Source organism: Aestuariivirga sp. (genome assembly GCF_046294715.1).
Taxonomy (GTDB): domain Bacteria; phylum Pseudomonadota; class Alphaproteobacteria; order Rhizobiales; family Aestuariivirgaceae; genus Aestuariivirga.
Window position 1 is genome coordinate 1 of sequence record NZ_JBKBKI010000032.1, and the last position, 47,042, is coordinate 47,042.

The window sequence follows — 47,042 nt, forward strand, 5'->3', positions numbered from 1 at the left end:
GGCAGCATCCGATCACCGAAACGGTGGCGACCGGCATCCAGCCAGCCGAGGCGAACGCCAGCAGCAGCAGCACCACCCCCCAGGCGAGGAAGAGCAGCGTCATCGGCACCTTTCGCTCCCACCTGTCCATGACCAGGCTCCAGCCGAACGTCGAGGGCACGGAAAGGACATGAATGAGAAGCAGGAGCCACAGCAGGTCCTGAAGATCCTGTCCGAAGCGGCTCGCGAGAATGGGCGCGGTGAAGACCACGACCACCGACACCGCAGCGTGCACCAGCATGGTGGCGAGAAGCAGAAGAAATACGCTGCGCTGCTGCCGCCACTTGACGAGCACGTCCAGGAGGCCGGGCAGCCGCGGCCGTGCGCCAGCCCCGCCGATGCGCCCGAAACCCGCCCGCGCCATCAGCACGAAGGCGACGGCGAACAGCAGCGCTCCGATCAGCGCCAGCACCGCGAAACAGGTTTCGAGCAGCTGCGGGCTCTCCGGATGGTCCGCCAGCATGCGGAGAAGGACGACGATGGCGACAACGCCTCCCAGATAACCCAGCGCCCAGCCGAAGCCCGAAAGCTTGTGCCTGGCACGGCTGGGAAGGAGGTCCGGAAGGAAGGACTCATAGACCGTCATGGCCGCGAAATAGAGGCTCTGGGCCGCGACGTAGGCAAGCCCCGCCAGCAGCAGCGAGGACCGGGGGTTCCATGCCAGAACCGCGATGGCGGCGGTGAGCCCCGCCGAAAGCGCCACGAGCAGCGGGAACCGTCGCAGGCGCGGGGCGACGATGGCGGCGCCGAGGGCCGCGATGCTGCTCGCAAGAATTGCAACGGCCGCCAGAAGGCCCCACGCCGACGTGGGATTCTCGTATCCGGACATCAGGTGCCGGAAATAGATCGGGAGCAGCACTGCAGGCGCAACGCCGAAGTAAACGGAACTCGCGACGTCATATGAGGCCCAGGCGAATGTCTGCCGGGTCAGCCACACGCGCCGCGCATCAAAACCCGGTGGAAGGGCGCGGAATTGTGTACCTGTGCTCATTTGACCAGCGACATTCGGCCTAGTGTCTTTTTCCCGCTCGAGTATCTACGAGGTTGCACGGTCCGGCAACGTTCAACAATCGATTACGGCAGCCTGCCAGGAACTCACCGCGCCGTCTGCGGCCGGAGGTTGTCGTAAGAAGATGATTGCCGCCCTTGAGAGACACGAGCCCAGCTTGGGAGACGACATGACCACCACCTTCCTGACGCGGCTCACCGGCCGCAGAATTCTCCTGCCCGCCCTGGTAGCCGCATTGATGGTCGGCGGCCCGCTGGCCGCCTTCGCGCAGGAAACACCCGCAACCCCCGCGGCCGTGGCGGAGGCGCCCGAGCCGCTTTCGGCAGAGGAACTCGAGGTCCTCGTCGCCCGCATTGCGCTTTACCCCGATGAACTTGTGGCGGTCATCTCCGCCGCCTCCCTCTATCCCCTGCAGATCATCGAGGCGCAGCGCTTCCTCGATGAGAGCAAGACCAAGAAGGACATGAAGCCCAAGTCCACCTGGGACGGCAGCATCGTGTCGCTGATGAACTATCCCGAGATCGTCAAGATGATGAGCGATGACCTCGACTGGACGCAGCTGTTCGGCGAGGCCATCGTCAACCAGCAGGACGACGTGCTCGCGGCGATCCAGCAGCTTCGCGCCGAGGCCGTGGCAAATGGCGTCATCAAGTCGGACGAGAAGGTGAAGATCGTCAAGGAAAAGGAGAACATCGTCATCCAGCCGGCGAGCACGGAAGTGATCTACGTGCCGCAATATGAACCCGAGATGCTCTACGAGCCGGATTACGCCTACCAGCCGATCGCCTATTATCCCGAGCCCTATCCCTATTACTGGAACCCCGGTGCAGCCTATTTCGCCGGTGCCGTGACCGGCTTCATCTGGGGCGCCGCGGTGGACTGGGACGACGGTTTCTGGGGCGGCGGCTGGAACAACGGCTGGAACGGCAACGACATCGATATCGATTTCGACTGCAACAACTGCATCATCGGCAGCGACTTCAAAGGCAAGCTCAACTGGAACGACGTCGACTGGCGCAAGGTGGACCGCAGCAAGATCAATTTCGACAAGAACCAGTTCGCCAAGCTGGACAGGTCGAAGATCGAGAACAGCTTCAAGACCAGCGACCGCAACCGGCTGACAAACAAGGCCACGAACATCAAGGGCAACCGGCCGACCACCCTTCCCGGCAAGGGCAGCATGCCAACCAAGGACATCCGCAAGAGCACGCTCGACGGCCTGAAGAAGAAGCCCGCGGGCGGCTTGAAGCCCGCGGGTGGCCTGAAGCCCGCCGACAAGATGGCAAGGCCAGGCGATCTCGCGCGGCCTGCCGATCTCGCCAGGCCCGCAGGCAACGCGCGTCCGGGCGACAAGATGCCGAAGGTCGACCGCCCCGTCGGCAAGCCGAAGCCCGCGGCGATCAAGGACGCCCGGCCCAAGACGCCTTCTCCGCTGGGCGAGGTCACCAGCAACAGGAAGGCCAAGAACCAGTCCGACCGCGGCAACAAGGCGATGGGAGGCGGCATCAACCGCGCACCGCAGCTTGGAGGCGGCGGCTCTCCGAAGAAGTTCAAGAAGCCGGTTCAGAGACAGGGCGGCGGCGGTGGCCGCGCACGCCGTCGCTGAGGCGCAGAAGAGGACATGATCATGATCAAGCATCTGTTTCCCGCCCTCCTGCTGGGTGCGGCAGTCGTCCTTGGGCCCATTGCCGCCAACGCGCCGGCTTTCGCCCTCAGCGAGGAGCTGCAGGCGTACATCGGCGATGAACCCGTTCTGTTCGACACGCCCGAGGCGGCTGTCGCCGCCTTCAAGGACACCATGGCCAAGGGCGATCTCGCCGCCGTGGCGCGTCTGCTCGGCCTCGATCCCGACAAGCTGGCGAAGGCCGAAGGCATCGCCGCGAAGATGGACGAGCTCCGCACCACCGCGGCCGAACTGGTCACCGTCGATGAAGAGGGCGACCAGCAGATCCTCAATCTCGGACGACAGCTCTGGCCATTTCCCTTCCCGCTGGTGAAGGGCGAGGACGGCAAATGGGCATTCGACACCGTCGCCGGGATCGAAGAGGTCATCATCCGCCGCGTCGGCGAAAACGAGCTCCAGGCCATCGAGACCATGCGGCTCTACGTGCAGGCGCAGCAGGACTATGCGGCGGAGGACCGCGACGCCGACGGCGTCCTGGAATACGCCCAGAAGCTCCTCAGCACCGAGGGGCAGACGGACGGCCTGTACTGGCCCATTGCGCAGGGTGACGGCGAAAGCCCCTTCGGCCCGAACCTCGACCCTTCGGCCATCGAGAAGGCCAAGGCCGGCGACGGCTATTTCGGCTACCGGTACCGCATCCTCAGGCGTCAGGGCGAGCGGGTGGCGGGCGGCGCCTACGATTACGTGATCAACGGCAACATGATCGGCGGCTTCGCGCTCATCGCCTGGCCGGTGCGGTATGCCGAGAGCGGCGTCCACACCTTCGTCGTCAACCATGCCGGGATCGTCTACGAGAAGGATTTCGGCTTCGACACCGCGAACATCGTGGAGAAGATCAAGAGCTTCAATCCGGGCGACAGCTGGCAGGTGATGGAAGACTGAGAAACCGACTCAGGCGCCTTCGGGCTCTGCAAGGCCGAGCACCCGCCGCATGTGGCGGAGGATGAGATCGCGGCCACGCGCACCCGTCTCGGGCGTCGCGCGGGCCGCGCTCCGCGCATACCATCGCGCGTCTGAGAACGACTGCATGTCGACGGCCTCCGGGCACATGGCCATCATCAGCGATGTCTCGCCCTCCCCCGCATGATCGAAGGGATATTGCGCTGTGGTCTCGGGCGTCATCAGCGGGTGGATCTTGATCCAGTTGAAGGGATCCTCCCCGCCGGCCTGCTGGGCGTAATAGTCCGCCATGTCGCTGCTTCCCCACCAGCCTTCGCCGCGCGTCCTTTCGAGGAATGAAAAGATCGCCTGCCGCGCTCCGAACTTGAAGGCGAGATCGGTGGGCATGCCGGTGGCGAAGTTCTCCGACTGGTGATGGATGAACACATGGATGTTGCGGAAGCCGACGCGCAGCAGCCCAGTGAAGAGCTCGCGGGCGAAGGGGTGAAGCGCGCCCGAGTCGACGTGGACACTGCCTGTTCCCTCTGGCCCTTCGACGGCGTAGCTTGCAGAGCCATAATAGAACGGCGGCAGGATCACGATCTCCGCTTCCCGTTCGATGAGGTCCAGCGCCCGGGTTACGGCGAGCGTGTCCATTCCCACCGCCATGTGCTCGCCGTGGTATTCGAGAACGCCAAGCGGCAGGACCACCGGCGTGCCGGCGGCAATCGCCGCCCTGATCTGGTGCGGCAGCATCATTTCAAAGCGCATGCGGAGACACCCTGAAGAAGCCCTCGACGGAGCAGGAAACCTGCCCTAGTCTCCGCCGCCTGTGAAGGGGACGCAAGATCCCGCAAGAGCACGGGGGAGAAGCCTTGGCATCGGTCGAGATCGTTGATGTGCGCAAGAGCTATGGCGACCACGAGGTCATCCATGGCGTCTCCATTCCCATTTCCGATGGCGAGTTCGTGGCCCTCGTGGGCCCTTCGGGCTGCGGCAAGTCCACCCTGCTGCGCATGATCGCAGGCCTCGAGGAGATCACCGGGGGCAATATCAGGATCGGCGAGAAGGTGGTGAACGGCCTGCAGCCGAAGGACCGCGACATCGCCATGGTGTTCCAGACCTATGCGCTCTACCCGCACAAGACGGTGGCGGAGAACATGGGCTTCGCCCTGAAGCTGCGGAAGACGCCGAGGGCCGAGATCGACCAGCGCGTGCGCAAGGCCGCCGAGATCCTCGACCTCCTGCCCTATCTGAACCGCTATCCGCGCCAGCTCTCGGGCGGCCAGCGCCAGCGCGTCGCCATGGGGCGCGCCATCGTCAGGGCGCCCCAGGTCTTCCTCTTCGACGAGCCGCTGTCGAACCTCGACGCCAAGCTGCGCGTGCAGATGCGCGCCGAGATCAAGGAACTGCACCAGCGGCTCAAGACGACCACCGTCTATGTCACCCACGACCAGGTCGAGGCCATGACCATGGCGGACCGCATCGTGGTTCTGCATGACGGCATCGTCGAGCAGATGGGGGCGCCGCTCGAACTCTACGACAGGCCGGCGAACCTTTTCGTGGCGGGCTTCATCGGATCGCCCGCCATGAACATGTTCAAGGGCGCGATCCGCGCGGGCGCCCAGCCCTTCTTCGAGACGAAGGACGGTACCCGCCTGCCGCTCGCCGCCGCGCCGCCGAACTCCGATGGCCGCGAGGCCGTCTACGGCATCAGGCCGGAGCACCTGACGCTGGGCGGCGACCTCCGCTGCCAGGTGACGGTGATCGAGCCGACGGGGGCGGAAACCCAGGTCATCGCCAGGCTCGCCGGTGAAAAGCTGATCGGCGTGTTCCGCGAGCGCGTCACGGCGAAGCCCGGCGACATGATCGCCATGTCGCCTGACCTGTCGCTCGTTCACCTGTTCGACGCGACGAGTGGCAAGCGCATCTCCTGAAACGATTGCGCTTGTGCAACGCACATATTGCGGCGCACGACAACTTGTGCGGCGTCATGCATTTCGGTTGCCCCCTGCGTTGACTTTGGCATGCCATCTTGCATAGTCGGCGCAGCGTTCATCACGAGACCAGGTCACGATCAACGCAGCCGCAACGCGCTGCGCAGGACACTGCACCGAAAAGCATCGGACGCTCACAGGGAGGACCCAGGAATGAAACTCGAACTCTACAATCTGATGATGAGCCGCCGCGGCATGCTGAAGGGTGCGGCCGGTGCGGCGGCTCTGGCGGCGGTGGGTGCTCCTGCGCTCAACGTGCGCACCGCCTTCGCGCAGGACGATCTGCGCGCCGCCATCCTCAAGATTCCCGGCGTCGGCGCCGGCCAGCCGACCGATGCCGACTGGCAGAAGGTGGGCGAGATGTGCCTCGGGCCCACCAAGCAGAACGTCCAGGAGGGCGAGTTCAAGGGCGTCGAGCTCTCCTTCATGGGCCTCAACAACCAGAATGTCCACAACGTGCTGTTCCGCGGCCTCTCCAAGGCCTGGGCGGACTATACCGGCGCCACCATCAACTGGATCGACCTGGCGCAGGCCGACTACAATGCCCGTTTGCAGCAGTCGATCGCCACCGGCACGGTGGACTTCGACGTGATCGAGATGGGCGCTCCCTTCGAGGGCGACGTCTGCGGCAAGGGCCTCGCCTCGGAGATGCCGGACTGGGTGAAGCAGCAGATCGACATGGATGACTATGTGGGCTACCTGAAGGCCCCCGTCGGCACATGGGACGGCAAGACCTACCGCGTCTCCTGCGACGGCGACTGCCACAACTTCAACTACCGCTCCGACGTGTTCTCCGATGCCGGCCTTGCCGAGGAGTGGAAGAAGTCTGGCGGCGCGGGCGAATGGGGCCCGCCCAAGACCTGGCAGCAGGTCAACGCCTACACCAAGTTCCTGAAGGGCAAGCAGCTCAACGGGCAGGACCTCTATGGCTATCTCGACCCCTGCAAGGGCTGGGGCGGCTTCGCTTTCTACTTCCTGGGCTCGCGCGCCACGGCCTATGCCAAGCACCCCGACGACAAGGCCTTCCTGTTCGATCCGGACACGATGAAGCCGCGCGTCAACAACGCCGCCTGGGTGCGCGCCATCCAGGACGTGCTCGACTCGCTGCCGAGCCTGCCGGCGGACCAGCTCAACGCCGACCCCGGCACCACGGGCTTCCAGCAGTTCCTCGCCGGCACCGGCTCTATGCTGGCGTGGTGGGGCGACATCGGCTCGAACGTCAAGACGAATGACAGCTCCGTCATCGGCGACGTCACGGCCTTCGACATCCTGCCCGGCTCGGACGACGTCTTCAATTCCAAGACCGGCCAATGGGAGAAGCTCGCCTCCGGCGCAAACTACGCGCCGAACATGGCCTACATCGGCTGGGGCATCTACGTGATGGCGCGCGTCGACTCGGATGCGAAGAAGCAGAAGGCGGCCTGGTCGCTCGCCGCCCATCTCGGCGGCAAGGACATCTCGCTGTGGATGGCGGCCTATCCCTCGGGCTTCCAGCCCTACCGCCAGAGCCACTTCAACATCCAGGAATGGGCGGCGGCCGGCTATGACGAGGCGTTCATCAAGAACTTCCTCGACTCGCAGGCCAATTCCTACAACCACCCGAACGCCGCGATCGAGCCGCGCATCCCCGGAATCTTCCAGTACTACTCGGTGGCCGAGGACGAACTGGCCAAGATCTATGCCGGCCAGATGACGGCGCAGGCGGGTGCGGATTCGATCGCCGCCGCCTGGGAAAAGATCACCGACCAGCTCGGCCGCGACAACCAGGTGAAGCTCTACAAGGCTTCCCTCGGCATGTAGTTCCGATGGGCCGGGCCGGCGGCTTGGCTGCCGGCCCGGGTCTTTTTTGATGAAGGGTTCGCCCGCTCCTCATGACCTCCGTTTCCACCGCCGCCTCCGGCCATGACGCCGTGGCCGCCGCCGTGCCAGAGGGCAGGCAGCGGCTGGGCAGCCTGCTGGTCCGCACCGCAACCGTTCTTCTGGGCCTCGTCATCCTTGTCGAGGTGCTCTATTCCGCCGGGCTCATCTCCTTCGGCTTCCCCAACTGGCAGCCCGTGCTCGTCGCCTATGTGCTGTGGAGCGCTGCCCTGTGCTGGGGCCTGATCCTGCGGGACGGCGAGGCCGGCTGGCGTGCGCTCTTCGTGCTGCCGGCCATCCTCTTCACCATCGCGCTCGTCATCTTCCCCACCTTCTTCGGCTTCTTCATCGCCTTCAGCGACTGGAACCTGCAATCCGCCACCGGACGGCAGTTCAACGGCCTCGACAATCTGCGCCAGCTCTGGGGCGACCCCTATTTCTGGAACGCGCTCGGCAACATGGTCTTCTACGTGGCGACCGTGCTGGTGCAATATGCCATCGCATTCGGGCTCGCCCTGCTGCTCAATGCCGACATCAAGGCGCAGAAATTCTTCCGCGTGGCGTTCCTGCTGCCCTTCATGCTCTCGCCCGTGGCGGTGAGCTGGATGATCGGCAAGTCGATGCTGGAGTACCGCTTCGGCCCCGTCACCAATCTCCTGCGCTTCCTCGGCTGGGAGAACCCCTCGCTGCTCACCTCGCCGTGGCTGGCCAAGACGACGATCGCCATCATGGATGCCTGGGTGTGGATTCCCTTCATGATGATCATGATCCTCGCGGGGCTCCAGGCGCTCTCCAAGGAGGTGCAGGAGGCGGCCAAGGTCGATGGCGCGACGGGCTGGCAGGGCTTCTGGCAGATCACCTTCCCGCTGATGCTGCCGGTGAGCCTCACCACGGTCGTGCTGCGGGTGATCTTCCAGCTGAAGCTCGCCGACATCGTGATCAACACCACCTCCGGGGGCCCGGGCGGCGCCACCGACACGATCTCGAGCTTCATCTTCCGCGAGTACAAGGACCGCTCCAACGTCGGCTACGGCACCATGGTCGCCGAGGTCTACCTCATCATCATCATCGTGTTCATCGCGCTCATGCTGTGGGCCACCAGCCGCTTCATGCAGAGGCACGCCTGATGCCCCGCAATATCTCCCGCATCCTGATCTACGCGGCCCTCGTCGTCTGGACCATCGTCGCGCTGTTTCCGATCTACTGGACCTTCACCACCACCTTCAAGGTGGCGAAGGACGTGCAGCTCGGACACATCATCCCCTGGGTGGATTTCAAGCCGGCGTGGCTGGGGCTTCGCGCCATCGGCCTCTCGCCCGATACGATCTTTACGGAATCGACCCCGCGCGCCGAGTTCCTGAAGCGCTTCTGGAACTCCGTCCAGGCCTCGATCGGCGCCTCGCTTCTCGCCCTCGTGCTCGGCTCCACGGCGGCCTACGGGCTGAGCCGGTTTCAGTACAAGTGGAAGATCTGGAAGAACCGCGACATTTCCTTCTTCTTCCTGTCGCAGCTCATCCTGCCGCCTGTGGTGCTCGCCATGCCCTTCCTCGTCCTCTACAAGGAATTGGCGCTCCTCGATTCCATGCTGGGCCTGATCCTGATCTACACGCTGATGGTGCTGCCCATCGTCATCTGGATCATGAAGGACCAGTTCGACACCATTCCGCAGGAACTGGAACAGGCCGCCCTCGTCGACGGCTGCTCGGCCTGGGGCGCCTTCTTCCGCATCATCCTCCCGATCGCCCTTCCCGGCATGGTGGCGGCATTCATCCTCTCCGTCATCCTGTGCTGGAACGAGTATTTCTTCGCCGCCCTCCTCACCTCTAGCCATGCGAAGACGCTCCCCGTGATGGTGGCGAGCCAGACAGGCTCCCAGGGCATTTCCTGGTGGTCGATGGCGGCCCTCTCCTCTGCGGCGATCCTGCCGCTCATCATCATCGGCATCTTCCTCGAGCGCTACATCGTGAAGGGCCTCACGACGGGTTCGGTGAAGTAGTTACCCTCACCCGCCCCCGGGCTCCCTTCCCATGGATTCCGCCACGGGCGTGGGAATTGCGCTAGAGAAAGCCCCTCGTGGCGGGATAAAGGCCGCGGAAAACGGCGTGCCGACGGTCATACATCTCCTTCAGCCCGGGCCGGGGCCGGATCTCGGAGACGACGGGATTCCACAGCGCGATATCGGCCGGTTTCGCATCTCCCATGGCGATGGCGGCGAGGAAAGCGTCGCCGAAGGAAGCGCCGATCGTCTTCTCGCGCAACGACTGGGCAAAGCCGCCGATGTCCGAGGTGGCTTGCGACCACACCCGGTTCCTCGTGCCTCCGCCCACCGCCTGGACGCTGGCGGGCGTGCAACCCGCCGCGGCGTAGGTATCGAAGACGTGGCGCGTGCCATGGGCGATGCCCTCGAGGACGGCGCGATAGACATCGCCCCGATCATGGGTGAGATCGAGGCCGAAGATCATGCCCTTTGCTTCCGTGTCGTGGAGGGGCGTGCGCTCGCCCGAGAAATAGGGCAGCACGACCAGGCCCTTGGCCCCCGGCGGCGAGGCCTCGGCCTCGGCCGCGAGCGTGGCCATTGCGGAATCGGCAGGCAATTCGCGAGCGAAGTTGGCACGGAACCAGTGGGTCAGCGTACCGCTCGTCGAAAGACCCGCCATGGCGCCGTGCTGGCCCGGAAACAGCCAGGGCGCATACCACAGCCGCTTGTCCTGCACGCGCGCGCCCGTGATCAGGATGATGAAGACCGTGGAGCCATACATCAGCATCAATTCGCCGGGCTCCAGCACGCCGACGCTCACCGCCTCCGCCGCCGCATCGATGGTGCCGGCGATGACGGGCGTGCCCTCGTCCAGCCCGGTCTCCGCCGCGGCCCGGCCGGTCACCCGCCCGGCGATTTCGGTCGTCCACAGGAGTTCGGGCAGCGCCTCCATGCCGATGATGCCGGGCGCCAGGGCATCGCTCCAGCCCTGTTCGTCCATCAGATAGAAGGGGCTGAAATTTCCCGCCGAATAGTGGTCTATCGTGTAGCGCCCGGTGAGCCGGTGCACGAGGAAGGAGGTGGAGTTCAGGATCTTGTGCGTCCTGGCAAAAACGTCCGGCCGGTTGCGCTTGAGCCACAGGATCTTGGGACCCACCGCCTGGGATGTGAGCGCATTGCCGCAGCGCGCGAGGATCGTCTCCTCGCCGATCGACTCTGTAAGTTCGGCGATCTCCTTCGCTGCGCGTGTATCGACGCCGTAGAGCACCGCATTCATCAGCGCTTCGCCCTCGACACCGACCGGCAGCATGCAGGGGCCGATGCCGCTCGTCCCGACGGCGCGGATCGCCGCCGGGGCGATCCCGCTCTCCGTCAGCATCCTCCGGGTGATGAAGGCGAAGTCCCCCCACCAGTCCGTGTCGGCGTCGTGCTCGGCCCAGCCTGGCTGCGGCACCTGCATGCGGTGGGCTCGCGAGGCCTGGGCCACGATCTCGCCCGCCGCGGTGACGATCACGCCCTTCGACTCGTAAGTGCCGATGTCGACGCCGAGATAGTACCTCATTCGGGGTAATCATCCCTGTCGAGCGAGAAATCCGCATCGATGCGGCGGAGCGCAGCGACGAGAAGCCTCCCCAGGCTCTCGAGATCGGCGAGGTCGCAGACTTCGAGCGCGGAGTGCGTGTAGCGGGCGGGAAAGCCGATGTCGATCGAGGCCACACCCTTGCCCACGAGCTGGACATAGGAGGTCTCGGTGAGGGCGCCGATGTGGGCGCTGCGCTGCAACTTGATCTTTTCCTGCTCCGCCGTGGACTGGAACAGGCTCACCAGTGCCGGATGCGGAATGCAGCCGTTGAGCGTTCCGCGCCCGTGAAAGCTGAACATGCTCATCACTGGCCCCGCCCCCAGTCGCACGTCGCCACGGTGGCCCATGTCCGGCGTGTCGGTGGCGAGGGCAAGATCGAGCTGGATGCAGATGTCGGGCTGCAACATCTGGGCCGCCGTCACCGCGCCGCGCAGATTGAACTCTTCGAGCACGGAGAAGACGAGGTGGATCGTCGGCAACTCGCGCAGCGTCTTGGTGGCGCGGGCCAGTTCCAGCATCACGGCGCAGGCCGCTCGGTCATCCACGGAGGTACCCCCGAGCCGGCCTCCTGCCAGCTCGACGACGCGCGGGGCATAGACAATGGGCGTGCCGACGTTGATGCCCGCCTTCGCCGCTGCCTCCGCGCTTCCGAAGCCGCAATCGACATAGAGTTCCTGGTAAGGGACGACGCGGTATTTCTCTTCCGGCCCGGTGGCATGGTGGCTTTTGTTCGCGATGATGCCGGGAAGCGTCTTGCCGCCGCCCACGCACAGCAGCACCTCCTGGGCGGCGAGCGCACGCTCCGGAACACCGCCCACGCGCTCCGCGCGGATCAGGCCCGAAGCCTCGATCTTGCGGACGATCAGGCCCAGCTGGTCCATGTGCGCGATGATCATCACGGAGGGAAGGTCTGCATCGCCATCGATCGTGGCAATGAGATTGCCGAGCATGTCCGTCTTCGACTCGATTTCCATGGCCTTGAGCTCCGCCCGTATGTAGCGGCGCACATGGCCCTCGAAGCCCGAAAGCCCGGGGATCATCATCAGGGCTTCCGTCCAGCGCTTGATGCGGTCCTGCATGTCAGTCTCCCCGCGCCTTGCGGGCCTTGTCCATGAAGTCCCGCGCCCTCTCGGGATCGACCGCGTTCCAGGTGTTGCCCTCGATCTTGAGGGAGGAGCCCACCACGCAGCCGTCGGCGATCTTCAGCACGTCCGCCACCGTGGCATGCTTGACGCCGGTATTGGCCAGCACCGACACATCCGGGACGACCCGCTTCACCGCCTCGAGGTCCGGCAGGGCCGCAGCCTCGCCGGTGATCACGCCGGAGACCAGGATCGCATCGGGGATCGAGGAGAAGACGGCGCTGCGCGCCCGGTCTGGCAGGCTGCGCTGGTCAAGCGAGAAGGCGAATTCGGCAGATATGTTGTACATCAGCGCCAAGTCCTTCCGGCCGAGCCGGTCACGGTAGCGCATGGCGGCCCCGGCATCGGGAAGCCACAGCCCCATGTCCGAGGCATGGGTGCCGGTGAAGATCTCGCGCGCGAAGGAAGCGCCCGTCGCGGCGGCGAGCGCCACGGTCGCCATCGGGTCCCACAGCACGTTGACGCCGAAGGGGACGGTGATCTCGCGGCGGACCTGTCCGATGATGTAGGCCATGGTGGCGGTCGAGGCCGTGTCCACCTTGAACTCGTAGGGCCGGTCGTTCTCGTTGCCGAACATCACGCCGTCGACGCCTGCATCCTGCAGCGCCTTGAGGTCCTTCCGGACACCGGCGAGCAGGCCTTCAAGCCCTGCCTCGGCATCATAAAGCGGCGCGCCGGGAAGGGCGCCGAAATGCACCATGGCGATGACTGGCTTGCGGGTCCTGAAGATCTTTTCGAACTTGCCGGCCATTCGGCATTCCCCCATCGATGAAAAGTGGATTTTTCCACCCGAATTGGTAACGGAACGGGTGAGCGCCCGCAAGCTGAGAGGCCATGCCGTGACCCGAACCACCACCCGCTTCGCCTATGCCACGAGACTGAACGGCTTCAAGGCCGATGCAGCGAAGGCCTGGCCGGGCAGGAACCGCATCACCGCGCTGGACCTGATCGAGCGGGCGGCCACGGTGCCGGGCCTCTCCGCCGTCGACTTCAATTTCCCGGACCATCTCGAAGGCACGAGCCCCGGCGAAATCCGCGCGAAGCTCGACGGGCTGGGGATCAACCTCAACGGTTTTGCCATGCGCTACTATTCCGACCCGGGCTTCAAGAAGGGTGCCCTGGCCCATCCCGACCGGGCAATCCGCGCCAAGGCGCTGGACCTGACGCTCCGCGGCATGGACGCGCTCGCCGAAGCCGGCGGAGACCTGATGACGCTGTGGCTGGGGCAGGATGGCTTCGACTACTCCTTCCAGGCCGATTACCTCCGCCTCTGGGACCAGACGGCGGAGGCGCTGCGCGTCATCGCCGCGCATAATCCCTCCATCGACGTCTCGATCGAATACAAGCCCAACGAGCCGCGCGCCTTCAGCCTGCTTCCCGACGCGGGAACCACGCTCCTCATGGTGGCGGACGTCGGCGCTCCAAACCTCGGCGTGACGCTCGACTTCGCTCATGTGCTCTATGCCGACGAGATGCCGGCCTATGCCGCGGCCCTCATCCATCGGCGAAGCAGACTCCTGGGTGTTCACCTGAACGACGGCTACGCCAAGCGAGACGACGGATTGGTCGCCGGCAGCGTTCACGTGATCCAGACTCTCGAGCTTCTCTACACGCTGGAGAAGCTCGGTTACGCGAAGGCCATCTACTTCGACACCTTTCCCGATGCCGTCGGGCTCGATCCGGTCGCCGAGTGCGCTGCGAACATCTCGGCGGTCGAGGGCATGTGCCGCGTGCTCGACCGGTTGCGCGGCAACGCGGCACTCGATGAGGCCATCGCCGCGCAGGACGCGGTGGCGAGCCAGCGCATCATCCAGTCGGCCCTTTATGGTGGATCATGATCGACGTCGCCGTCGTCGGCAGCCTGCATCTCGACATCATGGTGGCGGCACAGCGCCTGCCGCAGCGCGACGAGACGCTGATCGGCTCCTCCTGGCACTACAAGTGCGGCGGCAAGGGTGGCAACCAGGCCGTGGCCTCTTCCCGCTTCGGCGCGAGAACCGCGTTCGGCGGCCAGACGGGTGCTGACGATTTCGGCGAAAGGCTGCGCGCCAATCTCGTTGCCGCTGGTGTCGATATCTCCTGCCTCGGCACCGATCCCTCGCGCGGGAGCGGCATGAGCGTCGCGATCAGCGAAGCCGGGGGCGAATATGGCGCGGTGGTCGTGTCGGGCGCCAACCTGACCATCGACCCTCAAGCCATCGCCACACGCTGGGAGGGGCTGTGGGGCGCGAAGGTTTTGCTGCTGCAGAATGAGATAACGGAGGAGGCAAGCCTCGCTGCGGCCCGTGCTGCGCGGGCCCGGGGAGCGCTCGTCATCCTCAATGCCGCACCGGCCCGCCCGATGTCGGAGGAATTCCTGCGCCTCGTCGATGTGCTGATCGTCAATCGCGTAGAGGCCGCCATGCTCTCGGGCGAGGATGACCCGGCCCGAGCGGTCGCCGCCATGCATCTTCCCTCCCGCGACGTGGTGCTGACCCGCGGCGGCGAGGGACTGACGCTGGTGACGCGCAGTGGCAAGAGGCTCGATCTGCCGGCGCTGCCCGTTCGGATGATCTCCAGCCACGGCGCAGGCGACTGCTTCTGCGGGTCACTCGCAGCGCGGCTCGCGGCGGGAGACGATCTCATTTCCGCGTGTCGCTTCGCCAGCGTCGCGGCCGGGCTCTTCGTCTCGACGCCGGAGAGCCAGCACCATCTCCTCGATGCCGCGACGGTCCTGACGGCGATCGCCTAGCGCCGGTCGAATATCACGCCCATGGTGAAGAGGAAGCAGCCATAGGGCCGGTACTCGGAGGTGCGCACCACGCAGAAGCCCTTCTTCGCCGCCTCGTAGAAGGCGAAGCGTTCGAGCGCTTCCATGCCGAGATCCCGTCCCTCGCACTCCTTCGCGATCCGCTGCACCTCCGCCTGCATCGGCAGAAGCGTCTCCGGCTCGCCCACCACCTGCATGCGTGAGACGGGCGCGGGGATGAAGTCGTCGAGCGGCATCAGCGACAGGATGGCGCGTGCCGCCTGGGGGATGTCGAGGCCAGGCAAGTCGATGAGCTTGCCGGTACTGGTGTGGCGGGACACCTCATGCGCCGGGAAGTTCCGGTCGACGAGCACGAGCCGTTCACCGTGCCCCATTGAAGCAAGGCACCACAGCAAGTCGGGACTGATGACGGACGGGATGTTGCGGAGCATGACGGCGCCTTTGATGCCAGTAGAGAATTATGAGGCAGCTTCATTGCCCCGGTCGTCCCCGCCGTGCAAGCGGCAGTTGATCTTCGCGCGCACCTCAAAGGAACGTGATAGCCCGCCCCCAATTTGCCTTCACTTCACCGCCCTTCGGTCACCCTCGCTGGCAGACTGGACGCCACAACAAATCAGGGTGATGACATGGGATTGAATGTTTCGCGGCGCGGCTTGATCGGAGGACTCGCGGTCCTCTGTGCATCGGGTGCCGAGGCTCTCGCCGACGAGGGAGCGGTGCAGGGCATTCGGCCCGCATCCTTCGTCGCGGATGAACAGTACTTCGATCCGGCACTGCTGCCGCCGCCGGAGGCGGAAACGGACTTCCCCGTCACGCCCATCGACCCAAGCAGCATACCGGAGCGCTTCCGGCCTCAGCTCGTCGATTTCGACGGCCCGGAGGATTGCGGAAGCTTGGTGGTCGACCCGGGCGAGAGACTTCTTTACCAGGTTCTGTTCCGCGGACAGGCCCGCCGCTACGGCGTGGGCGTGGGCCGCGCGGGATTCGCCTGGTCCGGCTCTGCCAAGATCGGCATGAAGCGACGCTGGCCGCGCTGGGTACCGCCGCGCGAGATGGTGGACAGGGATCAAAACGCCCGGAAATGGGTCAACGGACAACCAGGCGGCCCTACGAATCCGCTCGGTTCGCGCGCGCTCTACCTGTTCGCTGGCGGCAAGGATACGCTTTACCGCATCCACGGCACGAATGAACCGCACACCATCGGCAAGGCCGTTTCATCCGGCTGCATCCGCATGCTGAACCAGGATGTCGCGGAACTCTTCGAAAACGTCAATGTCGATACTCCGGTGACGGTGCGCGCGGCAACCGGCTGAGTTTTACCCCTTTTACTCCTACTTGCAGCCAGCGCGCGGCACAGCTCGCCCGGGCGCCCACCTGCGGCATCACGGGCCACCCTTCCCCTGCCCTGGCCCTCAGGGATTCCCCACCCCCGACGGTCTTGCCGGAAGGCCAGCGATCGGCCAAATTCCTGCCATCGCATTCAGGAGACCAAATATGTTCACCCGCGGCGTTGTCTTTCTTGCCCTCCTTCTTTCCACCCCCGCTCTGGCAGAAAGCGAACTTTCAGATCAGGCGACCGGCGCGGTCTACATCCTGGGCGATGCGGCCGAAGGAAAGGTGACGCTCACTTCAAAGGCCGATGGCCAAAACGATGCCTTTGTCCTGTCGCAAGATACCTGCTACGCCGAAAGCCCAATCTACGGCGTCGGCGCCTGGCAGGCAGCCGACAACGGCTGGCGCATCATGGTGCAAGGTACAAAGATCCTGAGCTTTGAAGGTGCCGCGCCGCTGGAAAACCCCGCCTGCGTTCCGCAGTGATCGCGACCCAGGCCGAACTGAAATCTCTCGCTCTGGCGCTGAACTTCATCCCGCAGGGTGGAAGGCTGTGCCTTTTGAATTCATAGCTTGGAAAGTTGGCGCGCCGTGCGGGATAAATTTGATAAGTGAACGGTCTTTGTGTCCCACTAAGTACACCCATTAAGAGGCACCCCGGCATCGGGCCGGCCACAGACACAACGTCAGCTCCGCTTTTGGAAAGACAAACCCAAGAAGTTGATGCAACCTGTGCGACAATACTTGAGCAGTACTCAAGGATCGAGGGAACTTCTCATTTGAACTCCCCTCGGCGGTCCTACAGAAAGAAATTGTGAATCGACTTGCATTGAGGGCAAAAATGAAACTTTCCCTTCGGGCAACACCTGCACGTCCCGACGAGCGATATCGCGGAGGTCAAGTACGAAGGGCAGCGGACGGACGGTACGCATGCCGTGAATGGCACTGCCGCCAATGGCCAGACTTTCCAGTGCTCCTTCAACAAGAAGGGCACCAAGGTGGTTAGCTGGTATCACAGCGCGCCCAAGGGATGCCCGGCCGATTTGAGCGAAGCCGATCGCTACAAGTATCCTGACTGCGACAGAAGTCTTGGCTGATGATTGGCCGCCAGCGACCGCAATCAAGCGCTGGATCAAACCCAACGGGTGCGCGATGAAAGAGCGGGTTCAAGTGCATAACTCACGGCTGATGCGCGGCCTTCACTATTTCGACGCCATAGCGCGGCATCGTTCGGTGAAGGGCGCCGCGGAGGAACTCGGTGTGTCGCAAAGCGCGGTGAGCCACCAGATGCGGGAACTCACCGAGGCCCTGGGCGAGCAGCTCATCGCCCGTGCGGGACGCGGCATCGAACTGACCGCCACAGGACAGAAGCTCGCCGAGAAGCTGGGGCTGGTGTTTTCCGGGCTTCAGTCATCTCTCGAGGACGTGATCGGCGGGAGCCGGGCCACACTGCGGCTCGCCGTGTGCAGCAGCTTCGGCCCCGGCTGGCTGATCCCCCGGCTTGCCAGTTTCTTCGCCGCACATCCGCAGATCGACCTGCAGCTGCGGCTCTATGCACAGGACCCGGAGCAAACCGACCAGGTTGCCGATGCCTTCGTCACGGCACTGCCGGTAAAGCCGGGATTCACCGCTTTCCACATCGTCGACGAACAGCTGGTACCGGTGCGGGCCAGCGGTGCGCCGACAAATGCCAGGCAGAAGCGCCTGCCGCTGATCACCACGGACCTCGAGGATGGCAGGCTGGGCGAGGACTGGCTCGCCTATTGCAATCTCACCGGACTGAAGCTGTCGGAGCTCCAGGCGGGAAACTTCCTGCAGTGCACCCATTACCTCCTGGCGCTCGAGATGGCGCGTGCGGGGCTCGGCGTCGCGCTGGTGCCTGATTTTCTGGCCGCGCGCGAGGTCGAGGCAGGCAGTGTCGCGTATTTCGACCGCACGCTCATGCCATCGGGGCGGCGCTATCACCTGTGCTTCAAAAACTCCCGGGCCCAGCAGGACGAGCTCAGGCTGCTCGCCCAATGGATGAAATCGGAGAAGGCGAAAGAACGCGCCATCCGCCTCGTCCACAGCAAGAACGCCTGAAGAGCCTCAGGTGATCACCATGAACCGGCGAGACGTCATCACCTCCACCGCGGCAGGCCTCCTTGGCCTGGCGAGCGGCTGCGGCTCCGCCCGCGCGCAGCTGGTGAAGAAATACGCCGAGCAGCTGAAGAACGGCGAGTTCAACTGGTTTCCCGAACGCTCCGCCGACGGGCCCGTGATCATCATCGTCTCGCTGCCGGACCAGCTCCTTCATGTCTACCGCAACGGCATCCGGGTGGCGGCATCGACCTGCTCGACCGGCAAGCCCGGGCATCGCACGCCCACAGGCGTGTTCCGCATCCTGCAAAAGGACAAGCACCATCACTCCTCGACCTACAACAATGCCTCCATGCCCAACATGAACCGCCTGACCTGGGACGGCGTGGCGCTGCACGCCGGCAACCTCCCGGGTTATCCGGCTTCGCATGGTTGCGTGCGGCTGCCGCTGCAGTTCTCGGAGATGCTATTCGGCATCACCCGCAAGGGCATGACGGTGGTGATCGCCGACGAGCATTCGCAGCCTGCCTCGGTCACCCACCCTGGCATGGTGCTGGGCGACTATGCGCGGCGCGAGTTCGCCGCTGTCGATACGGCCCTGATGAAGAGCCAGTACAGCGCGGGACATGACAGCAGCCCCGTGGTGACGAGCGTCGTCGTCAGCAGCAAGGACCGCACCGTCACCGTGCTCGACGACGACAGGGTGGTGGCCCGCGGCAAGGCAACCATCGCCGGCGACAGCAAGCCATTGGGGGAGGCCGTCTACACGCTGAAGGGTGCCGACCGGAGCAGCGACAGCCTGACGTGGTCCGGCGTCAGCTATGGCAAGACCGACCGGGAGGACCTCGCGCGCGAACTGGAGCGCGTTACCGCCGAGCCCGCGGTCCGCGAGGAAATCCGCAGGCGCATGCAGGGCGGCCTGACCGTGGTAACGACCGACCAGACGCATACCGAAGCGCATCGGGTGGCGAACTTCACCATCATCGAGGGAGCGGAGCAATGAGGGCCTCACATCGCGCGTTCAGGGCCCTATCTGCTGCCGGGCTGATTGCCGTGCTGTGCCTTGCCGCGATTTCCGGCGCAGCCGGTGGCGCCCTGGCCGACACCGTGCACAGGGAACGCGTGTCCTTCGCCGAAGGCAGCAGCGGCACGCAGCTATCCGGCACCGTGAAGGGCCGCGATACCAGGGAATACATGGTCGGCGCCGCGGCGGGCCAGCACATGACCGTGAAGCTCACCTCGGCGAGTGCCAGCGTCTATTTCAACGTCTTCGCTCCGGGCAGGAAGCCGGGCATGGACGAGGCGCTGTTCATCGGCGACACCGGCGGCGACACCTTCGACGGCACGTTGCCTGCCTCCGGCGATTACCTGATCCAGGTCTATCTCTATCGCAATGCAGCGCGCGAGGGGAAAAGTGCCAGTTTCTCGCTCGACATCGGCATCGACAATGCGGTTCTATCCGGCGGCGATGCCACGGTGGCGGGCACCGATTTCAATGCCACGGGGCAGCTCGGCTGTGCCCGCGATGCCGGGCAGCCGCTTGGCCAGTGCAAGTTCGGCGTCATCCGCGGTGGCGCCGGGGCGGCGGAGCTTACCGTGTTCTGGCCTGACGGCGGCAGCCGTGTGATCTATTTCGAGGGCGGAGTGCCGGTGCGCTTCGACGAGTCGCAGGCGGATGGCGGGGCGAAACTGTCCTTCACCCGGAGCGGCGACCTCTTCTCCATCATCATTGGAACGCAGCGCTTCGAGTTCCCCGAGGCGGCCATCACCGGCGGCTGACCTTCACCCTTTCAACACAGGAGAACCACCATGAAACGCGCCCTCATCGCCGCTGGCTTCGTCCTCACTGCCCTGTCGCTGCCTGCGCATGCGGCCGCGCCGAAGTTCACCGGGACCTGTCCCACCGGCATCACCGTGAAGTCGAACGGCTCGGGCACTGTCAAGATCAACGGCAAGAAGGCCAAGGTGAAGACGCTCAGCGCCAATGCCTGGGAAGCCAGCGCCAACGGGGTGCGAATCGACATCGCCCGCGATGCTGGCGGGCTGATGCTGTCATACACCGGCAAGGGCGGCGCCAACGGTATCTGCGAGGTCACCTCCGCCAGCGCAGGCGGTGCGGCTTCCGCATCCGCTGCCGGAACACCATCGCAGGACGAGCAGGCCTGCCTCGCCGCCACCTCTCGCGAAACCAACAACGGCGACGTCTCGGTGCTCAGCACCGAAACCTCGGAGGCCAATAACACCGTCTACATCGGCGTTGGCCCGCAGCGCGCCAAGTGGAAGTGCCTCGTCAAGAACGGCAAGGTGGCGGAAGTGGAGTCAATGGGCAACTGAGCAAAGCAGAATGCTCTGCTCATCCGACTGGCTCGTTTGTCCCGTGCTCCTCGTCTGGAGCGCGGGCAGCACTTGCCGGAAAGGACTCGTACCAACCTGGCGACAGTACGCGTTGCAACAGAGGGCTACCGGTCTGACCGCCCCACCGCTTGGAGGAACGCCTTTTCTGCGGAGGGTTCTATGTTTTATCTCGCGGCGGTCTTAAACTTGCCCAACAAGTCAGTGTTGCCTGTTTGGCGCTCCCTGCGGGAGGAAGCTCCACGCCTTATGAACGCCTGTAAACGCTGATTTACTTGCTTTGTTGACCCTCAACGTGTACGCAAACCGTGTACGCAGTCGGCCTCTTGGAGGGTCTATGAAGGTCCCGCACATCCGCCCCCATCATCAACGTCTCTGGTACGACCGTGCCATCCCCCGCCATCTTCAGCGGGTCATGGGTGGCACTCGCTTCCGCATCAACCTGAACACTTCCGACATGAAGGAAGCGGTGGCACAGAAGGCGAAGTGTGATGCCTTGTTCGCCCTCTCCATCGACAAGGCGAAGAAGGCTGCTGAGGGTAGGACCGACAAGGTTGAGCACGTTGAGCGTCTGGCTCTTGCACTGCGGCAGTCAAGCGTTTGGGGCGAGGACCCTGACACAGGCGAAGCTCTGGTCTCCATCGACCCGCAGGAAGGCGAGGCTGCGCTGCAGAACATTGAGACCCCACTTCGGCCCTTCTTCCTCGATGTTGCCAACGGACGAGAGGTCAAGCGTCTCAGCGCCTTCGTTGAACCGTGGATGGCTTCCATTGGACACCTCGCACCAAACACCCTCCTTGAGCGCAAGTCCGTCATCGAGAAGCTTCTGAAGTGGTCGGGCGACAACGGGGTGCTCAACGTCTCTCGCTTCTCAAGGGACCATGCGAAGGCATTCACAGCCACACTCGGTAAGGAACCCGCCACCGTCTCCAAGGCACTTCAGGCTCCCTCTTCCTTGTGGAAGTACATGAAGGATGAAGGCGTCCAGGTTGACCCCGATATCTGGAAGTATCTCGCTCCAAAGAAGCCCCGCCGTGAGAAGAACGAAGACTTAGAACGTCCGTTCACTCATGCGGAACTGAAGGTGCTGATGAGTGGTCCAGCAAGGCGGGACCTGAAAGATGCCATGACGATCTCCCTCTACACAGGCATGAGATTGTCTGAGTTGGGCTACCTCCGCGTCGAACATGTCGATCTGACGAAGAAGACCCTGCTTGTTCCCGGTGGGAAGAACCATAATGCGTTCCGTCTGATCCCTCTCCACCCAAAGCTCGCCTCTCTGCTGAGGTCCCGCATGGAGGACAAGGAGCCTCGCGTCTTCATCATGCACGAGCTTGGAGACGAAGGCTTGAAGCACGGTCGCAAGAGGTCTGCGAAGTTATCTCAAGCGTTCACTCGCTACAGGGAGAGCTTGGGCATTACGGAGGAGCGAGAAGGAAAGCGCCGTTCACTGGTCAACTTCCACAGCTTTCGGCGCACTGCTGACACTGCGATGATCGAGCATCATCCCCCAATCGCCCCCCATGTCATCGATGCCTTCTTCGGTTGGAGCGACCAAGGCAAGATGAGGAACCGCTATGCTGTCGGTGCTGAACTCATGGCACAGATGAGGAAGGCATTAGCTGCACTGGAGTGGGACTTGTGAGAGGCGAGGTCTCCCCCGCCCCTCTTCTCCGTCCACTTACTTGAAGCTGATCAACCCCTGCGTCACGGCATTGGCCCACGAGGTGGTCCCCACCTGAGGTAGATCAACCATGATGAGGAAGCCCTGCTGTCTCACCCGGAGCTTCATCCGCTCCTCGGTCGTGAGGAAGTCCGTGATCTGCTTCATGTCCATAGCCGCAGCCCTGTCCCTCGCTCTCATCCCAAGCTCCTGAACCTTCGCAAGGTCACGAGAGACGATGGCCTGTCTCATCGTCCTGCCTTCGGCTTCGGAGAGGAAGTTCTCGGCGTAAGCAGTGCAGGACCCCACAGGCTCCAGCATCCGCTCTGCCGCTTCAGTGTAGTGCTTCACGGTCTCCTCGACCATGTCGGGCTGAACCCCAAGCTTGCTGAGGCTGTCAAAGTCCACCTCACCACTCTCCACCACAGACCGCTGGAGCTTCCCCGTCATGTCGGGGCCGTAGTGCATCTCAAGCGTCTTCTCCAGCAACGAAGCCTCGTAGCTCTGAAGCTCCTGTTCCTGCTTCACCCGCTCGGCGTCATCCTCAGCCTTCGCCAGTTCGTCCGCAGCGTTGACCTGTTCAAGCTGGTCCTGAACAGGCTGGAGTTTCGCCTTCAGTTCTGTCGCCTTGTCCTGCACGATGCCTTGGTTCTGGGTCAGCGAGGTGTAGGGAAGCCCAGTGAGCGCCGTCCACTCCGTGGGGTGCATGGTGCGCCGCATAGCCTCTGCCACCTCACGGTTGGTCTCCATGTCGCCAATCCTCACCATGCCCTCCCTCAGATCAGGAGACGCCTCACCCTGCGCCATCGGGCCACGATAGGTGTCCACGTTGGAGGGAACGGCGTCAGCGGGAACGATGTCATAGGACATGTAGGCATGGCCTGAACGTCCGTCACCCTTCAGCACGTTCTCCTGTGCCTTGGCTGCGGCTCTCTCGTGAGCCTGTATCTGCCTCACAGCCTCAAGGTGCTCGGGGGAGCCTTCTTCGGCGCGGGCAAGGTCGATGTAGTGAGGGTTAGTCATTGGTGGTTCTTTCTGTGGCCGTCTGAGGCTCACGGTTTGACGTTGGATTGGTCTTCATGCTGGCTTCGAAGCCAGCGAGGTTGCGGTAGGCTGAGTAGGAGACGGAGAATGCGTTCTCGTTTGACATGACCCAATCGAAGGTCTCCGGTCTCACTGTCTTCCCTAACCAGACCGCAAAGGCTTCGCGGGGGCTGAGCTTGTCGGTGAGGTGGTTCACCGGGAGACCTCCCGTCACCTCCGTGATCCGCGCAAGGTCGGCCTTCAGCCAGTTGGGGGCGGACCACCGGGTCCCGTTGGTGGGCTTCGGCGTCATCATCGCGGTGCCTTCCCGCAATCGCCATAGAGCCACCTGGCGTTGACCTGGTTGTCCGTGGGGTCCCCGTTCGTGATCTCCCGCGCGGCCTCCTGTGGAGACGGGAGGAGATCGAAGAGGGTTCTCTTCCTCGGCAGCGGAAGGGTGGTGCCGTCATGGGTGACGATCTTCTCTTCACCCTCACTCATCGACCTGTCTCCGATAGCCGATGGGCAGCGTTCGCTTGAAGCCCCGATACTTCCAAAGGACCTGTTCAAGGTTGTCGAGCACGATGCCAAGGCTGGTCGGCTCATGCCTGAAGTCGGCGGTGAGGACATGCACCTCCAGCAGTGCCTTCTCGAGCTTCTCCCATTGGAGACGAAGCGGGTGGTCGTAGTTCTCGTACGCCTCTCTCAAGGCTGGTCTTCCTTTCGTTCTAGGTTGCGTTCAAGTTCAGCGAGGACGGCAGCACGTTCGGCTTCTCGGGCCTTGCGTTCAGCTTCGTCCTTCGCTCGGGTAAGGTTGATCTTCCGGGTTCTCTCCCAATCGAGAGCGTCCCTGCGGACAGCACGGAGGTATCCGGGGCTGAACGGCCACGGTCTTCGGGTCATGGATGTTCCTATGGTTGGGGGTGCGGAGGGTGTGCGGGTGGCAAATGCCGGGTACATGGGAATGCCACCCTCAGGGGGTGGCAAGTCCCCGGAAGACCCCTGAAAGCCGCCCCTCAGAACTCCTCATCTCCACTGCCGTGGACGATGTCTCTTGCCTCTTCGATCCAGCAGTCGCGGATCATCCGGGAGCCGATCTGAGGAACTCCACCCTTCGCTTTCCTACCCGGCCAAACCGCCGTCCTTCTCAGGCTGAATGTTCGGTCCCACCACCAATCAAGGTACTTGTGACGCTCGGTTCTGTTAGAGAACTCCGAAGAGTTAGCGCCTTGTCGCGACCCACCGAGTTAGAACGAAGTGGGTCAACCTGTACACATCTAAACAGAACTCCGAGCTCTCCAGCCGCACCTCTCAAACCGAAAGAAAGGAAGACGACTGTCACATAGCATATCGGACTAATGCATAGACGATAAGCGTAACGAGTGCGGAGTATCCATTGAAAATCAGATGCACAAGGATTGCAGTATACAACGTTCCGGACCTCATCAAGGCTAAGGATATGAAAACTCCTAGTAGCCATACTGTCAGCATTGCTGGGAGAGGATAGTTCCAGTGTAGTGCGGTCCATGCAGTATTCACAAGGAGTGCAGCTGGCCAGAAGGCCAAGTTTGCCGATGTGAGAGACGTGAGCAGGAAACCTCGGAAGATAAGCTCTTCAGCGACTGCTGCGGCGAGAGCGCCAAGAGCTATCCAGATGGGAAGGGAAGCGTGCTCAATCGAATTGGTGGGTAACTGAAACTGTGGAACAACTGACCTAACTATGAAAGATACTACTAACATGAAAGCGGCAGAACCAACAACAAGGATGTAGTGATTTAGGAAACCGATCCGAGCTGGTCCAATCTGCAAATTCTGCTTCCTGAGACGATGAGACCGTCCGGCAAGAAACCAAATACTCACAATCAAACCGACGGATTGAACGAAGCCAAAAAAGTTTCCGTTTGAGCTCTTCCATTTCCAGAAATCCATCGCGTAAAGAGTGGATTGAACCAGAGAAGCGGCTTGAGGAAAGATTATCAACCAAAACAGAAGCGTCACAGAAGCCACAAGTACCGAATGAAATGGTTTCCATGTTGAACGAGGATGGTAATTCGACTTCAGGGCGAGGGCTTGGGCAATATCGGAAGCCCTCCGGTTTGCATTCATACTACCCCGCTAGGTCTTCGCTGGGCAGAGTAGTGGTGAAAGTGGGCAATGCAATACCGACTGGTTGGTTGATACCGGCACAGTCGGGTGGCAGCGAGCCAAACGCCCAGCCAAGCAATGGCTGCAAGAAGTAGAATTGGTGCGTCACACATCGCACTTGAACTGTGACGTTCATTGGAGAACCGACAGGACGCAAGGCGTAACTGAGCCCCAATGGTTGATAGATAACTTGCACTTGACGCCTATCTAAAGGTCCCAAGGGGGTAATAGAATTAATTCTCGAGAGGATCGCAGCGAAAGCTGTCTCATTCCACTGGTAATTGGCAGTACACGACGGTCCACTCGCCGACAGGGGGCAACACGTCCCACTCCCAGAAGAAGCAGACGCTATACAGACGGTGGCAGGCTTTTCTGTGCAGTTCCCCGTGGGCTCACCAGTGTCGTACTTAAAGCACGCCGTCCCACCCACCGTGCCCTGCGTAGGAGCGTTCACTCCTGTGGCCACCGGTGACGAAACAACTGCATACCTCGCACCTGCATAAGTGGCGCGACCATAAGACGCCCACCTTGTCATCAGCAGAGCAGCATCCACGCATCCAAGCACGATCACCATCGCCAATGGAAACACAACAGTGAACTCGACAAAGGTCGCACCGCTGTCGTCGTTGCGAAGTCCGTGACCGATGTCACTGGCCAATCCAACGCTCCTCATGTTCAACCTGGAAATTTACTTGTTCTGGCAGGCCCACAACAGGCCAGATAATTGCCGAGTAGGGCACGGTTGCCTTCATGCGAATAACGGTGATCACTGATGAGCAGGTCTTAGGTTCATCAACTATGATGTGCTTAGGTACGTCCCATCCGGCTATAAGAGGCTCCCCTTCTCCTTTAATGTTCCCATATCCGGCTAATTTAATGGCGTTCTCCTTTCCCCAACCACAAACTGCCTGAGAAGGAAGCATTGAGAGGTAGCGGGTGGCGGACCTCAACGACTTTTGTGCTGTCAATACACTTCCGTAGGCCAAACCAAAGTCGGCTATTCCGGCCATCAGGAAGACGAAGACAGGTAAGACAACAGTAGCTTCTAACAGGCTAGCACCGTCCTCCGACGAGTGCAATTTATGTAGGTTCCGCCGGATCATCTTACGAGCTGCACGATGTGGTAGAGCTTACTACCCTCACTGTTCACCTGATACGTACGAACCAGTTCTGCGTACACCCTGCCCTGCTTAGCTTCAGGTAACTTGGTGCCATCCAGCTCAGTATCTGTAATTGCTGGCTCGGTAACAAAGAACTCCGCCGCGACTGTGAATATGGGAAGAGTGTTAGAGTTGCCCTTAACCCCCCAGTAGTTGCAGTCGACAATGGCAACGTTGATCAAACGCCGCGACGCATCTCCAGTTGTTCCACATTGGGGAGATGATGACTCTAAGCTTTCAGAATCGTTTGTGAACTTCCCTGCGGAACAACTGGGATCAGTTTCACACTTATAAATTTCATATCTCGTCGTATAACCAGGGTAGGGAGCGCTATGGTGGTTGGCCCAGTACGCTTTTAGATCCTCTATGTTTGCCCCTTCGCCCACCATTGTGAATTTGTAGGAGTTGGTCGGATCAGTAAAGCTCCTGTCACGGGGTAACGGGCAGCTCCCAAGCGGCTTCTTAGCTACAGTTTGTGATGTACAGTATGTTCGATACGCTAAACCGTCGTCTCCATAATCTGTCTGGCGGAACTTGATCCCGCTAGCCGACGTCGGTACGGCATTTACGGTGTTGGAACAATTCTTACCGTTAGTATTCTTCCACCCATCTACAACAATTGGAGCAGACGCGTTATTTACATCTTTCGGTGGGTTCACTGGATTGTCAAATCGAACGTTGATGCCCGGAGAGGCCTTCGAAGAGTTATTACCGGTGTCCGGGGAATAAATAAGGTTTTTAACGTCAACTGCACTGCAGTTGGCCGGAGAGCTATCAGACCAGAAAGCGACTTGATCGTGGGGATTGTGTCCATTGGTTCCCGGAGGATCAATTAAGCCCCAGTTGCCCGGCGATGACCCGTCAGCTCCTGTTCCGCCGATTAGCATGAACTGTGATCCAGGGGCAACCCGCCCGATCCAGTTGGTCGCACCTCCTTTATTAACGTAATCTAGCTCTAGTTCGAAGGGATTGCACATGTACGACTGTATGGCCGCACAAGCAGAGAACGAAGACTTAGCTGTAGCAGTTGCAGCTGTCGTGGCCGTTTGCTGTCCAGTAGTTACGAATGCCAACCCGACTGAACGATCGATGGTGGTTACACGAATAAAGACAGCTTCTTTTCCGACCTCCGTCACTACATCAGGATCGATCGAGCTGAAGAACGTAGGTCGGTTTGGACCATCACTGACTATCTGGACTTCTTGTGAGGCGATATCGGACCACTGCGGGTCATTCTTTAAATAATTGATAGCCGCGCTTCTAGCTCTGGTGATTGCATCTTCCCTCCCGTCTAATTCTTTCGCTCCTGCCAGCGCTGCCGCGTCAGCAATTTCTTGCAAGTTGCTGTTCAGGTTCATGAACCGTGCGCCATCAATTGCTAACGCAATCAAACCAATCAATACAAGCATGATGAGCGTTGACCAGATCATTACTGCACCAGTCACATCGTGGCGCAGTTCCCTTGCCTTGCGCCTAAGGGCAAGAACAACCGAAGTCATCCGGCAACCTCCATCACAACTCATTGCGCCATAAAATATTATCATCTAATGAGCTCTGTATTACAAGCCCCGGAACTATCGCAGGGATAGCAGTTTCCACCATTTTGGCAGCCCCGGCGAATTACCGTCGAAGCTGCTAAGGTTGTCAGCGGTTCACTGTTCTATGGCGCTCAGTGGGTGCGCGGGTCGGTCCCTTGGACATTATCGCCTCTCAACTCACTCTCAAGCTCATCAACAATGAAGATATACATGCTACATGCGCTATTGAACGACACTTTCCGCAAATCCTCCTCCTTAAAGTAGCATTCCAGGCGCAGCACCATCGACATCAGGACGTCGAAGTCAGCCAAAGTGATGGTCTCGTCAACACATTTGCCACTTATCAGGTCAGACCACGCCTGAGAGACATGAGCCACATGATCTCCTTTGGCCCACCTGGAGACGGTGGAGTAGGCACAGGGCGGGGTAGTGCTGGAGGTGGAGATGGTATTGGTAGCGTCCATGATGATTTCCTTTCCACTGGACGGTTGAGTTTCAGGCACGGGGAGAGAACCCACGGCCTCGCGGTCGTAGGGCAGAACGTGTGATGATGATGAAGTCGGCGGCGGCTGTTGCTGCCGGGGGTGTTGACCTACGTGGCTTCTACCGTGAGGCTGACCCGTTCGGCAGCAACAGGCCTTGCCTTGAGACGCTCCTCCCGGGCAGCTGCGATCTCTGCCACCAGATCACTGCAGCGGTCACTCTGGAGCCAGCGAAGGAATAGTGTTCTCATCCGTCTCGAAGGAATGAAGACGGTGATCGGCTGATCATTGCGGATGGCAGACCGGAATACCCACTGCACCATCTCGCTCAGGGCATAGAGGTCCTCGTAGACCACCATGCCTTTACTGTCGAAGTACTGCTTGATGACCGTTTGGTAGTAGACGTCGATCACGTAGGCCAGTGAGGTCTTCTCTGCGAAGGCATTGGTTGCCTTGGCGTTGCAGGGGATGAACCCTCTTGCATAGCCAGGGCCACGCAGGTGGTTCTTTGCCTTTTTCATGGTAGTCCATCCGTTCATCGATGAGAGTGTTCTTGCATCCCTCTCGAAGAACATGCGGATGGTTCCACGTGTGGAGTGGAGTTTGGACTTCCCTCGTTCCGGTCTTCCCATCTTCGAAAGTTCGTTGTCGAACCAAGTCGATGAGAAGGGATAGGACCCTCGGTCCTGCGGTCGGTCACCAATGCTGTTCTTCGGTCCCTCGTAGACTGTGATGAGGGACCTGAGCTTCGCCTTGATTGCCGCCTCATTGACCTCGGAGTGAGGAACGATGCTGCCGCCTTCGATGGACATCAGATCGACCCTGATCCCTTCGCTCCTCAGGTACAGCGACATCGGTGACCCTGTGTAAAGGTAGGTCAGGATGAAGACATCACCAAAGGAGTAGAGGAAGTCGACAGCAAACTCCCAGATCAGCACCTTCTTCTCTGAGCCTTCGCCGTAGACCACGAGGTTACCGTTGTCGCAGAGTGCCTTGATCTGCGAGAACTTGCCTTCGTACTTGGGGAAGGCGGCATGGTTCCAGCGGAGCTTGCAACTACCCTCCTCGATGCAGACCATGTGATGATCGAACAGCAGTTTGCGGTCAGCAGCTGTCAGACCATCGAAGACCTCAAGGCAGTTCAAGGCTTCATCGATGATGAGGGTGTATCCCTTCCCCCTGATCAGTTCGTAGCACTCACTGTCTAGCTGAGAGAACAGGGCGTGGGTGGTAGCGATGTTCTCCCCGCCTTCAAGCAGCGTCTTGAAGTCGTAGAACTTGGAACCGTGGCGGGGGACAGGGTTCTTGAAGGATGCGAGGGGACAGGCCTGTCTGATCCTGTGCGTCTCGTCCAAGAGCGGGGTGACGTAGATGAACCTCGGCTGATGACCAGTGGCGCTGAACTGGTGCTGACCGATCATCCTGTTCATGTACTCGATGATCCACGTGGTCTTGCCCGATCCCATAATGGCATCGATGACGGTGACCGGAGGATGGGTCAGGGTCGAGGTGTCGAGGTAGTTCATAGGCAATACTTCTCCTTGCGATCCGCAGATCGCTGCTGCCCTGTCAGGCGACAGGGGTGTTGATGGGCTGGATGGTTGGGGGGTGGGTAAATGGACGGCTGGCGTGGACGCCCTTAACCAAGTAACCTTCTTCTTAAGGGAGAGTTGGAATTATACTGTTTTATCAGTATCTTGATGGGGAGGTGCGGAGGTTTCAATGCTCCGAAACTCCGCAGATGCTCCAGGATTGGCGGTTCTTAAGGTCCTACGAGAGCAGTCTCCCTGGTGGCCGTGGTCAGCCTATCCTTTGCTTCCTGCTTCCGACGGGCTTCGTCATTCCACATCCGGCTGAGCTTGAAGCCGTAGATGATCATCGTGTCGATCAGCCACTCCCCAATAGCAGCGGTCAGCTTTCTCGGGAGGTAGCGGGTGGCAGCGGTAACCTTCCCGCTGGCGGGTCTGTAGGTCTTCTTTCGGAAGGCTCCGGAGTTCCTGAGGAAGGTGATCACCGCCTCGCTCTTGAAGGATGTGTGGTTCTTGAAGACGTGAGACTGTTCCTCGTACATGACCCCAAGCGCCAGCAGTTCCAGAACCGTGACCCTTGGGTTTTTGCTACCGAGGACGTTGGCAACAGTGCGGAGGAGCCGCCGTTCGACTGTATTATGGATGATGCCGCATCGATCTTCTTCCAGACGGAGTTTGAGGTCTCGCTTCGCCAGTGCTTCAGCGTTTTCCCTGTAGTGGTCCACGATTGAGGAGAGCGTGCAAGCGGCGTCAGGGTGTCTGGCCCATCGCTCCAGGCGGTCGATGGTCGAACGGAGGTCCCGCTTGAGGACCGGTAGCTGTTCGGGGTGGCCGTGGCGCTGGTCGTGAAGGGTGTGCTTGCCACAGTACCTGGAGTAGCCACGAGTGGGCTTACCGCAGCGCGAGACGCAGCAGAGGCCCATCCCCGGCGTGGTGATGTGCATGTCGGGTTTCCTTGTTGTGATTGCAGTGAGAAGGGCTGTGCTCGGGTAGAGGAACACAGACGCTCAGACACACCCCCCCCCGGCGCTCCTTCGAGCGTCAGGCCGGGAAAAGGGTTGTCTTCATATCAGGTGAGGACCATTCACCCCTATTTCAGTTGATTACTCTTTGCTATCAATGAGATCGGGCGGAAATTCGTTCCGCAGTATATCCTCGTCCTTCTGCCGCAGGAACTTCGCCGCAGCTTTAGGGTTCGACGGGATTTCGATGAAGCGTGCCCTTGGCTTGGTCCGCTTAGGGGCTACGAACCGGGAAGCCTCGTTGACCAGATTGGCGTAGGCCCTGGACGTTTTGAGGACAGCTATTGTCTCGGGCATCAGCAGTCCAGCGATCCTCGTCCAATCGACGGCATCCCACTTTTCGAGAGGGAGCCAGTTCTGGTGGTAGAGTTCCGGGCTCGGAATGTGGACTATCGCCTCGACTACGTCTGGCGGGAACCAGACCTTTGGGGGTCCCGTCCAGTCTGGCCGGAAGTTCACGAAGAAGTTTTCACCTAAGTTGAGCTTCATCTTCACGTCTGATCGGACCTCGATCTGAGTAATCTTGCCCCGAGTGGCGTCAAGGCCGCAGCGGTCAGGCTTGTCTTCTGGAATGTCCACGTCAAGCTGGCGATCTTCCCATATCAGAGACGGCAGAGTGGCGTTGATGCGGTCGATGTATTCCTGGAGCCACCTTGCCTTTGGGCTGTCAGGCCCCGCATTGTTGTTGACAGCCGCTTTTCTCCTCTCAAGGCTATAGTCCCGCTTCCGCTTGAGCTTGCCTTTGGGCTTAGGCTTCGGGCCACGCTTGGCCATGATTCACAGGCTCCCGCTTCACCCTACTTAAGTAGTGCCAGCAGCATCTTTCGCACCTCTTCCTTTGCGGCTGCCAGAGTATAGGTGCGCTTTGGTAGTGGTGGTGTCTCGTGGTGGCGTTCCTTGTTGAGCGATGCAAACAACCCGCTCACTTCCTCACGGGTCAGGCCAAACTTTGATTGCATTGCCCGCCTATCACCAAGGTGAGCGGCAATGGCTTCGAGACACTTGTAAAGATGGAAATGATCACCACCTGGGAAATATCCCAGAGCTTCCTTAAGATGGATACTTGCTGGTGAAATAGCCTTCTGCACGAAGGAGGGCGCTGGTTGCATACTGGCGGCACCGCTCGCCAAGACCATTGCTGATGATCCTTGGACGCCGTAATTGCCACCCTGAACGTTTAGGTAAAGATGCCGAGTGATCGTTCCGCTAGCGTCAATGCTGATTGGGCAAATCAATCGAATGGTGCGGTTACTACCTTGCACAAGGTTAGCAGCGTTAAGACGACTAACGAGTTCCTGCCCAACTCCGCGCGCTTCAGAATGAGATGAACAGGCTGCAAAATCCGGTGATCTCAGCACAGCGCAGCGTTCCTCCGTGAAGGGCGAGTCAGGAACATCCATCCAAGTCACATAGGGATTACTGGGAGGCTGTAGTTGATCTTCCCATGTCCGAGATAATGAGGCTTCAACCCCCACCCCGTCACTAATGGTTACGGCCCACTCCATTCAAATCTCCATCTAATCGACTACCCGGAGTCTGCTGACAGATCACGATGCTCTGGACGTAAGGTCGCTGGTCGCCGTGCCTTCAGTCAACCTTATGCTTGCACTTTTCATCCGTCGCGCCACTCGTGCAATCGTGTCCCGGCTACAAACCTCGATCTCTGCGATCCTCGACCACGAAGCGCCTTCGGTCAGTCTCTGCGCGATCCTTGCGTTGCGCTCGGTGTCTTCCTGCTTCCCACGGTACTTCCCCTCGCTCACCGCCCTCTCGATCCCCTGAGCCTGACGGCGGCGGCGGTCCTCGTAGTCCTTCCGGGCGATAGCGGCCAGCATGTCTAGCAGCATGTCGTTGATGGCGGTGAACATCCTTCCGGTGAAGTCATCGGCCTTGGCGGTCAGCATGGTCCACGAGGTGGGCAGATCGAGAGCCACCACCTTGACACCCTTCCCCTTGATCTCGGCCTTGAGCTTCTCCCAATCCGCTGTGGTCAGGCGGGACAGGCGGTCCACCTGTTCAAGGAGTATCACATCCCCTTCATGACTGTCAGCGAGGAGCCGGAACAGTTCAGGCCGCTGCAGGGAAGCGCCAGAGACGTTCTCAATGTAGAAGCTGGCGATCTTCATCCCGCGCTCCTTGACGAACTGGACAAGCTGAGCCTTGGCGCGGCTGGCGTTCTGGTCCTCCGTCGAAGCTCGGAGATAGGCGCGGATGAACATGGCTGACCCTCATCGGTACGGTTGAACTGGTACGTTGATACTCAGTCCGTTATAGGTTGTCAACCGTCATCTATCGTACCAGCATCAGACTGGTACGACGGAGGTGTACCGATATCGTATCAGAGACTGATGATCACGGAAGGAAGCCTGTGGTGAAGCAACGATCCCCCGAGGTGAAGTCTGAGTAGCTGACGCAATATCGGTCAATCCGCTCCGAGTAGCCGCTCTTCCCCATACATGCTCGAAGATAGTTGTATTGCTGCTGATCGTCTCGCGCGTCCCGTTCTAGCGTCAGATAATCCAGCTTGCATGAAGCAAAGGCCTTCTCCTTTCGCTTCTCCAGCCAACTCATGTAGACGATGTAGATCACCAGCAGCAGCAATAGTCCGCCGAGGACTTTGCCTATCAGTTTCAACGCCGCTAATACCATCTCGCCCCACCTAGGCGGGGGGTGTTTCGCGCCCGCCCGATCTATCGATGCCATTTCGTAAATCTACAATCAACATTCCACCCCCTCCCTCCCGACTGTCCTCATGGAACCGCTCGAACCCGCCCCCTTACTCACCACAGACCAAGAAGAGATCATCGTCCATTGGGCAAAGCTCCACGCAGACAAGCTTCGGGCGGTGCTCCTCTACGGGAGCCGCCTCACAGGTCATCGAAGACAGAAGGACAAGCCCACACCCGTTCCCGACATAGATCTTGCATTGAGCATCGGTGGCCGTGATGAAGATCGGTTCACCACCTTCGCGATCAACAAGCCGCTGTGGTCAGCCTTCCTCGTGTCTCAGCTTGGCGTATCTGTTGACTTCAACTCGGCCGATCCAGACATCGGACCGACTGTGGCGGGCTTCTTATTGAGTGGAGAGTACAAGGTGCTTTGGTACGATCCAGAGCGGTGGTCACCAGCAATGGTGTGGGGATAAGAGCGTGTTCCGCAAACCGTGTACGCAAACCGTGTACGCAAGCCTTCCAGCGGACATGATGGACCACTGAAATCGTTGAATTATTTGGGTTTGAAGAAGGTTGGCGCTCCCTGCGGGAATCGAACCCGCCTTTGCAACGTGAGAGGCTGCCGTCCTAACCGATAGACGAAGGGAGCTCACGCGAAGAATGTGCACCCTATATAGGGGTGCGCGGCCGAGTGCAAGCGGGCTGGCGGGGCGAATTCAGGGATTTGCGGAGATGCGCGCGATGATCGTGTTCTTGCGCAGGTCGACGACGATCACCTCGCGGCCGGTGTTGATTACCAGCCTGTCGCCATCGAGTTCCGCCGCACGGATGTCCGTTCCTGCCGGGAGCCCCAGGCTGATGCTGGCCGGGGCGGCTTCGGCCTTCGGTTCCCCCTTGCGCGTGGATTTCCAGATGATCCCGCCCACCAGCAGGAGGAACAGCAGCACGAGCACGATCCCCATGCTATAGACCACGCGGAGCAGGAGGCGGGCCGAGGGCGGCACGCTCGCGGCGGCCGTCGCATCCTGCGGCTGAAGGTCATCGGGTCCGTTCATGTCTTTCCCTTCGAAGATCCTCGAAACGCGTGCCGGTGCGACGGAACGCCTCGACAAGGCGCTGGCGCAGGCTTTTCCGGATGTCAGCCGCGCCCGTTTTCAGGCCCTTATTGCGGAAGGCGCGGTCACTGTCGAGGGGAGCCGGGTCACGGAACCCCGCCACAGGGTGAAACCCGGCGATTCTCTGAGCGTTGTGCTCCCGGAGCCCGTGGCCGCCGTGCCCGCTCCCGAGCCGATGGCGCTCGCAATCGTCCATGAAGACAGGGACCTGATCGTGATCGACAAACCCGCCGGACTGGTGGTGCACCCCGGCGCCGGAAACGAAACCGGCACGCTGGTGAATGCCTTGATCGCCCATTGCGGGGAGAGCCTCTCCGGCATCGGCGGGGTGAGGCGGCCCGGCATCGTGCACCGCCTCGACAAGGACACGAGCGGTCTTCTCGTGGTGGCCAAGAACGACCGCGCCCACCAAGGCCTTTCGGAGCAGTTCGCCGCCCATGGCCGGGATGGAAGGCTGGAGCGGACCTATCTCGCCATCGTCTGGGGCGTGCCGGAGCGGCGCAGCGGCACGGTATCAGCGGCAATCGACCGCAGCACCGCCAACCGCCAGAAGATGGCCGTCTCCCGCAGCGCCGCGGCGCGCGAGGCCATTACCCATTACGAGGTGCTGGAACCGCTCGGTAAGCCGCCGGTCGCCAGCCTTCTCCGCTGCCGGCTGGAAACCGGGCGCACCCACCAGATCCGCGTCCACATGGCACACATCGGGCACCCGCTGCTCGGCGATGCCGTCTATGGCGCGGGCTTCCGCAGTTCTGCCAGAAATCTGTCGGAAACTGCGCAAATGGCTCTCAAGTCATTGAACAGGCAAGCTCTTCATGCCGCGTCCCTGGGCTTCGAACATCCCGTGACGGGCAAAACGCTTCACTTCGAAAGCTCCGCACCGGAAGATTTTGGAACATTGCTCGCCGCCCTGCGCTTGAACGTCAGGGAACATTGATTTATCTGTAACAAGTCCGGTGTCTTATTTTGATCGTATTTGACGGCTAGAACCGGCTCCAGACAGGAAAGGCTTTGAAACATGGCAAAGACCACTTCCCTCCCCGTGATCGCCTCCGGCGAGGCCGGCCTTCAGCGCTACCTGCAGGAGATCCGCCAGTTTCCCATGCTGCAGCCGGACGAGGAATACATGCTGGCAAAGCGCTGGAAGGAGCATGGCGACACCCGTGCCGCCGAGAAGCTCATCACCAGCCATCTCCGCCTGGTGGCCAAGATCGCCATGGGCTATCGCGGCTATGGTCTGCCGATCGGCGAGGTCATTTCCGAGGGCAATGTCGGCCTCATGCAGGCCGTGAAGAAGTTCGAGCCGGACAAGGGCTTCCGCCTTGCCACCTATGCGATGTGGTGGATCAAGGCATCGATCCAGGAGTTCGTGCTGCGCTCCTGGTCGCTGGTCAAGATGGGCACGACGGCCAACCAGAAGAAGCTGTTCTTCAACCTGCGCAAGGTGAAGAGCCAGATCGAGGCGCTCGAGGACGGCGACCTCCGACCCGACCAGGTGAAGCTCATCGCCAAGAAGCTGGGCGTCACCGAGGAAGACGTGGTGTCGATGAACCGGCGCCTCGGCGGCGACACCTCGCTCAATGCCCATCTCCGCGACGACAGCGAGGGCGAGTGGCAGGACTGGCTGGTGGACGAGTCGGACAATCAGGAGGAAATGCTGGTCCAGTCCGAGGAGCAGTCGATGCGCCAGGGCCTGCTGCGTGACGCGATGCAGAAGCTGACGGACCGTGAGCGCCGCGTGTTCGAGGCCCGCCGCCTGCAGGACGATCCGGCCACGCTGGAGGACCTGAGCCAGGAGTTCGGCGTCTCCCGCGAGCGTATCCGCCAGATCGAGGTGCGCGCCTTCGACAAGGTGCAGAAGGCGGTGAAGAACGCCTCCCAGCGCCTTCTCGCGCCCAAGACCCTGCCGGCGCCCAGCGCCTGAGGGCCCCGCCACGTCACGCTTCCTCCGATCGCCCGGCGCAGCCGGGCGATCGCCTTTTGAGCCTATTGGAACAGCCCCTTCTTGCGCGGCGCGCCGAAGAAGATCTGCACCGCCCAGATTTCGTTGCCGCGCTGGATGACGCCGGTCGAGACATGACGGAAGCTGCGGTTCACCATCACCTTGCGGTGCGTGCGGCTGTTCACCCACTGCTGGAAAAGCGCCTCGGCCTTGGCAGCGTCGACCGGCGTATCCTGCGTGTCGCGGGCCGCATTCTCGCCCAGTGAGGGGTACTTCGTGACGTCTCCCACGAAGGCCGCCATGCGGCTCTGGAAGCCCTGCCCGGTGGAGGCCTTGTGGCCGATGAAGCCGTTGATCATCATGTCTGCGGCATGGGCCCGCGCGGCGATCTGGAAGGCCGGATCGGGGGTGAGGGCCTCCTTGCCCTCCCCCAGCCTGTAGGCGCTGGCCAGCTCGGCAAGCTTTTCCTCCAGATCCGGCCTGAATCGGGATCCCGCCGGCGGCGCGGCAGCAAGCGACTGGGCATAGTCGAGATAAGGTCCTGCCGCCGCCGGCGGGGCTGCCGCAACGAGAAGAAACCAGACAGCCGCCACAACCGGGGCGAGACGAACTCCCCGGAGCCAAATCCGACACATGATTCTAACCCTCCATAAACCACCGCCACCGTATTGTGGCCCCGCCCTGGCCGAGGCCAATGGCATTTACACTTGGTTCTTGTGCGACAGCTAGGTTGAGAATTGGGGATTTTTAGGGGTGCCGTGGTCTTGCCGATGAAAGAGAGGGCGTTGCGGAGGCAGCTTCAGGGAGATGGATGGTTCGCTGCTGGAATGGCGGCAGCCTCTCTGCTGGCAGGAGCGCTGGGCTTCGCTCTCGTGCAAGCGGGCGCCTTCCGCCTGCTCGAGGCTTCGGTCGCCGCCTTCCTGCTCCTGAGCATGGCTCCACTCGCAGGCTTCTGGCTCCGTGGCCTCTCACCCTCCGGCAATGCAGCGCGCGGCGACGAAAAGCACGACCATGCGGGATGTTTCATGCCGAAGGCGGAGCTTCTCCGGGAAATCGATGCGCATCTCGCCGCCGATCCGCGGGGCGAATCCCCCTCCGCCCTCATCTTCTGCGAACTTTCGATTGCCCGCGCCACCATGCGCGCCCACGGCCTGCAGGCGGAGGAACACGTGATACGCGAGGCGGCGGCCCGCCTTCCGGCGCTGCTGCCGGAACAGGCGTTCGTCGCCAGTGCCGGGCGTGGCTCCTTCCTCGTCTTCCTGCGCAACGCTGCCGATCCCATGCTCGTCCTGAACCTGGCGCGTGACATCACCAACGCTTTGGCGGTGGGCGTCGCCTTCGAGGGTGTGAAGATCGGAAGTTCTTGCCACAGCGGCGTGGCTCTGGCGCCGAAGGATGGCGCCACCTCCCCCGATCTGCTCCGCAGCGCCGAGCTGGCGCTGGTCTCTGCGCGCGAACAGGGAACGCCCGGCTACGGCTTCTTCAATCCCGAGCTCGCCGAGGGCTCGAAACGCCAGCTCGCCGTGCAGCGCGCCGTGATGACGGCCATCGAGGAGAAAGGCTTCCGGCTGGATTTCCAGCCCGTCTACAACATCCGCTCTGGCGAGCTTTCCGGCTTCGAGGCGCTGATCCGGCTCAACGATCCCGTGCTCGGCCCCATCTCGCCCGGTGAATTCATTCCGATCGCCGAGCAGGCGGGCCTCATCAACGAGATCGGCGCCTGGACGCTGGACGAGGCTTGCCGCGTGGCGGCGGAATGGCCGCCGCATCTCGTGGTGGCGATCAATCTCTCGCCCTCGGAGTTCCTCGCTGGCGCGCTCATCAACAACGTGCGCCGCGCTCTCGAGAGGCACTCGCTGCCGAGCTACCGCCTCGAGGTGGAGATCACCGAAGGCACGCTGATGCATGACAGCGAGCTGGTGCTGGGCCAGCTCCGCGTGCTGCGCGACATGGGTGTCGCCGTGGCGCTCGACGATTTCGGCACCGGCTATTCGAGCCTGAGCTACCTCTGGAAATTCCCCTTCTCGAAGCTCAAGATCGACCGCAGCTTCGTGAACGCGCTCGACGAGACGGCCTCCGCAAAGGGCATCCTCCGGTCGATCGTGAAGCTCGGCCACGGCCTGGGCATGACGGTGACGGCGGAGGGAATCGAGAATGCCAAGCAGCTCTCGACGCTGAGAGATCTCGGCTGCGACCTTGCCCAGGGCTATCTGCTCGACCGGCCCGCCCATGTGAGCGAGCTGGCCATGATCATCATGCGCAACTTCGCCCACGGCCTCAGCCGCAAGACCCGCGAAAGCCCGCGCACCGCGGCCTGAGAACGCGAGGTGCCGTTCCTGCCTGACCGGCCGGAAAAACTGTTCCCACTCTGGCAGCGCATGCTCTAGTTTCCCGCCGCAACACGGAAATGCGGATATCATGCGCAAGCTCTCGCCCTTCAAGGCCATCGCCCACGCCTTCAACTCGATCCGGAACTATCCCCAGGTCGCCTTCAGGATCGGCAGGGTCTGGGTTCCTGTCATGCTGGTGGCCGGCTTCCTGGACGCCTACGCCGGACCGCCCGATACCCAGTCCCAGGACATGACGGGGCGGGAATGGATCCAGGTTCTCACGGGCGTGCTGTCGCTCATCGCCGTCTGTTCGATGGCGGTGAACTGGCACCGCTTCATCCTGCGCGACGAACTGGGTCCTTCGCTGCGGCTCGATTCCGCCGTCTTCCGCTATGCCGGCAACACCGTGCTGATCATGATGGCCATGCTGGTTCCGGCCGTCATGGTGCTGGCCGCCGTCATGCTGCTGCCGCCCGCCGGGGCAATCATAGGGCTTCCCCTCGTCGTCCTGTCCGGCGGGGTCGTGACCCGCCTCTCGATCAAGCTCCCGGCGGTGGCCCTGGGCAACGGCACCTTCTCCTTCCGCGATGCCTGGACGGCGAGCGAGGGCAATTTCTGGCCCTGTGCCGGGGTATTCCTGCTCAACGCCGCGATCTTCCTTGGCATTCTCCTCGTGCTGACGCTCGCGGTGGCGATGCTCAATGCCGTCAGCCTGCCCCTGTCGCTCGCCTTCCAGGTCGTGGCGGCAGCCCTCCTGCAGCTGTTCTACGCCATCTTCAACGCCTCGATCTTCACCTCGCTCTACGGCTTTTTCGTCGAGCGGCGTGACTTCTGACGACCTCTCGTTTGATTGAGGTCAATGGCAATGCCTCAACCTTGGCGCAGCCTTGTCCCTTCAGCGAAGATATCCCCGGGGGGCACCATGTCAGACGTCACCGCCACAGCGATAGCCGAACAGCCCGCAGCGGCTGCTCCCGAACCTGCGCCGCCCAAGGAGCAGGCTCCGGCCCCTGATCGGCCGACGCCCGCTCAGCTCAGGAACAGCCCCGAGGCCATCCGCCACGCCTTCGAGACCGGGGAGTTTCCCTACAAGACGCGCCTCGGCAACAAGGCCTATGAGGAGCAGATGGCCCAACTCCAGGTCGAGCTGCTGAAGCTCCAGAACTGGGTGAAGGAAACCGGAGAGCGGATCGTGGTGCTCTTCGAGGGCCGCGATGCGGCGGGCAAGGGCGGCACCATCAAGCGCTTCATGGAACACCTGAACCCGCGCGGCGCACGCGTCGTGGCGCTCGAGAAGCCCTCCGAGCGCGAGCGCGCCCAATGGTATTTCCAGCGCTACGTCGAGAATCTGCCGTCGGGCGGCGAGATCGTGTTCTTCGACCGTTCCTGGTACAACCGCGCCGGCGTCGAGCGCGTGATGGGTTTCTGCACGCCCAACGACTACCTCGAATTCATGCGCCAGTGCCCGGAGCTCGAGCGCATGCTGGTGCGCTCCGGCATCAGGCTGTTCAAGTTCTGGTTCTCGGTCACCCGCGAGGAACAGCTCCGCCGCTTCATGTCACGCGAGAACGATCCGCTGAAGCAATGGAAGCTCTCGCCCATCGACAAGGCCTCGCTCGACAAGTGGGACGACTACACCGAGGCGAAGGAGGCGATGTTCTTCTACACCGACACGGCGGACGCGCCGTGGATCATCATCAAGTCGGACGACAAGAAGCGCGCGCGGCTCAACTGCATGCAGCACTTCCTGTCCGCGATCCCCTATCCCAACAAGAACAAGCGCGTGGTGACGGGTCCGGACCCGCTGATCGTCGGCTCGACCGCTCACGTCATCGGCCGCGACAACCACATCCTCGGCAAGACGCTGAGGCCGGGCAACGTCAAGCGCTGAGCGGGAATCTTCCGCCGTCAGTCGAGCGAAGGGGCTGAAGGCCGGATGAGGGCCTCAGTCCTCGAAGGGATCCTTCATGAGGATCGTGTCGTCGCGTTCCGGGCTCGTCGACAGCAGTGCCACAGGGCACTCGATCAGCTCCTCGAGGTACCTGACATATTTGATTGCCTGGGCGGGAAGCTGCGCCCAGCTCCTGGCACCCGCCGTGGTGCCCTTCCAGCCCTCGAAGCTCTCATAGACGGGAATGACGCGCTTCTGCGCCTCCTCGGCAGCCGGCAAACGGTCGATCCGCTTGCCGTCGAGCTCGTAGCCGATGCCCACCCTGATCTCGTCCAGGCCGTCGAGCACGTCGAGCTTGGTGAGGGCGATGCCGTGGATGCCGGAGGTCTTGATCGCCTGCCGCACCAGCACCGAGTCGAACCAGCCGCAGCGGCGCTTGCGCCCCGTCACCGTGCCGAACTCGCGGCCGCGCTGGCCGATGTATTCTCCCACCTCGTTCTCCTGCTCGGTGGGAAACGGGCCGGAGCCCACGCGCGTCGTGTAGGCCTTGGCGATGCCAAGCACATAGCCGATCGACGAGGGCCCAAGTCCGGAGCCCGCCGCCGCCTGCCCCGCCACCGTATTGGATGACGTTACGTAAGGATATGTGCCATGGTCGATGTCGAGGAGGATGCCCTGCGCACCCTCGAACAGGATGCGCTTGCCCTCGCGCTTCATGTCGTCGAGCAGCGACCAGACCGCGTCCGAGAAGGGCAGGATGCGCGGCGCGATTTCCGCGAGCTGGGCCACGAGGTCACCCGCCTTCACCTCCTCCTGCCCCATGCCGCGCCGCAGCGCATTGTGGTGGGCCAGCAGCCGCTCCGCCTTGGGGCCGATCGTGGCAAGATCGGCAAGGTCGTTCACGCGGATGGCGCGGCGGCCTACCTTGTCCTCGTAGGCGGGGCCGATTCCGCGGCCCGTGGTGCCGATCTTGCCTGCCCCCGCCGCCGCCTCCCGCATCTGGTCCAGTTCGCGGTGCAGCGGCAGGATGAGCGTGGCGTTCCCGGCAATCCGCAGGTTGGCGCGCGAAACGTCGACGCCTTGCGAGGAGAGCTTGTCGATCTCGGCGGTCAAGGCCCACGGATCGATCACCACGCCGTTGCCGATGATCGAGAGCTTGCCGCGCCTTACGATGCCGGAGGGCAGCAGCGAAAGCTTATAGGTGACGCCGTCGATCACCAGCGTGTGGCCGGCGTTGTGCCCGCCCTGGAAGCGCACCACCACGTCGGCCCGCTCGGAGAGCCAGTCCACGATCTTGCCCTTGCCCTCGTCGCCCCACTGGGCGCCGACCACCGCCACATTCGCCATTTCCTGCCCCTTTCAGACACGGGAACGGCCCCGGAGCGTTCACGCCGCCGGAGCCGTTCCGGGCTCATACACGATCGGGAGCGGAAGGCAAACCCGGGAACGAGCCAGCTTTCCGCCGCCGTTCTGGTTCGCCCAGGGTGCGACAATGCTGCCGGCCAGCGGACATAGCCAGAGGTTGAACGGCACATATTCGGCTTTGTATATTTGTCGACAATGATTCGCTGACGACTGCCTGATATTCGTGGCGACGACGGGCTCTGCATTCAGCGCGGGAACAGATTCGCAAGTGCATAATCCAAATCTTGAATTCGGAAGGAAAAGCAGAATGTCAAAGTCGGATCTCCTGAGCCGTCGCAAGGCGTTGCTTCGTCTTGGCGCCGTCTCCCTCGCCGCCTACGCCACACCGGCAATCGTCACCATCTCCTCGGCCCATGCAAGTGGCGGTGGTAGCGGCGGCGGTGATGGCGGATCGGGCGGCGGTGGAGCAGGCGGTGGCGGCGGCAGTGGCGGCGGTTCCAATTCCGGTTCCGGCGGCTCCGGGTCGAGTTCTTCGGGTTCCAGCACGTCCGGCTCCAGCTCTCCGACGTCTGGCTCCTCGACTTCGGGCACCTCGACGGATGATTCGCAGTCCGGCTCCTCGACGTCTGGCTCCTCGACGTCCGGTTCAGACAGCGACTCGCTCCTCGATCTCCTGACCAAGAAGAAGTCTTCTTAGGCCTCATGACGACCCGGCGCGCACCGCTCCCCACGGGCGGGTGAGGCCAGGGCGTGTCGTCCGCACACCAGGAAACGGCCCAGCGGTTGCATTTCGGTGCGACCGGCTGGGTCATTGACTTCGTCGGCTGCAGTGAGATCGTTGCCGGTCTCAGAACCGTGTTCCGCGGCTGGGATCTATGTACCGGCCCGCCCTCGGCATTCCCCGGAAAGCCGCCGCGTGCGCGTATCTCCCGCACTGACTTTGGCTGGGAATGGGTGGAAATGGGCGCACCCAAAGCCCGCGACTGGGACACCATCCCGCCGCGCACCGCCATCCGCGTCATCACCGATGTCCATGACGCGGCGATCTACTGGTATCTGGCGGAAAATCCGGAACTGCTCTGCCTTCATGGAGCGGCGGTGCGGATCGGTGGCAGCCTCGTCTGTTTTCCCGCGCGCGGCCGGACCGGAAAGTCGACGCTTGTCGCCTGCCTAGCCGCCCGGGGCCTCGACATCTTCGCCGACGACGTGCTGGGCCTCGATGGTGCGACGGGGATCGGTCTCGGTTTCCTGCCGCGCCTCAGGGCGCCGCTCGCCCCCACCTTTTCGGATGCCACGCTAGGCTTCATCGCCTCCCACCAGGGACCTGCCGATGCGAGCTGGATCTATCTCGATCCGGGGCCGCGCATGGCGCCCTTCGGGAGCCACGCCCCGATCACCGCCTTCGTGCTTCTGGAGCGGAGGGAGGATGCAACTCCCACCCTTTCCCCCGCCCGAACGGCGGACGTGCTGCGCCACCTGATCGCCGAAAACATCATTCGGCAGCTGCCCATGAACGTGATCTTCGACCGGCTGCACGCCCTGGCGCTCTCAGCCGAAAGACATGTGCTGCGCTACAGCGACCCGCAGGACGCCGCGCAACTGCTGGCGGAGCGCTTCGGCTGATGGCCCGCCAACATTACTTCCGGCAGCGGCCAGGCCTCGACACCCGGATGGTCGATGGCGAGGCCTTCATCATCACGCCCTCTACCATCCGCCACCTCAACCCGGTGGCATCGCTCATCTGGCTGGCCCTCGATCAGCCCCTGCGCCGCGCCGAGCTGGTGGAACTCATGGCCGAATTCTATCCCGGGGTGCCGCGAGAGCAACTCGCTGCAGACGTGAGACGCGCCCTCGCCCAGCTCGTGGAGATGGATCTCGCCCTCCAGTCGAAATCCCCGTGTTGACCTTCTCGGCCTGCAATGCCAGCCTCCCTCCGACAGCCGCCAAACGGGAACAGTGCCATGAAGTCCTCCGCCGTCCTTCTCAGCCTTGGGCTTCTCCTGGGCTCCAGCGCCTCGGCCATTGCCGCGGCAACAGCGGAGGAGGCCCAGCGCCTCACTGCGCTGTTCCAGTCCTATCTCGGGCCAGAACCCGGCGTCGTCACGGTCACCCCGGCAGGTGATTCCTATGCCGCCCGGTTCGACTTTGCGCCGCTCTTCGCCAAGGTGAAGCAGCCCGGCGCAACCGTCAGCCTGACGCCGATCGAATGGACGATCACCGACCAGGGTGCGGGCAAGTGGAAGGTGGACCAGGACCAGCCCCTCGCCTTCTCCCTGAAGGTCGAAGGCGAGATCGACATGAAGGGCCAGGTCGGCGCCATCAAGGGCACGGGCGTGTTCGAGGAGGCGCTCGGCACCTTCTCCTCGAGTGCGACCGAATTCAGCCAGGTCGCCGTCGACCAGGTGATCACCGAAAAGGGCCAGGTGAGCCGGGTGAACTACACGATCGCCCGCATCGCCACTTCCGCCACCATGTCCGGCACCGGCGAGAGTGCCGACGGCACTGCCGGCTACAGCTACACCGACCTGCGCCAGGCGGTGAGCGTTCCGGCCGCGGCGGACGGCTCCGCCCCGGCGATGGACTTCACCATCGCCTCACCCAGCGGCGTGCAGGACGCGGTGATCAAGGGCTTCAGGCCGAAGCCCGTGAGCGATCTCGTGGCCTGGCTTGTGGCGAGGCCCTCCGGCACGGCCATCGCCGCCGAGCAGCCGGCGCTGAAGGACAAGCTCCGCGCCGCACTGCCGCTCTTCGCCAGCATCTCAGCCACCAGCACGATGAACGAACTCACGATCAACACGATCCTCGGCAAGTTCGGCGTGAAGCAGCTCGCCGTCGGAATCGACATGAATGGCGTCGTGGCCGATGGCCGCTTCCGCGAGAGCCTCGCCTTCAGCGGATTCGAAGCCCCCGCCGAACTCGTGCCGCCCTGGGCGGCCGGCCTCGTGCCCGAAAATTTCAAGCTCGACGTGAACGTCGCGGGCTTCGACCTCGCCAAGCCTGCCGCACTCATGATCGACAGGCTCGACCTTTCGAAGGAGGATCCGCTTCCCTCCGGTATGGATGCCGAGCTCGTTCAGGCCCTCCTGCCCACCGGCAGCGTTACGATCGGCCTCGGTCCCAGCGAGATCCTGGCCAGGATGTTCCAGCTCACCGCCGAAGGCAGCATGACTGCTGGGCCAGCTGCCATGCCGCAGGGCCAGGCGCTCCTCAGGCTCAAGGGCCTCGACGAGGTGATGGCGGCACTTCAGGCTGCGCCGCCGGAGTTCGCCATGCAGGACATGGCGCCCGTCTTCCTGCTGGCGAGAGGCCTCGCCAAGCAGGAGCCGGACGGCGCGCTCTCCTGGAAGATCGAGAGCACGCCGGGGGGCGCCGTCCTGGTGAACGGCAACGACCTCTCGGCGCTCGGCGGTCAATCCGCACCTGCCCCCGCGCCCTCGCCCTGAGGCCTCAGAACGCCAGCGGCCGCGCCTGCTTCACCTGCGGCAGCCCGGCGAGTGCCTGGAGGACCGCGACGGGCGCCGGCTCGTCGATCGAGACGAGGCAGATCGCCTCTCCCCCTTGCGCCTTGCGGCCGAGGTTGAACGTGGCGATGTTCACGTTGGCATTGCCGAGCAGCGTGCCGAGCGCGCCGATGAAGCCCGGCTTGTCCTCGTTGGTGATGTAGAGCATGTGCGGGCCGAACTCGGCCTCCAGGTCGATGCCCTTGATCTGGATGATGCGCGCCTTGCCATCCGAGAATACTGTGCCGGCCACCGAGCGCTCGAGATTGGCCGTCTTCACCGTCAGCCGGACATAGGTTTCATAGGCCCCGCGCTGCGTCTGCTTCACCTCGTCCACCTTGATGCCGCGTTCGCGCGCCACGACGGGCGCTGACACCATGTTCACCGTGCCGAGCATCGGCCGCAGGATGCCGGCAAGAGCCGCGGAGGTGAGTGCGCGCGTGTTCATCTCGCCCACCTCGCCCGCATACTCGATGACGATGCCTGTGATCGGCTCTTCCGTGAGCTGCCCCGCGAAGGAGCCGAGCCTCTCTGCCACCGCGATGAAGGGCTTGAGCCGGGGCGCCTCGTCGGCCGAGATCGACGGCATGTTGAGCGCGTTGGAAACCGCACCGGTGATCAGGTAGTCAGCCATCTGCTCGGCCACCTGCAGCGCCACATTCTCCTGCGCCTCGCCGGTCGAGGCGCCGAGGTGAGGCGTCGCCACCACGTTCTCAAGGCCGAAGAGCTTGTGGCTCGTCGCCGGCTCCACCTCGAACACGTCGAGTGCCGCCCCCGCCACATGGCCCGATTTCAGCGCCTCGTAAAGCGCATCTTCCGAGACGAGCCCGCCGCGGGCGCAATTGATGATCCGCACACCCTTGCGGCACTTCGCAAGGGCTGCCGCGTCGATGATGTTGCGGGTCTTCTCGGTGAGCGGCGTGTGAGGCGATAGGGAGTCCGAACGGAGGAAGAGCTCCTCGAGCTCCACCTTCTCGACGACGGTC

At 62.3% G+C, this 47,042-nt stretch carries 50 protein-coding genes and 1 tRNA gene; 24 read left to right on the plus strand and 27 right to left on the minus strand.

The genetic code is table 11. The annotated features are described in order from the left end of the window. On the minus strand, positions 1 to 1,030 hold a 1,030-nt coding region (locus ACK4HL_RS16845), incomplete at its 3' end, for a hypothetical protein (protein WP_409762653.1). A 187-nt stretch (positions 1,031 to 1,217) separates the two neighbouring features. Between ACK4HL_RS16845 and ACK4HL_RS16850 the strand changes: the two genes are divergently transcribed. Continuing rightward, positions 1,218 to 2,654 carry a DUF3300 domain-containing protein gene (locus tag ACK4HL_RS16850; RefSeq protein WP_409762656.1) on the plus strand — a complete coding sequence of 479 codons (1,437 nt, stop codon included), beginning with the start codon at positions 1,218 to 1,220 and terminating at the stop codon, positions 2,652 to 2,654. Between the two features lie 15 nt (positions 2,655 to 2,669). Then, complete coding sequence (locus tag ACK4HL_RS16855; RefSeq protein WP_409762659.1) at positions 2,670 to 3,614, plus strand: DUF2950 domain-containing protein; 945 nt, start codon at positions 2,670 to 2,672, stop codon at positions 3,612 to 3,614. A 9-nt stretch (positions 3,615 to 3,623) separates the two neighbouring features. On the opposite strand, the gene ACK4HL_RS16860 is transcribed toward ACK4HL_RS16855, so the two are convergent. Beyond that, a complete protein-coding gene (locus tag ACK4HL_RS16860; protein ID WP_409762662.1) occupies positions 3,624 to 4,382 on the minus strand; it encodes a creatininase family protein in 759 nt (252 codons plus the stop codon). 104 nt (positions 4,383 to 4,486) lie between these two features. Between ACK4HL_RS16860 and ACK4HL_RS16865 the strand changes: the two genes are divergently transcribed. The 4 genes from ACK4HL_RS16865 (at position 4,487) to ACK4HL_RS16880 (ending at position 9,461) form a co-directional block, all read left to right on the plus strand. Further along, on the plus strand, positions 4,487 to 5,548 hold the full coding sequence (locus tag ACK4HL_RS16865) for an ABC transporter ATP-binding protein (protein WP_409762665.1): 1,062 nt from the start codon (positions 4,487 to 4,489) through the stop codon (positions 5,546 to 5,548). Positions 5,549 to 5,761: 213 nt separating this feature from the next. Further along, positions 5,762 to 7,408, plus strand: coding sequence for a sugar ABC transporter substrate-binding protein (locus tag ACK4HL_RS16870; RefSeq protein ID WP_409762668.1), 1,647 nt, complete (start codon positions 5,762 to 5,764; stop codon positions 7,406 to 7,408). Between the two features lie 71 nt (positions 7,409 to 7,479). Further along, the gene (locus ACK4HL_RS16875) at positions 7,480 to 8,592 is read left to right on the plus strand and encodes a carbohydrate ABC transporter permease (protein WP_409762671.1); all 1,113 of its coding nucleotides are present in this window, start codon (positions 7,480 to 7,482) and stop codon (positions 8,590 to 8,592) included. Continuing rightward, complete coding sequence (locus ACK4HL_RS16880; protein WP_409762674.1) at positions 8,592 to 9,461, plus strand: carbohydrate ABC transporter permease; 870 nt, start codon at positions 8,592 to 8,594, stop codon at positions 9,459 to 9,461. Before ACK4HL_RS16875 ends, ACK4HL_RS16880 begins: the two co-directional genes overlap by 1 nt. Before the next feature lie 61 nt (positions 9,462 to 9,522). Here the strand turns inward: ACK4HL_RS16880 and ACK4HL_RS16885 are convergent, their stop codons facing one another. Genes ACK4HL_RS16885 through ACK4HL_RS16895 form a run of 3 tightly spaced genes read right to left on the minus strand, consistent with a single transcriptional unit; the run spans position 9,523 to position 12,918 of the window. Next, positions 9,523 to 11,004, minus strand: a complete 1,482-nt coding sequence (locus ACK4HL_RS16885) for an FGGY-family carbohydrate kinase (protein WP_409762677.1) — start codon at positions 11,002 to 11,004, stop codon at positions 9,523 to 9,525. Next, positions 11,001 to 12,104 (minus strand): M42 family metallopeptidase, encoded by a 1,104-nt coding sequence (locus ACK4HL_RS16890; protein ID WP_409762680.1) that lies wholly within the window; start codon positions 12,102 to 12,104, stop codon positions 11,001 to 11,003. Before ACK4HL_RS16890 ends, ACK4HL_RS16885 begins: the two co-directional genes overlap by 4 nt. Before the next feature lies 1 nt (position 12,105). Then, positions 12,106 to 12,918 (minus strand): BtpA/SgcQ family protein, encoded by an 813-nt coding sequence (locus ACK4HL_RS16895; protein ID WP_409762683.1) that lies wholly within the window; start codon positions 12,916 to 12,918, stop codon positions 12,106 to 12,108. 88 nt (positions 12,919 to 13,006) lie between these two features. Between ACK4HL_RS16895 and ACK4HL_RS16900 the strand changes: the two genes are divergently transcribed. Further along, positions 13,007 to 14,005 carry a TIM barrel protein gene (locus ACK4HL_RS16900; protein ID WP_409762686.1) on the plus strand — a complete coding sequence of 333 codons (999 nt, stop codon included), beginning with the start codon at positions 13,007 to 13,009 and terminating at the stop codon, positions 14,003 to 14,005. Further along, positions 14,002 to 14,898 (plus strand): ribokinase, encoded by an 897-nt coding sequence (locus ACK4HL_RS16905; RefSeq protein WP_409762689.1) that lies wholly within the window; start codon positions 14,002 to 14,004, stop codon positions 14,896 to 14,898. Before ACK4HL_RS16900 ends, ACK4HL_RS16905 begins: the two co-directional genes overlap by 4 nt. On the opposite strand, the gene ACK4HL_RS16910 is transcribed toward ACK4HL_RS16905, so the two are convergent. Continuing rightward, positions 14,895 to 15,347 carry an RbsD/FucU family protein gene (locus ACK4HL_RS16910; protein ID WP_409762692.1) on the minus strand — a complete coding sequence of 151 codons (453 nt, stop codon included), beginning with the start codon at positions 15,345 to 15,347 and terminating at the stop codon, positions 14,895 to 14,897. The two genes, ACK4HL_RS16905 and ACK4HL_RS16910, sit on opposite strands and share 4 nt — an antisense overlap. Positions 15,348 to 15,542: 195 nt before the next feature. On the opposite strand from ACK4HL_RS16910, the gene ACK4HL_RS16915 reads away from it, so the two are divergent. From ACK4HL_RS16915 to ACK4HL_RS16945, 7 genes are all read left to right on the plus strand, one after another. Then, the gene (locus ACK4HL_RS16915; protein ID WP_409762695.1) at positions 15,543 to 16,229 is read left to right on the plus strand and encodes a L,D-transpeptidase; all 687 of its coding nucleotides are present in this window, start codon (positions 15,543 to 15,545) and stop codon (positions 16,227 to 16,229) included. Positions 16,230 to 16,410: 181 nt separating this feature from the next. Next, the gene (locus tag ACK4HL_RS16920) at positions 16,411 to 16,734 is read left to right on the plus strand and encodes a hypothetical protein (RefSeq protein WP_409762698.1); all 324 of its coding nucleotides are present in this window, start codon (positions 16,411 to 16,413) and stop codon (positions 16,732 to 16,734) included. Positions 16,735 to 17,436: 702 nt separating this feature from the next. Next, positions 17,437 to 18,330 carry a LysR family transcriptional regulator gene (locus ACK4HL_RS16925; protein ID WP_409762701.1) on the plus strand — a complete coding sequence of 298 codons (894 nt, stop codon included), beginning with the start codon at positions 17,437 to 17,439 and terminating at the stop codon, positions 18,328 to 18,330. 19 nt (positions 18,331 to 18,349) lie between these two features. Continuing rightward, complete coding sequence (locus tag ACK4HL_RS16930) at positions 18,350 to 19,330, plus strand: L,D-transpeptidase (protein WP_409762704.1); 981 nt, start codon at positions 18,350 to 18,352, stop codon at positions 19,328 to 19,330. Beyond that, entirely contained in the window at positions 19,327 to 20,106 is a 780-nt protein-coding gene (locus ACK4HL_RS16935; protein WP_409762707.1) for a hypothetical protein, read from the plus strand. Before ACK4HL_RS16930 ends, ACK4HL_RS16935 begins: the two co-directional genes overlap by 4 nt. A 30-nt stretch (positions 20,107 to 20,136) precedes the next feature. Next, positions 20,137 to 20,661: a hypothetical protein gene (locus ACK4HL_RS16940; protein WP_409762710.1), complete on the plus strand. Its 525-nt coding sequence runs from the start codon at positions 20,137 to 20,139 to the stop codon at positions 20,659 to 20,661. Positions 20,662 to 21,136: 475 nt separating this feature from the next. Next, positions 21,137 to 22,324, plus strand: a complete 1,188-nt coding sequence (locus tag ACK4HL_RS16945; RefSeq protein ID WP_409762713.1) for a tyrosine-type recombinase/integrase — start codon at positions 21,137 to 21,139, stop codon at positions 22,322 to 22,324. Positions 22,325 to 22,360: 36 nt separating this feature from the next. Here ACK4HL_RS16945 and ACK4HL_RS16950 read toward each other — a convergent pair whose 3' ends face one another. The 15 genes from ACK4HL_RS16950 to ACK4HL_RS17020 form a co-directional block, all read right to left on the minus strand. Beyond that, positions 22,361 to 23,365 (minus strand): hypothetical protein, encoded by a 1,005-nt coding sequence (locus ACK4HL_RS16950; protein ID WP_409762716.1) that lies wholly within the window; start codon positions 23,363 to 23,365, stop codon positions 22,361 to 22,363. Next, positions 23,358 to 23,681: a hypothetical protein gene (locus ACK4HL_RS16955; RefSeq protein WP_409762719.1), complete on the minus strand. Its 324-nt coding sequence runs from the start codon at positions 23,679 to 23,681 to the stop codon at positions 23,358 to 23,360. Before ACK4HL_RS16955 ends, ACK4HL_RS16950 begins: the two co-directional genes overlap by 8 nt. Continuing rightward, positions 23,678 to 23,866 (minus strand): hypothetical protein, encoded by a 189-nt coding sequence (locus ACK4HL_RS16960; protein WP_409762722.1) that lies wholly within the window; start codon positions 23,864 to 23,866, stop codon positions 23,678 to 23,680. The genes ACK4HL_RS16955 and ACK4HL_RS16960 overlap by 4 nt, the downstream gene beginning before the upstream one ends. Next, entirely contained in the window at positions 23,859 to 24,074 is a 216-nt protein-coding gene (locus ACK4HL_RS16965; protein ID WP_409762725.1) for a hypothetical protein, read from the minus strand. Before ACK4HL_RS16965 ends, ACK4HL_RS16960 begins: the two co-directional genes overlap by 8 nt. Positions 24,075 to 24,703: 629 nt before the next feature. Next, positions 24,704 to 25,471, minus strand: a complete 768-nt coding sequence (locus tag ACK4HL_RS16970; protein WP_409762728.1) for a CPBP family intramembrane glutamic endopeptidase — start codon at positions 25,469 to 25,471, stop codon at positions 24,704 to 24,706. 1 nt (position 25,472) lies between these two features. Then, positions 25,473 to 26,183, minus strand: a complete 711-nt coding sequence (locus ACK4HL_RS16975; RefSeq protein WP_409762800.1) for a TadE/TadG family type IV pilus assembly protein — start codon at positions 26,181 to 26,183, stop codon at positions 25,473 to 25,475. Next, on the minus strand, positions 26,158 to 26,613 hold the full coding sequence (locus ACK4HL_RS16980; protein ID WP_409762731.1) for a TadE/TadG family type IV pilus assembly protein: 456 nt from the start codon (positions 26,611 to 26,613) through the stop codon (positions 26,158 to 26,160). The genes ACK4HL_RS16975 and ACK4HL_RS16980 overlap by 26 nt, the downstream gene beginning before the upstream one ends. Next, on the minus strand, positions 26,610 to 28,169 hold the full coding sequence (locus ACK4HL_RS16985; RefSeq protein WP_409762733.1) for a TadE/TadG family type IV pilus assembly protein: 1,560 nt from the start codon (positions 28,167 to 28,169) through the stop codon (positions 26,610 to 26,612). The genes ACK4HL_RS16980 and ACK4HL_RS16985 overlap by 4 nt, the downstream gene beginning before the upstream one ends. Before the next feature lie 170 nt (positions 28,170 to 28,339). Then, on the minus strand, positions 28,340 to 28,672 hold the full coding sequence (locus tag ACK4HL_RS16990) for a hypothetical protein (RefSeq protein ID WP_409762736.1): 333 nt from the start codon (positions 28,670 to 28,672) through the stop codon (positions 28,340 to 28,342). A gap of 128 nt (positions 28,673 to 28,800) precedes the next feature. Continuing rightward, positions 28,801 to 30,216, minus strand: a complete 1,416-nt coding sequence (locus ACK4HL_RS16995; RefSeq protein WP_409762739.1) for a DEAD/DEAH box helicase family protein — start codon at positions 30,214 to 30,216, stop codon at positions 28,801 to 28,803. Positions 30,217 to 30,452: 236 nt separating this feature from the next. Continuing rightward, positions 30,453 to 31,163: a hypothetical protein gene (locus ACK4HL_RS17000; RefSeq protein ID WP_409762743.1), complete on the minus strand. Its 711-nt coding sequence runs from the start codon at positions 31,161 to 31,163 to the stop codon at positions 30,453 to 30,455. Positions 31,164 to 31,322: 159 nt separating this feature from the next. Continuing rightward, entirely contained in the window at positions 31,323 to 32,015 is a 693-nt protein-coding gene (locus ACK4HL_RS17005; RefSeq protein WP_409762746.1) for a hypothetical protein, read from the minus strand. 23 nt (positions 32,016 to 32,038) lie between these two features. Further along, positions 32,039 to 32,746, minus strand: coding sequence for a hypothetical protein (locus ACK4HL_RS17010; RefSeq protein ID WP_409762749.1), 708 nt, complete (start codon positions 32,744 to 32,746; stop codon positions 32,039 to 32,041). 42 nt (positions 32,747 to 32,788) lie between these two features. Continuing rightward, the gene (locus tag ACK4HL_RS17015; protein WP_409762752.1) at positions 32,789 to 33,460 is read right to left on the minus strand and encodes a recombinase family protein; all 672 of its coding nucleotides are present in this window, start codon (positions 33,458 to 33,460) and stop codon (positions 32,789 to 32,791) included. A 133-nt stretch (positions 33,461 to 33,593) separates the two neighbouring features. Next, a complete protein-coding gene (locus ACK4HL_RS17020) occupies positions 33,594 to 33,944 on the minus strand; it encodes a hypothetical protein (protein ID WP_409762755.1) in 351 nt (116 codons plus the stop codon). Between the two features lie 49 nt (positions 33,945 to 33,993). Here ACK4HL_RS17020 and ACK4HL_RS17025 point away from each other — a divergent pair, with 49 nt between their 5' ends. After that, positions 33,994 to 34,386 (plus strand): hypothetical protein, encoded by a 393-nt coding sequence (locus tag ACK4HL_RS17025; RefSeq protein WP_409762758.1) that lies wholly within the window; start codon positions 33,994 to 33,996, stop codon positions 34,384 to 34,386. A gap of 101 nt (positions 34,387 to 34,487) precedes the next feature. On the opposite strand, the gene ACK4HL_RS17030 is transcribed toward ACK4HL_RS17025, so the two are convergent. Both ACK4HL_RS17030 and ACK4HL_RS17035 read right to left on the minus strand, forming a co-directional pair. Beyond that, positions 34,488 to 34,562 (minus strand) — tRNA-Glu (locus ACK4HL_RS17030). Between the two features lie 67 nt (positions 34,563 to 34,629). Beyond that, on the minus strand, positions 34,630 to 34,968 hold the full coding sequence (locus ACK4HL_RS17035; RefSeq protein WP_409762761.1) for a hypothetical protein: 339 nt from the start codon (positions 34,966 to 34,968) through the stop codon (positions 34,630 to 34,632). On the opposite strand from ACK4HL_RS17035, the gene ACK4HL_RS17040 reads away from it, so the two are divergent. Next, positions 34,967 to 35,965, plus strand: a complete 999-nt coding sequence (locus ACK4HL_RS17040; protein WP_409762764.1) for an RluA family pseudouridine synthase — start codon at positions 34,967 to 34,969, stop codon at positions 35,963 to 35,965. The genes ACK4HL_RS17035 and ACK4HL_RS17040 overlap by 2 nt on opposite strands. A gap of 81 nt (positions 35,966 to 36,046) precedes the next feature. Next, positions 36,047 to 36,952, plus strand: coding sequence for an RNA polymerase sigma factor RpoH (gene rpoH, locus ACK4HL_RS17045; protein WP_409762767.1), 906 nt, complete (start codon positions 36,047 to 36,049; stop codon positions 36,950 to 36,952). 62 nt (positions 36,953 to 37,014) lie between these two features. On the opposite strand, the gene ACK4HL_RS17050 is transcribed toward rpoH, so the two are convergent. Then, positions 37,015 to 37,605 carry a CAP domain-containing protein gene (locus ACK4HL_RS17050; protein WP_409762770.1) on the minus strand — a complete coding sequence of 197 codons (591 nt, stop codon included), beginning with the start codon at positions 37,603 to 37,605 and terminating at the stop codon, positions 37,015 to 37,017. A gap of 192 nt (positions 37,606 to 37,797) precedes the next feature. Between ACK4HL_RS17050 and ACK4HL_RS17055 the strand changes: the two genes are divergently transcribed. The 3 genes from ACK4HL_RS17055 to ppk2 all read left to right on the plus strand — a co-directional run bounded on the left by ACK4HL_RS17055 (position 37,798) and on the right by ppk2 (position 41,191). Continuing rightward, positions 37,798 to 39,288, plus strand: coding sequence for a putative bifunctional diguanylate cyclase/phosphodiesterase (locus ACK4HL_RS17055; RefSeq protein ID WP_409762773.1), 1,491 nt, complete (start codon positions 37,798 to 37,800; stop codon positions 39,286 to 39,288). 100 nt (positions 39,289 to 39,388) lie between these two features. Beyond that, positions 39,389 to 40,135 carry a hypothetical protein gene (locus ACK4HL_RS17060; RefSeq protein ID WP_409762776.1) on the plus strand — a complete coding sequence of 249 codons (747 nt, stop codon included), beginning with the start codon at positions 39,389 to 39,391 and terminating at the stop codon, positions 40,133 to 40,135. 87 nt (positions 40,136 to 40,222) lie between these two features. Continuing rightward, a complete protein-coding gene (gene ppk2 / locus ACK4HL_RS17065) occupies positions 40,223 to 41,191 on the plus strand; it encodes a polyphosphate kinase 2 (RefSeq protein WP_409762779.1) in 969 nt (322 codons plus the stop codon). A 54-nt stretch (positions 41,192 to 41,245) separates the two neighbouring features. Here ppk2 and ACK4HL_RS17070 read toward each other — a convergent pair whose 3' ends face one another. Together ACK4HL_RS17070 and ACK4HL_RS17075 are read right to left on the minus strand one after the other, a co-directional pair. Next, complete coding sequence (locus tag ACK4HL_RS17070; RefSeq protein WP_409762782.1) at positions 41,246 to 42,538, minus strand: adenylosuccinate synthase; 1,293 nt, start codon at positions 42,536 to 42,538, stop codon at positions 41,246 to 41,248. A gap of 393 nt (positions 42,539 to 42,931) precedes the next feature. Continuing rightward, positions 42,932 to 43,237 (minus strand): hypothetical protein, encoded by a 306-nt coding sequence (locus ACK4HL_RS17075; RefSeq protein ID WP_409762785.1) that lies wholly within the window; start codon positions 43,235 to 43,237, stop codon positions 42,932 to 42,934. A gap of 279 nt (positions 43,238 to 43,516) precedes the next feature. Between ACK4HL_RS17075 and ACK4HL_RS17080 the strand changes: the two genes are divergently transcribed. Genes ACK4HL_RS17080 through ACK4HL_RS17090 form a run of 3 tightly spaced genes read left to right on the plus strand, consistent with a single transcriptional unit; the run spans position 43,517 to position 45,999 of the window. After that, entirely contained in the window at positions 43,517 to 44,179 is a 663-nt protein-coding gene (locus tag ACK4HL_RS17080; protein ID WP_409762788.1) for a hypothetical protein, read from the plus strand. Beyond that, a complete protein-coding gene (locus tag ACK4HL_RS17085) occupies positions 44,179 to 44,460 on the plus strand; it encodes a PqqD family protein (RefSeq protein ID WP_409762791.1) in 282 nt (93 codons plus the stop codon). The genes ACK4HL_RS17080 and ACK4HL_RS17085 overlap by 1 nt, the downstream gene beginning before the upstream one ends. A 57-nt stretch (positions 44,461 to 44,517) precedes the next feature. Continuing rightward, a complete protein-coding gene (locus tag ACK4HL_RS17090) occupies positions 44,518 to 45,999 on the plus strand; it encodes a hypothetical protein (protein ID WP_409762794.1) in 1,482 nt (493 codons plus the stop codon). A gap of 4 nt (positions 46,000 to 46,003) precedes the next feature. Here the strand turns inward: ACK4HL_RS17090 and ACK4HL_RS17095 are convergent. Then, positions 46,004 to 47,042, minus strand: a 1,039-nt coding sequence (locus ACK4HL_RS17095; protein ID WP_409762797.1) for an NAD(P)-dependent oxidoreductase, incomplete at its 5' end; no start/stop codon positions are given.

Coding starts and splice junctions, on each gene's coding strand:
- ACK4HL_RS16850 (WP_409762656.1), top strand. CDS start 1,218: ATGACCACCACCTTCCTGACGCGGCTCACCGGCCGCAGAATTCTCCTG.
- ACK4HL_RS16855 (WP_409762659.1), top strand. CDS start 2,670: ATGATCATGATCAAGCATCTGTTTCCCGCCCTCCTGCTGGGTGCGGCA.
- ACK4HL_RS16860 (WP_409762662.1), bottom strand. CDS start 4,382: ATGCGCTTTGAAATGATGCTGCCGCACCAGATCAGGGCGGCGATTGCC.
- ACK4HL_RS16870 (WP_409762668.1), top strand. CDS start 5,762: ATGAAACTCGAACTCTACAATCTGATGATGAGCCGCCGCGGCATGCTG.
- ACK4HL_RS16875 (WP_409762671.1), top strand. CDS start 7,480: ATGACCTCCGTTTCCACCGCCGCCTCCGGCCATGACGCCGTGGCCGCC.
- ACK4HL_RS16880 (WP_409762674.1), top strand. CDS start 8,592: ATGCCCCGCAATATCTCCCGCATCCTGATCTACGCGGCCCTCGTCGTC.
- ACK4HL_RS16885 (WP_409762677.1), bottom strand. CDS start 11,004: ATGAGGTACTATCTCGGCGTCGACATCGGCACTTACGAGTCGAAGGGC.
- ACK4HL_RS16890 (WP_409762680.1), bottom strand. CDS start 12,104: ATGCAGGACCGCATCAAGCGCTGGACGGAAGCCCTGATGATGATCCCC.
- ACK4HL_RS16895 (WP_409762683.1), bottom strand. CDS start 12,918: ATGGCCGGCAAGTTCGAAAAGATCTTCAGGACCCGCAAGCCAGTCATC.
- ACK4HL_RS16905 (WP_409762689.1), top strand. CDS start 14,002: ATGATCGACGTCGCCGTCGTCGGCAGCCTGCATCTCGACATCATGGTG.
- ACK4HL_RS16910 (WP_409762692.1), bottom strand. CDS start 15,347: ATGCTCCGCAACATCCCGTCCGTCATCAGTCCCGACTTGCTGTGGTGC.
- ACK4HL_RS16915 (WP_409762695.1), top strand. CDS start 15,543: ATGGGATTGAATGTTTCGCGGCGCGGCTTGATCGGAGGACTCGCGGTC.
- ACK4HL_RS16920 (WP_409762698.1), top strand. CDS start 16,411: ATGTTCACCCGCGGCGTTGTCTTTCTTGCCCTCCTTCTTTCCACCCCC.
- ACK4HL_RS16925 (WP_409762701.1), top strand. CDS start 17,437: ATGCGCGGCCTTCACTATTTCGACGCCATAGCGCGGCATCGTTCGGTG.
- ACK4HL_RS16930 (WP_409762704.1), top strand. CDS start 18,350: ATGAACCGGCGAGACGTCATCACCTCCACCGCGGCAGGCCTCCTTGGC.
- ACK4HL_RS16935 (WP_409762707.1), top strand. CDS start 19,327: ATGAGGGCCTCACATCGCGCGTTCAGGGCCCTATCTGCTGCCGGGCTG.
- ACK4HL_RS16940 (WP_409762710.1), top strand. CDS start 20,137: ATGAAACGCGCCCTCATCGCCGCTGGCTTCGTCCTCACTGCCCTGTCG.
- ACK4HL_RS16945 (WP_409762713.1), top strand. CDS start 21,137: ATGAAGGAAGCGGTGGCACAGAAGGCGAAGTGTGATGCCTTGTTCGCC.
- ACK4HL_RS16950 (WP_409762716.1), bottom strand. CDS start 23,365: ATGACTAACCCTCACTACATCGACCTTGCCCGCGCCGAAGAAGGCTCC.
- ACK4HL_RS16955 (WP_409762719.1), bottom strand. CDS start 23,681: ATGATGACGCCGAAGCCCACCAACGGGACCCGGTGGTCCGCCCCCAAC.
- ACK4HL_RS16960 (WP_409762722.1), bottom strand. CDS start 23,866: ATGAGTGAGGGTGAAGAGAAGATCGTCACCCATGACGGCACCACCCTT.
- ACK4HL_RS16970 (WP_409762728.1), bottom strand. CDS start 25,471: ATGAATGCAAACCGGAGGGCTTCCGATATTGCCCAAGCCCTCGCCCTG.
- ACK4HL_RS16975 (WP_409762800.1), bottom strand. CDS start 26,183: ATGAGGAGCGTTGGATTGGCCAGTGACATCGGTCACGGACTTCGCAAC.
- ACK4HL_RS16980 (WP_409762731.1), bottom strand. CDS start 26,613: ATGATCCGGCGGAACCTACATAAATTGCACTCGTCGGAGGACGGTGCT.
- ACK4HL_RS16985 (WP_409762733.1), bottom strand. CDS start 28,169: ATGACTTCGGTTGTTCTTGCCCTTAGGCGCAAGGCAAGGGAACTGCGC.
- ACK4HL_RS16990 (WP_409762736.1), bottom strand. CDS start 28,672: ATGGACGCTACCAATACCATCTCCACCTCCAGCACTACCCCGCCCTGT.
- ACK4HL_RS16995 (WP_409762739.1), bottom strand. CDS start 30,216: ATGAACTACCTCGACACCTCGACCCTGACCCATCCTCCGGTCACCGTC.
- ACK4HL_RS17000 (WP_409762743.1), bottom strand. CDS start 31,163: ATGCACATCACCACGCCGGGGATGGGCCTCTGCTGCGTCTCGCGCTGC.
- ACK4HL_RS17005 (WP_409762746.1), bottom strand. CDS start 32,015: ATGGCCAAGCGTGGCCCGAAGCCTAAGCCCAAAGGCAAGCTCAAGCGG.
- ACK4HL_RS17010 (WP_409762749.1), bottom strand. CDS start 32,746: ATGGAGTGGGCCGTAACCATTAGTGACGGGGTGGGGGTTGAAGCCTCA.
- ACK4HL_RS17015 (WP_409762752.1), bottom strand. CDS start 33,460: ATGTTCATCCGCGCCTATCTCCGAGCTTCGACGGAGGACCAGAACGCC.
- ACK4HL_RS17020 (WP_409762755.1), bottom strand. CDS start 33,944: ATGGCATCGATAGATCGGGCGGGCGCGAAACACCCCCCGCCTAGGTGG.
- ACK4HL_RS17025 (WP_409762758.1), top strand. CDS start 33,994: ATGGAACCGCTCGAACCCGCCCCCTTACTCACCACAGACCAAGAAGAG.
- ACK4HL_RS17040 (WP_409762764.1), top strand. CDS start 34,967: ATGTCTTTCCCTTCGAAGATCCTCGAAACGCGTGCCGGTGCGACGGAA.
- ACK4HL_RS17035 (WP_409762761.1), bottom strand. CDS start 34,968: ATGAACGGACCCGATGACCTTCAGCCGCAGGATGCGACGGCCGCCGCG.
- rpoH (WP_409762767.1), top strand. CDS start 36,047: ATGGCAAAGACCACTTCCCTCCCCGTGATCGCCTCCGGCGAGGCCGGC.
- ACK4HL_RS17050 (WP_409762770.1), bottom strand. CDS start 37,605: ATGTGTCGGATTTGGCTCCGGGGAGTTCGTCTCGCCCCGGTTGTGGCG.
- ACK4HL_RS17055 (WP_409762773.1), top strand. CDS start 37,798: ATGGCGGCAGCCTCTCTGCTGGCAGGAGCGCTGGGCTTCGCTCTCGTG.
- ACK4HL_RS17060 (WP_409762776.1), top strand. CDS start 39,389: ATGCGCAAGCTCTCGCCCTTCAAGGCCATCGCCCACGCCTTCAACTCG.
- ppk2 (WP_409762779.1), top strand. CDS start 40,223: ATGTCAGACGTCACCGCCACAGCGATAGCCGAACAGCCCGCAGCGGCT.
- ACK4HL_RS17070 (WP_409762782.1), bottom strand. CDS start 42,538: ATGGCGAATGTGGCGGTGGTCGGCGCCCAGTGGGGCGACGAGGGCAAG.
- ACK4HL_RS17080 (WP_409762788.1), top strand. CDS start 43,517: ATGGGCGCACCCAAAGCCCGCGACTGGGACACCATCCCGCCGCGCACC.
- ACK4HL_RS17085 (WP_409762791.1), top strand. CDS start 44,179: ATGGCCCGCCAACATTACTTCCGGCAGCGGCCAGGCCTCGACACCCGG.
- ACK4HL_RS17090 (WP_409762794.1), top strand. CDS start 44,518: ATGAAGTCCTCCGCCGTCCTTCTCAGCCTTGGGCTTCTCCTGGGCTCC.